Raw genomic sequence first — 55,167 nt, forward strand, 5'->3', positions numbered from 1 at the left:
TTGCTGGCTGGAGGAAGATCCGCTCGAACGAAGCTACAACCTGAAGCGGGGTGGTATCGCCCGCGCGGTACGTGCCCTGCTCGACAACTCCACCGTTCGCTTTGAATCCGCTTCGGCGGTTCGCAGCGCACTGGGGCTCTTCGAGACAGGCCGCACCGGTTTTCCCGACTGTCTGATCGTTACCAAAGCGCGGCAAGCCGGCTGTGAAGAGACGATCACGTTCGATCGGCGCATGGATGGCTTGCCCGGGGTCAGAATCCTTTAGCAGGAAGGCTGATGGTCGCAAAGAGAAGAAGGCGGTTCGTCCGTTGGCAGTTTCCTGCAAGAGCAGGCGTCAAACCCAGACGCCCAGCGCGCAGAGTTGCCGCGTCGCCGCTTCCGCCCAGCCTCGATTGGCGATCGGGCTGGCTGGACTCGGATGCAGCACGCGCCCTGTCTTGACGCTGGTCCCCGCCAACACCGCGGCGGCGCGCGCTTGGGCAAAAGCGCCGACGCCAATCACCCATTCGGGCTGCAGCGCGGCGACCAGAGTCTTCAGATGCGCGTCGCAGGCGGCATGGAGCGGAGCTGCTTCGGCCGCCGGCAGCTTGTCCGGCGTCAGATTGCGGCCGTGGTCGAAGAAAGCCAGCGGGCAATAGTTGGCCACAAAGTGCTCGGCAAAGAACACTTCGGCGGTTCCGAAGCGCTCGCGGAACAATCCCCACAGGCGCCGCCCGCTGACCTCCGAGCGAGCACAGGCAAAGCCTTCGATCGGCCGCGAGGGATTCTCCACGGCGGGTTTGCGCACTTCGCAGTCGATCGACAACCAGTCGCGTACCGCGGCGATCTCGCCAAAAGGAACGCCGCACTGGACCATCCCGAAAGGGCCGGGGTTCATTCCCAGAAAAACCACCCGCCGGGTGGTCGCGCCGTAGCGGTGCAGGTATGACTCGTGCGCTGCCCAGGCGTAAGTCAGTGGATCGTAGACGTGGCTGACCGGCGGCGAGAAGCTGTGCCTCGCCAGCGTTGCCGAAAGCAGCCGGGCGGCGCCGATCAGTTGCGCAGCGACGGCGGAGTCGAGTGCCATGGCGCAACTTTCAAGAGCAGCAGCATTCCCGGTGCAGCGAGCACGAAACAGAGCAGAAAGAAACTGACCCAGCCGATCGAGTTCACCAGTACGCCGGCGCTGGCGTTCATGAAGGTCCTGGGAACAGCGGCCAGGCTGGTGAACAGGGCAAATTGCGTGGCCGTGTAGGCGGGGTGCGTGCTGCGCGCAATGAAGGCGACAAAGGCCGCGGTGCCGAGGCCGACGCCGAGCGCCTCGACGCCGATGACGGCCGCCAGCGCCAGGCGTTGGTCGGCGCCAATGACCGTCTGCGGCCCAAGCCAGGCGAGCCAGGCAAAACCAAGAATCGAAACGAGTTGCACGACGCCGAACAGCCACAGCGCGCGATTGATTCCCAGGCGCACCATCCACAGGCCACCGAGCAGGCCACCGATTACCGCCGGCCAGAGGCCCGCGTGCTTGGCGATCAGGCCGATGTCGGTCTTCTTGAAACCCATGTCGAGGTAAAAAACCGTCGCCAGCGCGGTGCACAGCGAATCGCCCAGCTTGTAGAGGAAAATGAACGACAGCACCAGCAGCGCGCCTCGCCAGCCCTGACGGCCAATGAACTCGTCAAAGGGCTCGACCACGGCCTGGCGCAAGGTTTTCGCCGCGCCGATGACGACCGGTTCGCTGACCAGCAGAACCATCACCATTCCCGGCAGCATGAAAGCGGCGGTAATCCAGAAGACTTCTGCCCAGGGAATGAGATCGGCAAGAATCAGCGACAGCGATCCCGGCACCAGACCGGCAATGCGGTAGGCGTTCACATGCACCGAGTTGCCTAGACCGAGTTCGGAATCGCTGAGAATCTCGCGCCGAAAGGCGTCCAGCGCCACATCCTGCGTCGCTGACAGGAAGGCCAGGACAACCGACAGCCAGATCACCGGGGTGAGGCTAGTGGCCGGCGAGAAACCGCCGAGCAGGCCGATCGACAAGAGCAGGCCGACCTGGGAGAGGAGCATCCAGCCACGCCGACGACCGAGCGGCAGGCGAAAGCGATCCAGCGCCGGCGCCCAGAGGAATTTCCACGTGTAGGGGAACTGGATCAGCGCGAAAAAACCGATGGTCTTGAGATCGACCCCTTCGCTGCGCAACCATACCGGCAACAGATTGAGCAGCAGGTAGAGCGGCAAGCCCGAACTGAAACCCGTGAACACGCAGATCAGCATCCGCCTGGTCAGCAGCGGGCGCAGCCAGGCGGGCATCAAGATCGTCGGCCAAGCCGATAAAAGGCCAGACTACCGTTTAGATTGGGATCAATCGACACCTCGCGCCCTACCTCGTCGAAAGCCAGTCGCTCGCGAATATCGATGTCGAGCCGGGCGCACAGTTGCTCGAAATCAGCGATCGTGAAAAAGCGCACGTTCGGCGTATCGAACCAGTCATAGGGCAAGTCTTCGGACACCGGCATATGCCCCGCGGCAATGGCCTCCCGATTGCTGCGATAGGCAAAATTGGGGAAGCTGACCACCGCCTCTTCAGCGACGCGCAGCATCTCGGTGAGGATGCCTTCGGTGGCGTGCATCGTCTGCAGCGCCTGCGAGATGATCACGTGATCGAAGGAACGATCCTCAAAGCCGGAAAGCCCGCATTCGATGTCCATCTGGATCACATCAACGCCGTTGCGGATACACCAGAGAACGCTTTCCTGGTCGATCTCGACGCCGTAGCCGGATACGTCGCGCGTGTCGCTCAGGTAACGAAGGAGCCGACCGTCACCACAACCGAGGTCGAGAACGCGTTCACCGGGCGGAATCCAGTTGGCGATCACGGCAAAGTCGAAACGCTCGCGCTGCTCGGCCTTGACTCTCCTCTCCTGCTCGGTCATACGGCGATGTTCTCCAGATAGGCGCGCAGCAGGTCATGGTAGTGTGGGTCGGCGAGCAGAAACGAGTCGTGGCCGGCGTCGCACTCGATCTCGGCGTAAACGACGTGCAGGCGGTTGTGCAGCAGCGCAAAGACAATCTCCCGCGAACGCGCCGGTGCGAACCGCCAGTCGGTGGAAAAACTGGCGACGAAAAAGCTTGCCCTGGCGCGCGCCAGCGCCGCCGCCAACTGGCCCTCGTAGCCGTAGGCGGGATCAAAGTAATCGAGCGCCTTGGTCATCATCAGATAGGTATTGGCGTCGAAGTAACCGGCAAACTTGTTGCCCTGGTAGCGCAGATAGGACTCGATCTCGAAATCGACGTCGTAGCTGAACTTGTGCTCTCCATGGCGCAACTGACGGCCAAATTTCTCGGCCATCTGGCTGTCCGACAGGTAAGTGATGTGGCCCACCATGCGCGCCAGACGCAAGCCCGTGGTCGGGACGACGCCATGGTCGGCGTAGTAACCGCCATGAAAATCGGGATCGGAGATGATCGCCTGCCGCGCCACCTCATTGAAAGCGATGTTCTGCGCCGACAGTTTGGGCGCCGAAGCGATGACCATCGCGTGCCGAATGCGGTCCGGCAACTGCACTGACCATTCGATCGCCTGCATGCCGCCGAGGCTGCCGCCGATCACTGCCGCCCAGGTACGGATGCCAAGATGGTCAGCCAGGCGGGCCTGCGCCGCGACCCAGTCCTCAACCGTGACCAGCGGAAAATCGGCGCCGAAACGCTTGCCGGTGTCCGGATTGATCGACAGCGGACCGGTCGAACCATAGCAACCGCCGAGGTTGTTGACCCCGACGACGAAGAATTTCCGGGTGTCGAGCGGCTTGCCCGGACCGACCAGGTTGTCCCACCAGCCGATGCTTTCCGGGTCGTCAGCGTAAGTACCCGCCACGTGATGGCTACCTGAAAGCGCGTGGCAAACCAGCACCGCGTTGGCATGTTCAGCGTTGAGCGTGCCATAGGTTTCGAAAACCAGTTCGAAGCCGGGCAAACGGGCACCGCTCTTGAGCGTCAGCGGCTCGTTGAAGTGCGCTCGCTGCGGCGCCACCACGCCGACAGAATTCTCTGATGACATCGCTATCGTATCGGTCACAAGGGCAGTCAATTCAAGCGTTGAGCTTGTCGAGTTGCTCGCGAATCTTCGCCGGCTCTTCGTGGCGCAACAGGCGGCGAACGATGGGTGCCAGTTCCGCGCAGTTGCTCTGCATGATCTTCTGCTTGACCAACAGGATCTGAGCCGGATGCATCGAGAACTGACGTAGACCCATACCGAGCAGCAGGCGCGTCAGCGAGGGATCACCCGCCAGTTCGCCGCAGATGGAAACCGGGATGTCAACCTTTTCAGCGCTGGCGATGGTGTGCGCCAGCAGCATCAACACCGCTGGGTGCAGGGGGTCGTAGAGCTGCGCCACCTGTTCATCGCTGCGATCGATGGCCAGCGTATACTGGATCAGGTCGTTGGTCCCGATCGACAGGAAATTCATCCGCCGTAGAAAGAGGCCTATGGCCAGAGCCGCCGCCGGGATCTCGATCATCGCGCCGACCTGGATCGTTTCATCGAAGGGAACCCGCTCGGCGCGCAAGCTCGCTTTGGCCCGCGCGATGGCCGCCAGCGTCTGATCGATCTCGTGGGCCTGCGACAGCATCGGAATCATCAGCTTGATCTTGCCGCAGTTGGACGCCCGCAAGAGGGCGCGCAATTGCGTGTGGAACATTTTTGGCTCGGCCAGCGACAGCCGGATGGCGCGTAGCCCCAACGCCGGATTGCTCTGCAGGCGATCACCAATCACCTTTCCCGGATGCAGATCCTTGTCGTAACCCAGATCGAAAGTGCGGATGGTGACCGGCCGGCCACCCATGCCCTTGACCACCGTTCGGTAGGCCTCGAACTGTTCGTCCTCGGTCGGCATGTCGCCGCGATCGAGAAACAGGAACTCGGTGCGAAAAAGGCCGATCCCTTCTGCGCCGCCATCGAGCGCATCAGCGACATCACCCGGCAGTTCGATGTTGGCATGCAAAGCAATGTCTACCCCGTCGAGAGTGACCGAGTTGGCGGTCTTGAGGCGCCTGAGTTTGGTACGTTCGAGCTGGATCTGGCTTTTCCTGAGCCGGTACTCCTCAAGCACGCGACTATCGGGGTTGACGATCAGCACGCCTCGCGTGCCGTCGACAATCAGCACTTCGTGGTCGCGGATCAGTTGGCGCGCGTTGAGTAGCCCCAATACCGCCGGAATACGCAGGCTGCGCGCCAGAATCGCGGTATGCGATGTCGAGCCGCCGACATCGGTGACGAAGGCGGCGAAATGATGCTCCTTGTAGGCAATGACATCGGCCGGCGACAAGTCATGCGCGACGACGATCAGATTCTCTTCCTTGATTCCCTTGCCCGTTCGCAGCGACATCCGGCCCGGCTGACCGACAAGTTCCTTGATCACCCGTTCGACGACCTGCCGCACGTCATAACTGCGCTCGCGCAGGTACTGATCGTCGAAACGCTCGAACTGATCGACCAGGATCTCCATCTGCTGCACCAAGGCCCATTCGGCATTGCAGCGCCGTTCGCGGATCAATTGCTTGGGCGTTTCCGCCAACTCGGGATCGGAGAGGATCATCGTATGCAGGTCGATGAAGGCGCCGAATTCCGCCGAGCTATGCTGTGTGCGCTCCTTGAGGCTGGCGAACTCCTCGCGAACCCGTGCCAATGCGACCTCGAAGCGCGCTACTTCCTTATCCACCAGGCGCGGGGCAATGACCAGGTGCGACACCTCGAGCGTGGCGTGCGACATCAGGTGCGCCTGGCCGATCGCAATGCCCGCGGAAACGGGCAGACCGTGCAGCGTAAAACTCATGATGCGCTCACTCAGCCTCGCCGAACCTGGCGGCGATCAGTTCGAGGATCGCCTCGTTGGCCGCCTGTTCGTCGCTTCCGGTGGTCTCGACGAGCACCGTTGCCCCCTTGCCGGCAGCCAGCATCATGACTCCCATGATGCTCTTGGCGTTGATGCGGCGCGGCCCTTTCTCCATCCAGACATCGCTGGCAAAGCTGCTGGCGAGTTGGGTCAGCTTCGCCGACGCACGGGCGTGCAGCCCCAGTTTGTTGAGGATCGCAGCTTCAGCTCGTACCATTCCAGGCTCCCATTATCGTCGTCCTCTTGATTCTTGATTCTATGGCTCCTCGTGCCCCGGCGGCGGGGGCAGCTTCATGACGCCATCACGAGCGCCGCTGACCGCCTTCTGGAGCATCGTTTCCATCCCCTTCTCGCGATACGTCAGGGCGCGCAGCAACATCGGCAGACTGACTCCGGCAACGCCTTCGATACGCCCCGGTTCGAGCAGCTTGAGCGCCAGATTGCCCGGCGTCGCACCGAAGACGTCGGTCATCACCAGCACGCCTTCGCCCCCGTCCACCTCCTTCAGCAGCAGGCGAGCCAGCGGCAGAATATCGAGCGGATCATCCTGCGCCGCGACACCAAGTTGCGCGATCAGTGGCGGACGTTTATTGAGCACGTGACAGACGTTCTGGATCAGACTTTCACCGAACGAGCCATGCGTTACCAGCAGAATACCGATCATTGCACCCACCCCTCAGTACAGGCCGCCATTCTAAGGGATTCCGCGTCGCTCGGCAGCATCGGCGAACGGTCATGGGATCACGACGAGATCTTTAGGCTGACCGCCGACATAGTCGAGGCGACGCTGCATGGCACTGCTGACCTGCAAGCGGCCTTCGGCATCGACGCGCAGAACGTGGTCGACTTTCATCTGGCGCGCCAGACGTGGCCAGTCACTGCCGGCGATGAACAGGGGCTTGGAGGCGACGTCGGAGAGCGTGCCGGCGGCTACCCCTGGGGTGATCAGTACAGTGAGCGCCTGCGTGTGCATCGGTGGCTGACCGCTGCGCGGGTCAAGCAGATGACAGTAACGTCTGCCGTCGACCTCGAAGAATCGCTGATAATCGCCCGAGGTGCCGATCGCCTCGCCATCGTTGAGTTCAAGCGTCGCCAGCGGGCCTGGCTGGCGCGGATGCTGGATGCCGACGCGCCAGCGCTGGCCATTCTTGCTGCCCAGGGCCATGACATTGCCGCCAATGTTGATCAGCGCGTTGTGCACCCCCTGCTCCTTCAGGATACTCGCCGCACGGTCGAGCGCAACGCCCTTCAGATAGCCACCGAAGTCTAGCGCGACCGCAGGCTGGCGACTGCTGACCACATGGTCGTCAAGCCGCAGGTCGGCGATTCCGGGGCGCGCCGCCCGCCAGGCAGCCAGCGCGCCGGCGTCCGGCATCGTCGACGGCATTTCGTCGGACTGAAAACCCCACAGAGCGATCAGACGACCAATGCCGGGGTCGAAGAGCCCGTCACCGGCCAGCGCCAAACGCTGCGCGGCGGCGATCAGCGCCGCCATCTCCGCGGTCACCGGCTGCGGCCTGCCAGCCGCGATGGCGTCGTTCAGCGCGCTCAGTTCGGACGGCTTCCAGGCGTGGTAGGTGCGATGCAGGCGGTCAAACTCGCGCAGCACCGCTGCCGCCGCGGGTCGCGCCTCGGCCTCGGGCAGCCCGGCAATCAGCACTTCGACGCGGGTACCGAAAACGAAGGCTTCCTGATGATGCAGCGGCGCCCGGCTGCACGCCGCCAGCGCGCAGAACACAATGATGAGCAGGCCTAGACGGCTACCGCGCACGCACGCTCCAGCGCGGCGATCAACATCTCTGCGGCGTCAAAGCCGGTCTGTTCGGCGATTTCAACCATGCATGTCGGGCTGGTGACGTTGATTTCGGTCAACCAGTCGCCGATCACGTCGAGACCGACCAGCAACAAGCCGCGGGCGGCCAGCACAGGGGCCAGCGTGCTGGCGATCTCGCGGTCACGGGCAGTCAGCTCGCGAGCGACACCACGGCCACCGGCAGCCAGGTTGCCGCGCGTCTCGCCCGCTTTCGGGATACGCGCCAGACAGTAAGGAACGAATTTATCGCCAACGAGCAGGATCCGCTTGTCGCCATCGACGATCTCGGCGATGTGGCGCTGGGCCATGATCGTACGCGCGCCATGGTGGGTCAGCATCTCGATGATCACGTTGCGGTTCGGGTCATCGTGGCGAACGCGAAAGACCTCGCTTCCACCCATGCCTTCGAGCGGCTTCAGGATCGTGTCGCGTTCGAGGTCGATAAACGCCTGGATCAGGCCAGCGTCACGAGCCACCAGCGTGGGCACCGAAAACTGCGCGAACTCGGCGACGGACAACTTCTCGGAGTGGTCGCGCAAGGCCTGCGGCCGATTGAAAACCCGCGCGCCCTCCGCTTCGGCCCGCTCGAGCAACCAGGTGCTGGTGACGTATTCGAAGTCGAATGGGGGATCCTTGCGCATCAACACGGCGCCGAAATCGCGCAGCGCAACGATGTGGCGGTCGATCTCGACGAACCAGTCGTGGTCGTCGGCCAGCATTTCGAGATGCACCGCCTCAGCGCACACCCCGTGCAGAACCGACAGGTGCAGCGCCCCCTGCTGAATCGTCCACACCGCGTGCCCACGCGCCTGAGCGGCACGCATCATCGCGATGCTCGAGTCCTTGTACGCCTTGAGCGACGGGAGCGGATCGATCACGAATGCTATGCGCATGAGACCTGCTCCTCCACGGGTGCCGTCCGCTCGAGTTCCAGCGAAGCGGCGAGTTGGGCCAGGCGGGCGACCACGCCATAGGTGTAGAACCTGTTCGGCGCCGCGTCCGGATCCTGACACTGATCGGGCAACGAACAACTGGTCTCGAAAGCGAGTCGCTCGAAGTGCATCCCCGGCGCGTTGAGGTTTTCGTCGCGACCTCGCCCACTATGCACGCGGTAGAAACCGCCGACGACAAAGCGGTCGATCATGTAGACCACGGGTTCGGCGACGCCTTCCTGCTTGCCGCTACCCACCACCTCGTCGCTGTACACGCCTTCCTGGATGATCACCTGCGACACGGCCAGGCCTTCCTTGATCACCGACATCTTGTTGCGCTGCCGCCGATTGAGGCCGGTCACCTGGGCCGCATCCTTGACCGTCATGACTCCCATGCCATAGGTGCCGGCATCCGCTTTGACGACCACGTAAGGAGGCTCTTCGATGCCGTACTGCTTGTATTTCTCGCGGATCAGCTCGAGAACCGCGTCGACGTTGGCCGCCAGGCACTCCTCGCCCTGCCGCTCGTGAAAGTTGACGCTGTCACACACCGAAAAATAGGGATTGATCCGCCACGGGTCGATGCCGACCAGACGGGCGAAGTCGCCAGCGACCTCGTCGTAGGCCGCAAAGTGATTCGACTTGCGGCGCACGGCCCAGCCGGCGTGCAAGGGGGGTAGCACCACCTGCTCGTGGAGATTCTGCAGGATTTGCGGAATGCCGGCCGAGAGATCGTTGTTCAGCAGGACCGCACACGGCTCGAAGCCTGCCAGTCCGAGCCGATAGCGACTGCGGACCAGGGGTTCGAGGAGCAGCGTCGTTCCGTCGGGTAGTTCGATCGGTGTCGGTTTGTCGATCTCCGGCAGCAGCGATCCGAGGCGTACCTCGAGGCCGGTCAGGCGCAGGATGGCGGCAAGCTGCGCCACGTTCTGCAAGTAGAACAGGTTGCGCGTGTGGTTCTCGGGAATCAGCAACAGCCTCTTGGCATCCGGGCAGATCCGGTCGATCAGGGTCACCGCGGCCTGCACGCAAAGCGGCAGAAAACTGGCGTCGAGATTGTTGAATCCGCCGGGAAAGAGATTCATGTCCACCGGAGCCAGCTTGAAGCCGCTATTACGCAGGTCGACCGAGCCGTAAAAGGGCGGCGTATGTTCCTGCCACTGACCACGCAACCAGCGTTCGATCTCCGGCATGGCGTCGAGGAAGCAGCGCTCGATCTCGAGCAGCGGACCGCTGAAGGCCGTGTTCAGGCGTGGAACCATTGATTCATCTCCTTTTTGGCAGAACTCTTACGACAGCACCACCAAGTGCTTGGACTGCGCACCTTTGACGGCGGCCAGGGGAACGCCACGGTCCAGGGTGACCAAGCGCCCTCCCCGCTCGACCGCCAGGGCCAGCAAGTAGGCGTCCGTCACCTGCCGCGAACTCAGCAAGCGACCCCACATTACGCGATCCGCTTGCAACAGGCTAATGGAATCCGGCCAAAAGGCATGGGCCAGGTGTTGCGCGGCCTCTGCCAAGCGCTCGGCAACTCTGGCCACCGGCACACTATTGGGGTAGGCCGGCTGCGAAAGAATGCGAATACACCCGTTCTGGGTCAATGGACACGAAGCCCAGCCTGCATCAAGGTGACCGGCCAGCCACTCGCGGCTCAGGCGATGATGGAGATGGCCCCCGTCGAGTAGAGCAATCAAGACATTGACATCCAGCAGGGCGCGCATCACACACCCTCTTTTTCCCGAAGGGCATTGACCTCGTCGTTGGTAACCACCGCCGTGCCGGCCGGGAAGGGCCGAAATCCAGCCACCGGGAGGACGTCCGATGCAGCGCTGCCGGCAGGCAATGTCGGTGCTCCCTGCCCGGTCAGCGCCTGGCGCAGCAACTGAGAGACCACCTGACCGGCCGACAGCCGCCGCCGCCCAGCCAATTCCTTGGCCGCCGCGAGCACATCGTCGTCAATATCCAAAGTGGTTCTCATTCCGGACACCTGCATCGTTGATGAGTTGATGAGTTGATTCTATCACATCAGTCAATCAGCTCAATACGTGGCGGCTCGACACCGCTCTTGGGCAGGAAAGCGCGGAACGACTCGGGCAGCGGCGTCTGCTCGAGACTGCGCTGATTGAAAAGAAAACGCCCGTCGCAGACAAAACCCAGGTCGTCCCAGTCGACACCATTGAGTGCTGCGGCCAGCGCCTGCACCGCGACCGCAGGGTCACGCGGAAAGATCGCCAGTACCGCTCCGTCGTAGTGCGTGCAAGGGTGGACGAAGAACGGCTGCGGACGGCGCGTCTTGTTATTCACGTACACGCGCGGCTCTGCGGACTGATGATAGCCGCGCCCCCATTGCCACCAGTTGGTCTCGTCAAAGGAGCGAATGCGGCGCGCCATCAACCTGGCCTTGTGCGCCAGCAGGGCCGCCGGCGGTGGCGCTCCCGGCAGGCACCAGAGCATGCGCCGGGTCTCCCCGCTGGCCACCGTTGCCGAGCACACGAAGCTGCGATTGCCATGGACATCACTGGCGTAGAGATCGTCAGCTCCGGACACCGCTCCGACCTTGACGAAGGCGATGTCCGCCAGGTGCAGCGCATAGTCGCCACGGGTGAACAAGAGGTGCCCGCCACTCTCGACGAAATGGCGCTCCTCCCACCGTAGTCGTCCCAGGCCGGCGATGCCGTCAGCCACGCCCTGTGCGGCGTAACGCGTCAACCGGGAAAAGTTGCCGTTTTCGAAACGCCAGATGGCGCAGTTCGGCGCTGCTCCGGCAAACAGTCGCGAATCGCCGAGGTCAACGAAGTCGGTGATCGTTCCCGCCGCATGCAGCAAGCGATTGAGCGGTATGGCCGAAGTGGCCTTGAGAAAGTCGCGCGGCGTGATGAAGACGAGCTCACCACCCGGCGCCAGATGGCGAAGGCACTTCTCGACGAAAAACAGGTACAGGTTTGCGCGCCCGTCGAGAACGCTGCTCGGCACGCGCTGGCGCGTCCCGGATGCCATATCCTGGTAGCGCACATAGGGCGGATTGCCGATGATGGTGGCGAAAGACTCTCCTTCCGAGAGACTGAAGAAGTCCATCACCCGCGCACCCGGTGGCGCGTGCCGCGGATCGATCTCGATACCGACCGCAAACGGAAAATGCTGCAGGAATGCCCCGTCGCCACAAGCCGGCTCGAGCACGCGGCCGCGATTGCGGACCAGAGCGAGCATGGCTTCGACGATCGCCGGCGGGGTGAACACCTGGCCAAGGCCACTGACGTCGCACTCGGCCGGTGCTGGCTGGCAGTGACCAGGCTGAGTCGCTTCGCTCACCGTCAGCGCCCCCCCCAGGGCATTACCGGGACCGTCGAAATGCTGTTTGCCGGCGCACCATCAATCAGCTTGCGGCTGATCGCCAGATAGATCAGCGTCTTGTTGGCCTCGTCCCACATTCTGACGACACGCGTCTCCTTGAACAACACCGAAGTGTCTTCGGAGAACACGGTGGCTTCTTTCGCCAGCTTGGCGGGCAAGGTGATCGGCCCGGTCTGCCGGCAAGCGAGCGAAAACTGCGAGGGATCCTGGGCGAGGCCGAACGAACCGCTGACTCCGCCGGTTTTCGCCTGGCTGACGTGGCAGGTCACACCCGGCACCTTGGGGTCGGCAAAACTCTCGACGCAGACGCGGTGGTTGGCGCCGACCAGCTTCCACTCGGTGGTCACACAACCGACCTGCTCGGCAAGTGCCGGCGTTGCCCACACGACAAGCGCCAGACAGACGGTCGCCGTCCCCGTCCAGCCAGGGCTACGGTGTGCAGTGGTGATCATTTTCTCTCTCCTTCCAGGTCAGCAGGTAACGATAGCCCACGCGCGGGCGCTTGGCGATCAGGGTTCCGGGTACGCTTCCAGCGTCACCTGGGTCATCTGCCCGACCGGCGACCCACGCCGGGCGCGCAGGGCCAGATGCCGGTCCTCAGAGAGCAGCGTCTTGATCCGGTTACGCACCATCCCCTTGATGGTCACCCTGGGTCCTTGCGCGGCGACTACCGCGCGCAGCGATTCGGCATCGCGCAAGCCGATGATCTGGACACCCTTGCCACTGACCAAACGCTTCATCTGGTCGCGCGGAAAAACGAGCAGGCGGCCGTCTTCCGACAATGCCGCCAGGTGGTCCTTGCCGGCCAGGCGCACCGGCGGCAGGATGGTGGCGCCGTCTTCGACGGCGAGAAAGGCCTTGCCGGCCTTCTGGCGCGACAAGAGATCGCCGTAAGTGCAGATGAAACCGTAGCCCGATGTCTTGGCGACCAACAGTTCGTCCTCGGGCCGGCCGGTGAGCACATGCGCGATCTTCCCGCCACCAAGGTCGACGAACGATGACAATGGCGCTCCCATCCCGCGACCGTCGGGAAGGCTGGCGATGGCGACGGTGAAAGCGCGCCCTTCGCTCGACAGGATCACCAGCGAATCGACCGAACGACATTCCTGCGCCGAACCGGCGCGGTCACCATCCTTGAAAACGACGGCAGAGAGATCCAGACCGTGCCCCTGCCGAACGCGTGCCCAACCCTTTTCGGAGATGATCACGGTCACCGGTTCGTCGGCGACGGCAGCGACTTCCGAGCGCGAAGCAGTCGTTGCCGCCAGGATGATTGTTCGTCGCGCGTCGCCATGCTTCTCGGCGTCGGCCTTGATTTCCCTGATCACCTGCCGGCGCAGCAGAGCGTCGCTGGCCAGAAGCTTGAGCAGTCCCGCGCGCTCGCCGCGCAGCTTGTCCAGTTCCTGCTCGATCCTGATCCCCTCGAGGCGGGCCAACTGGCGCAAGCGGATTTCCAGGATGTCCTCGGCCTGACGATCGGACAGTGCGAAGCGCTCGATCAGCGCCGCTTTCGGATCGTCGGCCTGGCGGATGATGCGGATTACCTCGTCGATGTTGAGGAAGACGATGTGGCGGCCTTCGAGGATGTGGATCCGGTCATCGGCCTTCTGCAGGCGGAATTCGGTGCGCCGGTGCACCGTCCGGATGCGGAAAGTGCACCATTCGCCGATCAGGTCGGTCAGCGATTTCTGGCACGGCCGACCGTTGATGCCGACCGCGACCAGGTTGATCGACGCCGAGGTTTCGAGGCTGGTATGGGTCAACAGCAGCGCCACGAACTCGTTGCGGTCGAGGCGCGAACTGCTCGGTTCAAAGACCAGCCGCACGTCGTCGTCCTTGCCCGACTCATCGCGTGCGCGGTCGAGCTGCGAGGCCATCAAGGCCTTCAACTGCGCCGCCGACTGATCGATCGCCTTCTTGCCCGCTCGGGGTTGCGGGTTGAACAGCGCACCGATTTCGGAAAGCACCCTGGCCGAGGAAACGCCGGGCGGCAACTCGTTGAAAACCACTTGCCAGGCGCCGCGCGCCATCTCCTCGATGGCGTAACGCGCCCGCACGCGCAGGCTGCCACGGCCACTGGCGTAGGCAGCGGCGATATCGGCGGGCGCAGAAATGATCTGCCCACCGCCAGGGTAGTCGGGTCCCGGGATGTGGGCCATCAGTTCATCGAGGCCGGCTGCCGGGTGCTCGATCTTGTGGATCGCCGCCGCGGCCACTTCACGCAGGTTGTGTGCCGGAATTTCGGTGGCCATGCCGACGGCGATTCCCGAAGCACCGTTGAGGAGCAGGAAAGGCAGACGCGCCGGCAGGAAAGCCGGTTCATCGAAAGAGCCATCGTAATTCGGCTGGAAGTCGACGGTCCCTTCGCCCAGTTCGCCGAGCAGCAGTTCGGCGATCGTGGTCAGGCGCGCTTCGGTGTAGCGCATCGCCGCAGCGTTGTCGCCATCACGCGAGCCAAAGTTGCCCTGGCCATCGACCAGTGGGTAGCGCAGCATGAACGGTTGTGCGACGCGGACCATTGCGTCATAGGCGGAAGTGTCGCCGTGCGGGTGATACTTGCCGATCACGTCGCCGACGACGCGCGCCGATTTGACCGGCTTGGCCGTCGCCGACAATCCCAGTTCGCGCATCGCAAAGAGGACGCGGCGCTGCACCGGCTTCAGCCCGTCCTTGACATCCGGCAGCGCGCGGCCCTTGACGACGGCGATTGCATACTCCAGATAGTCGCGCGCCGCCGAGTCGTGCAGCAGAATGCTGTCATCGCCGTCATCGTCCGGTGGCAGAGGGGGCCCCGGCGGGGGGGGTGGTCCTGCCGGTGGCCGCGGTGGCTCGGGCGGTCGCTCGGTGACCAGGTCGGCAAACAGGTCGGGCGTTGAACCTTTCTTCACGGTCAAATCTCCGCGCCGATCAGAGCACCGTTTGCTTCCATCCACGCCCGCCGGCCGGCCGATTCGTTCTTGGCCATGAGCATGTTCATCACCGGTTTGGCAACCTCGCTGCCGGGCATCCGGATGCGCATCAGACGGCGCGTATCGGGCGACATCGTCGTCTCCCACAGTTGCTCCGGATTCATTTCGCCGAGTCCCTTGAAACGCGAAATGGCGATCGCTTCCGCTTTCACCCCCTCGAGACGCAGGCGATCGATCGACGCTTCACGCTCGGCACTGTCGAGCGCATAGATCTTGCGTGGTGGGCGATTCCTGCCCTGGGCGGGCACATCGAGTCGATACAGCGGCGGTTGGGCAAAGTACAGATGGCCGCAGGCGATCAGCTTCGGAAAATGGCGATAGAAGAGCGTACACAGCAGGACACGGATGTGCGATCCGTCCACGTCGGCATCGGTCATGATCACCACCTTGCCATAGCGCAGATTGTTCAGCACCGAGTCCGCAGCACTCGCCGGATGCGGATCGATGCCCAGCGCGACGGCGATATCGTGCACTTCGCGGTTGGCAAACAGGCTGCCGGCTTCGACCTCCCAGGTATTCAACACCTTGCCACGCAGCGGCAGAATCGCCTGCAACTCCTTGTCGCGCCCGGACTTTGCCGAGCCGCCGGCGGAATCGCCTTCGACGAGAAAAATCTCGTTGCGGCTGATCTCCTCGCTCTGGCAGTCCGAGAGCTTGCCGGGCAGGATCGCGACGCCCGACTGCTTGCGCTTCTCGACTTTCTGGCCGGCCCGGCTGCGCGCCTGCGCCGCCCTGATGGCCAGTTCGGTGATCCTTTTCGCGCCTTCCGGATGCTCGTTGAGCCACAACTCGAGTGGATCGCGCAGCATGCGCGCGACGAGGGCCACCGCGTCGCGCGAGTTCAACCGTTCCTTGGTCTGACCCTGAAACGAGGGATCGAGCATGCGCACCGCGAGGACGAAGCTGGCGCGCGAAAAAACATCTTCGGCCGCGAGCTTGACTCCCTTGGGCAGCAGCGCGTGGTGCTCGGAGAAGCTGCGAATGGCGTCGAGCGCCGCCTGCCGCAGACCCGCCTCGTGCGTGCCACCCGCCGGCGTCGGAATCAGGTTGACGTACGATTCGCGCGCCAGACCGCCGTCGGCCGTCCAGCAGATCGCCCAGGCAGCACCCGAGCCCACCGGGAAGTTCTCGTCGCCTTTGGCGGCGTACTTCTCGCCACTGAACAGCGGCGCCACCGCTTCGCCGTCGATCTGCTCGGCGAGATACTGCAGCATGCCGTCGGCGAAACACCATTCGCTCGTCGCTCCGTCCTCGACGGTCAGCGAGACCTGCAGGCCGGGCAGCAGCAGCGCCTTGCTGCGCAACAGGCGTTCGAGTTGGGCCAGCGGAATGGTCGGCGAATCGAAGAAGACCGGGTCCGGCCAGGCCCGCACTCGCGTCCCGGTCACTTTCTTCGGCGCATCAGCCACCCGCTGCAGCGGCTCGACGACCTCGCCGCCAGCGAAAGCCATGCGATGGCGAGCGCCGTCGCGAACCACCTCGACCTCGAGTCGGGTGGACAGGGCATTGGTCACCGAGACACCGACGCCGTGCAGACCGCCCGAGAAGCGGTATGCCGAGGCGCCATCGTCCTTGTTGAATTTACCGCCGGCGTGCAACCGGGTGAACACCACTTCGACGGTCGGCACCTTTTCGACCGGGTGCATTTCCACCGGAATGCCGCGGCCGTCGTCGTCCACGGTAAGCGAATGATCGCGGTGGAGGATGACGCTGATGCGCTTGCAATAGCCGCCCAGGGCTTCATCGGCGGCGTTGTCGATCGCTTCCTGGATGATGTGCAAGGGGCATTCGGTGCGCGTGTACATGCCCGGACGATGGCGCACAGGCTCCAGTCCCTTGAGGACAGCGATCGATTCGGCGGTATAACTCATTCAACAGAAATCTCCAGCAGGCTGCCTGACCCGATCGGGAATGGCAGGCATGGCCTGACGCCATGGCGCGTCGAGCGGCGGAGTTTACTACCGAAGCCCTGGCTTGGGACCGATTATTGCGTCCTACGCCAGGTCCGCCACCCAGCACGTAGGGTGCAATAAGCGAAGCGCATTGCACCAGATACAACGCCAGAGTCCACCGCGATCAGGCATCAGGCGAGCAATGTGGCGTTTGGCGCAAGGCCCTCGGGTAATTGCGCCAAACGAGCTACGAGTTGATTGGCCGTGACAACGGCAAGCTTGCCAGGCAAATCAAGCGTTACTACAATAGTAATCACAAAGGAGGTTCTCGCATTGGTCGAACTCAAGGTCCGCAAATTTGGCAACTCGCTCGGTGTAGTCCTGCCGAAGGAGATCATCAACCGCCTGCAGATGAAAGACGGACAAGCGCTGTTCCTGATCGAAGCGCCCGACGGTGGCTACCGGCTGACACCTTATGATCCGGTCTTTGCAGAAAAAATGGCGAAGGCCGAAGAGATTATCGAGCGCTATCGCAATACGCTGCATGTCCTCGCCAGGTGAGCGAACCACTCTGGATAGAGGAGCGAGACGCGCTCGCCTTGCATGATCGACTGCTCGCCCTGCACGGCGGCGCGGCGGGAGTGCGCGACGACACCTTGTTGAAATCCGCCCTCGCCAGACCACAACAGGTTGAAGCTTATGCGGCTGCGCCAGACATCATCGACCTGGCGACAGCCTACACAGCAGGCATCGTGCGCAATCACCCCTTCATCGATGGCAACAAGCGCACCGGCTTTGTGATCGGCATCCTGTTTCTCGAACTGAATGGCTATCGCTTCACAGCCAGCGAAGAGGATGCCACTCAAGCCATTCTGAAGTTGGCGGCCGGCATGCTCGATGAAACGGGCTACGCGGATTTCCTGCGTGCAAATAGCCCACACGCCTGACGCGGATGCAAGCAGCACGTAGGGTGCAATAAGCGAAGCGCATTGCACCAGATAGCAAACGCCAGAGTGGACCGCTATCAGGCATCAGGCAAGCAATGCGGCGTTTGACACTTGGCGCAATGCCCTGCGCGGTTGTTGCGCCCTACGAACTTCATGAACGTCTACCCGCGTCCTACGCCAGGTCCGCCACCCAGGCGTCACGCGGCAGGTCGGGCACGCCGGGAGTGATCACAAAGCGCGTCAGGGCATGCGGATTCATCAGGCCGATGCCGCCCCCCGCCAGGTGATAGTTGATCGCCGGGCGTTCGAAGAGACTCGTCAGGTTCATCAGCCGCTCGGCCAGCGCCGCCTCGCGAACCCCTTCAGCGTGGGTGTAAAGGACGTGGCCACCGGCAAAGAAGAAGTCGATCCGCGCCTTGACCTGCTCGCCTCCCGCCCCGCCGGCAAACGGCGCCGCAAGCTGCTCGGGCGACAACGCGGTCAGCGTCAGGTTCAAGAAGCTTGGCAGGTAGTCGCTCAAATCGCGGCTGGCTTCGACTTCCAGGCAAGCGATCGACCCTGGCGAGAAGACCTCCGTGTGACCCGCCGAAGCAATGATCAGCGGCTTGCCGGAGAAAATCTGGCTGCTGCGCTTGAGGCTTTCGAGAATCGGCTCGATGCACGCGGCGTCGGTCTGCATGAAGCGCCGTGCCCGGTTGGCAGTGGTGATGACCGTAATGCTGATCGCCATGGCGACACTCCATCAAGGATGATCATTGCTCGTCATAAGGGCGCTCACTCGCCGCCGCGGTTCTTCCCCTGCACCCACAGCACGTCGCCGCGGCCGCCGGCACTGTTCAGCGCACGACCCAGGACAAACAGCAGATCCGACAGTCGATTGAGATACTTGCGGGCAAAACCGGAGACCGTTTCGGTGCTTGCCAGGTGCACGATCTGGCGCTCGGCGCGGCGGCAGACGGTACGCGCCACATGCGCGATAGCAGCGGCACGCGTACCGCCAGGCAGAATGAAATCCTTGAGCGGAGCGAGATCCGCGTTGAACTGTTCGACCAGGTCCTCGAGGCGGACGACCTGCGCATCGCTGATCATGTCCATTCCCGGAATACACAATTCGCCGCCGAGATCGAAAAGGTCATGCTGAATTCCGGTCAGCGCCTGCCGGATTTCGTCCGGCATTTCTTCGGTGAGCAAGAGACCGATCGTCGAGTTGAGTTCGTCGACCTGCCCTATGGTCTCGACGCGCAAGCTGTCTTTGGCCACCCGAGTGCCGTCGCCGAGGCCGGTCGTTCCGGCATCGCCGGTGCGTGTGACGATTTTCGATAGACGGTTGCCCATGGTGGATTTCCTGATCAAAAGAAGCCCGATTATAGCCGAAGGAACTCCTGTACCCCGTCCGTCCCGGCGTAATTGCCGGTGCCAGTTGCCGGGACTAGTGGCCGGCCGACACCTTGCGAAAGACGTAGAACAGGTTGTGCTCACTGACCAGATACAGATCACCCATCTCGTCCAGCGCCACCCCTTCGGCCTGCGGGATGTAATGATCGAGGCCATTCAGGCCGCGCAGCAGGGCGATGAAGCTGCGCGGCTGGTAGGCGGCGTTCAGCTCGACCACCAGATGCGACTCTTGCGACAGCGCCAGGATATGGCCGCTGCGCGGATCGACCGTGAGCGCTGCCAGATCGGTCATGATGTCGCCCAGATCAGTCAGTTCCTGCAACTCGCCGCTCACTCGGCAACCATCCGACGCCAGGCCATAAAGCATCACCGGATATTTCTCCTTGCCCAACAGCAGGCGCTGATGACGTTTATCCCAGGCCAGTCCCTCGAAGCCCTTGTTCGGGTCCTCGGCATGGCCGAGGTCGACCTGCTGGACGAACTGCTCGGTACGCAACTCCCTGGTATCGGCAGCGATGCGAAAGATCGACAATTTGTGCTGGCGCTCGTCAGTAATCGCCATGCAACCGCCTTCGAGCACCGCCACGCCCTCCAGGTTGGACGCGCCAATCACTGGGATGCTGCGCAAGACCTTACCCTCACGCGACAGTTCGATCAGCAACGGCTGCTTGCCACTGACGGTAAACAGCGTACCGGTCGCCGGGTTGTAAGCCAGGTCGGAAAACTCCTCCTTCTCGAACCCCGGTATGGCGATCTGTAACACCGCCTGGTAACCCGGCAACCACAGGCCGCCCGCCCGCTCTTCGGCCGTGCTGCGCGATTCCGCCAGCCAGAGCAGCGCGCGCGTATCCAGGCGCATGAAATGGGCAGCACCGGCGGACAGTATCAACAGGGCCAGCAATCCCCAGAGACGAATGGTTCGCGACATGGGCGGGAAAGGAAAGAGGCTGACGACCAGAAACCTTAACCCGCCGCGGCGTCAAGCCGGTTGGCAGCAAAGCTATGGCAGAAACGCAACTCCTCGGGGTAAGGAAAGAAATCCTCGACGTGACCGGCGCGGATCTGCTCCTGCGCGGTCTGCCAGAATTTCACGTTCAACAGCGCGCGATGGTATTTGAGAAAAGCCGACCGTACCTTCGGCGAGCCGAGCAGGAAGCGGGCGAATTCCTCCGGGAAGACATCGTGCCTGCCCACCGAGTACCAGGGCTCGCTGGCCATCTCCATTTCCGGGTACGGTGCTTCCGGAATGATGCGGAAGTGGGTGTCGGTCATGTACTCGATTTCGTCGTAGTCGTAAAACACGACGCGGTTGTAGCGGGTGACGCCGAAGTTCTTCCACAGCATGTCGCCCGGAAAGATGTTGGCGCAGGCCAGTTCCTTGATCGCGTTGCCGTATTCGAGAACGGCGTGATCGATCTCCGCAGGAGTAGCGGTGTCGAGATACATATTGAGTGGTGTCAGGCGGCGTTCGATGTACAGGTGCTTGATCACCAGATCTTCGCCCTCCTCCTCGATCAGCGACGGGGCCAGCGAGTTCAGCGCGGCGAGGAGTTCGGCCGAGAAACGTTTCCTGGGCAAGGCGACGTGCGAGAACTCGAGCGTGTCGGCCATGCGGCCAACCCGGTCCACCTGTTTCACCAGCAGATATTTGCGCTTGACCGTCGCCCGGTCCATTTCCTTCGAAGCCCCGAAAACATCCTTGATCATTTTGAAAACGTAGGGGTACGACGGCAGCGTGAACACCAGCATGACCAGGCCGGCAATTCCCGGGGCGATGATGAACTGGTCCTGGGAATGCCGAAGATGATGCTTCAAGTCACGGAAAAACAGCGTCTTGCCCTGTTTGCCGAGGCCCAGCATGGTGTACAGCTCCGAGGTCGGCTTGCTCGGCATGAGGCTGCGCAAGAACTGCACATAGCCCGAGGGAACTTCCATATCGACCATGAAATAGGCGCGCGACAGCGAGAACAGGACGCTGATCAACCAGTTGTCGAGCAGGATCGTGTCGAGTACCAGTTGGCCTTCGGGGGTGTGCAACACCGGGACGGCAAAGGCATACTCGCGATGGCCGTTGATCGCCTTGCCAAAAAGGTAGGCGCCCTTGTTGCGGTAGAAAGCCGAGTGCAGAACCTGGATCTGTGCGTTGGCCTCTGCTTTTGGCCAGCCACCGAAACGTTTGCTGGCGGTGCGCATGATGTACGCGACGTCCCGGTCGAGGTCCTCGAAGGGTCGTTGCCAGTCGAAGTCGACGACGATCTGCCTGATCGTTTGGCGCATGCCGTGCTGCGCCGGATAGTAGCTGCGGTAGGTCGGCGGATACGACTGGATATACTCGGTCGACACCGCCGGGCGAGCAAAGATGTAGTCGTTGTTGAAATACGTTCGGTGCAGGATCTTCGAGCACACCGAGTTGAAGAAGGTCTCGGCGAGTTCGGGCTGTTTGTGGTTGATCAGTTGGCCGATGTAGAGCAGCTTGAGTTGCTGCCAGGTGGCATCATCGAGCGAAGCAGCGCCAAAACTGGCCGCCAGAAACTTGGCGGTCTCGCTGACACGATCGTCGTAGGAGCGAATTCGCTCGCGAACGGCATTATGGACGCCCTTCCAGTCAGCCGCCTCGAACAGCACCCTGGCCTGCTGGCCGTAGTGGCGGATCAGCCGATAGTGGCGGTTGAAGCCATCGATCATCGCCTCGGCAATGCGGCGGGCCAGCACGTTTTCAACAGTGGAGATATCCATGGGGAAAGGTCGACGACAAGACGTGGAGCGATTGTAGCACCCGCCGTGCTGCGCCGCAGTAGCGCGAGCAGCGCTCCGATGGCCGAAGTTCGGCGCACTTTCCCGACCCTCGATACTCTGGCAGATCACCCGGATTTGCGACATAATCGCGGGCGGTGCCGCAGGAGAGTTTGCTTCGGACAGATCCCTCGTGCCCACGTATGCAGCATCGTCCGATCTGCAGGTCCTGAGCCAGCGCGTGGAGCGGTAAAGCACCGGCGCTGACACCCGAATCGGCTACAACCACACTATGAGGAATTGGCATGAGCGCAAGTCTGATCAAAGTACCGCAAGGCGGCCAGAAAATCGTACCGGGGCAAGCTTTTCCCGATAACCCGATCATCCCGTTCATCGAAGGCGACGGCATCGGCGTCGACATCACGCCGGTGATGATCAAGGTCGTCGACGCGGCGGTGGCCAAGGCCTACGGCGGCAGCAAGAAAATCCACTGGATGGAAGTCTACGCCGGCGAAAAGTCTACCCAGATGTACGGCTCCGACGTGTGGTTGTCGACCGAGACGCTCGATACGCTCAAGGAGTACTCCGTTTCGATCAAAGGCCCGATGACGACGCCGATCGGTGGCGGCATCCGTTCGCTGAACGTCGCCCTGCGTCAGGAACTCGACCTCTACCAGTGCGTCCGGCCAATCCAGTACTTCCGCGGCGTCCCTTCGCCGCTCAAGGATCCGTCGAAGACCAACATGATCATCTTCCGCGAGAACACCGAGGACATCTACGCCGGCATCGAGTGGCTCGCCGGGTCCGACGAATGCAAGAAGGTCGTCAAGTTCCTGCAGGAGGAGATGGGGGTCAAGAAGATCCGCTTCCCGGAAACGTCGGGAATCGGCATCAAGCCGATCTCCAAGGACGGCACCGAGCGCCTGGTACGCGCGGCGATCAAGTACGCGATCGCCAACAACCGCCGCTCGGTGACCATCGTGCACAAGGGCAACATCATGAAGTTCACCGAAGGTGCTTTCCGTGACTGGTCGTATGCGCTGGCCAAGGACGAATTCGGTGGCGTCGAGATCGACGGCGGACCGTGGCTCAAGCTGCCCAATGGCATCATCATCAAGGACTCGATCGCCGACGCCTTCCTGCAGCAGATTCTGCTGCGCCCGGCAGAATACGACGTGATCTGCACCACCAATCTGAACGGCGATTACATTTCCGACGCGCTGGCGGCGCAGGTGGGCGGCATCGGCATCGCTCCGGGCGCCAACATTTCCGATCACTACGCCTGCTTCGAAGCAACGCACGGCACGGCGCCGAAGTACGCCGGACTGGATAAGGTGAACCCCGGTTCGCTGATCCTGTCGGCCGAAATGATGCTCCGTCATCTGGGCTGGATCGAAGCGGCCGACCTGATCGTCAAGGCGATGGAAGCGGCGATCGGCGACAAGGTCGTGACCTATGACTTCGCGCGCCTGATGGACGGCGCTACCGAGGTGTCGTGCTCGGAGTTCGGCAACGCGATGATTGAACGGATGTAGGACTGCAGGTTTCAGTGGCCGCCATGAAAAAGCCCCCGAAAGGGGGCTTTCTTTTGTCGACGGTTGCCGCCAGCGACTCCCCGACGGCACTGCCGATCACTTCTCCAGCGTGACCTTCACGCCTTCGGCGGCGAGCTTCAGGCTCAGGCCCTTGGCCGTCGTCTCGATCTTCATCTCGACGCCCTTTTCGTTCTTCATCGTCGCCCGGGTGCCACCGCCAACCAGCGTGCCGCCCGCGGCACCCGAAAGGAAGGTCCCCTCGATGTCCTCGATTTGCTTGAGGTTGTAGACCGTGCCCTTGGCCCTGATCTTGGCGCCACCTATCTCACCGGCTGACAGTCCGTCGATCTTGATTTTGTAGGTCTTGCCCTTGTACTTGACGTCGCCGCCGCCCCAGGTGTAGCCGATCCCGACGGCCACCGAGCCGCCGGAGAAGGCGATCGTCGCATCTGGCTTGGCGGCAGCAGCGTGTTGCGCGGCACCGGCGAAACCCGGAGCGGTGAGGAACAAGGTCGTCAGGGCAATGACTCCCGTAATTCTTCTGAGCATGATGATTCTCTCCACGTGGTTGAACAGAACTGGGATTGTATCGCGGACTGTCCGCTCACGCATCACCGGGGATGACAGATCAGACGGCGCGAAAGCGGCCGAGTGCCTGCTCGAGAGTCGTTGCCAGGTCACGCAGCGCATGCGCCGACTGCTCCGTGCTCTGCGAGGCCGAGTGCTTGCCTTCGGCCATCTGGGCAATTTGCTCGACCCCCTGGGCAATTTGGCTGGCGATATGCTGGTCGCTGCCTTCACGCGCAATGGGTCTTGCCGTTGGCAAACAGGCAAACCCGGTCGCGACCAGCGTTCTTGGCGGCGTAGAGGGCTTTGTCCGCAGCCTTGAGCAAATCGTCTTCATTCTCAATGCAGCTTGCCCGGTTGGCCACGCCGATGCTGACCGTGGTCTGGATGTCCACACCGCCAATGCCGATCTTCAGGGCCTTGACCATCTTGCGCAGACGCTCGGCGGCCAGCAGGCCGGACCTGGGGTCGGCGTTGTGGCAGACCAGCAGAAACTCCTCGCCACCCAGCCGACTGACGCTGTCGTCCTTGCGCGCGGCGGCCTGGATAGCCTTGGCCACTTCCTGCAATACCCGGTCGCCGACGGCGTGGCCATGCCGGTCGTTGATAGCCTTGAAGAAATCGATATCGATCATCAGTGCCGCCACCGGCTGACCGGTGCGCAGCGAGGCGCTCCAGAACCTGGTCAGCGCCTCCATGCCGGCCCTTCGATTGGGCAGATCGGTCAGCAGGTCGGTCATTGCCGCATGCTCCAGCCGCCGGTTGCTGGTCGCCAGTTCGGTCGCGAACGCCTTGAGTTGCGCCCGGTCGCCCTCCCAGGCCTCGAGCAGCTTCACGTAATGCTGGGCCGCTCGCATGCGAGCGGTCAGTGCGCGGACATTCACTGGCTTGATCAGGTAATCGTCGACGCCGGCTTCGAAAGCCTCGATGATCTTCTCCTCAGTCTCCTCGCCCGCCAGCATGATGACGTACATGGACTGGCCCCAGTCGGTGGCCCGTAGCGCGCTGCACAACTCAATGCCGTCCATGACCGGCATCAGCCAGTCGGTGATGACGATCTGTGGCGTGACCTCCAGCGCCAGGGGCAAGGCATCCCTGCCATTCTCGGCCACGTGCACCGTGCAGCCGAGGATCCGGGAGAGCACCTCCTCGGTCATCATTCGGGTCGTCGAATCGTCCTCGACCAGCAAGACTCGCGTGCGCGTGCGGGCCGCCTTGCTCTCGTGCCCGGGGCGGGAAGCCGGGGCCTCGGCCATGGCCTCGAAGGAAGGGAGATCGCCGGCAGGCACCTTGAGCACCTCGGCCCACTCGTGCCATTGCGCAACGACGCGGTCGAACACCTCTCCCAGGGCGCTGGCATCGAGACCGATCTTGCTGCCCAGGCGCATGAGTTCAGAGATGCTGCCATAGCGCTCGGTCGCCGGCGACAGGCCGAGGTCAGCCATTCGTCGCGCCTGAAAGAACAGGTGGGCCAACTGATAGGGCCGGGAGCCTTCCGAAAAACCGGAGGCATCAGGATCGTCGTGGTGACTGACGGGCTCCGCAAGAGCCGTGGGAATTCCGCAGTCGGCCATGATGACGGCGGTGAGTTCGCGGCGATCTGTCCCCAGATGCTGACGTTCCAGTTCGATGAGCACCACACCGCCGTCTTGCCGTTCCAGCAGGGCCGCATAGTCGACGGGGTAGGCCGTGATCAGCGCCAGGCGGCCGATCTGCGCCAGAAGTCCGCAGGCGAACAGATCCTCAGGTGAGCCGACCCGTACCATCCTGCCCAGCTCCTGACTGGCTACCGCCATGAACAGGGAGTGCGACCAGAAGCCCGGATAGTCGAAGGCGGCGCAGGCGCCGTCGCGATACTGGTCGACCAGCGAAAACCCAATGGCCAATTGACGCACCGTGGCCATGCCCAGGCGCAGCACCGCCTCGTTGACCGAGGCCACGGGCCGGCCGCTGGCGCGGGCCGCTGCATTGGCCAGGCGCAACAGCCGGCTGGCCAGGGCGGGATCGCTCTGCACGGCCCTGGCCAACTCGTCCAGGGTCGCATCGTCGCGGCGAGTGATCTCCATGATGGCCAACGCCACGCCTTTCGGGCTGGGGAGTTGGCCACTTATGCGCAGATGGTCGACCTTGGTCATGTTTGTCCACGGCTGTCTTGGGTGTGTTGCATGAATGATTCACAGTGCCTTGCTCAAAGGCCCCGATAGCAGGCGACGACGGGAGTGCCGAGTCACTGTCCGGCCCCATCGGCGCGCAGGGACGGCGTGAACAAAGCCCTGCGCGACATGGCAACGATGCCCCTCAAGAAACACGCCAACCGAGCCTCCGTATGCCCCCTCTCTGCGACGACAGTCATGCCCAGCCCATCGGCAAGGGCAATCGTACCACGGACGATTGCCGTATCGTTGGTGCCAACGGCCAACTGACCACCAAAGCGCTTATAGATCTTGATTTCGGTGATCCCAAAGCGCTTGAGGCAAGACAGCGCGAAGACATCGTCAACACGAAGCGATCCATCGCCGCGCGTGAACGCTTGCTCGACGGCGTAAAACGGGGTCGCGTGGCAGCATAAAGAATCCACTTGCCAGACATGCCCTCTGCCACCTATGCTGACGGCCTCTCGGTGGACTGCCTAGCGCATTCTGGCGCCGTTCTGTCGTTTGCGGCCAGCGATTTTTTGGTGATTTTTTGTGTCCGAGGATGCTTGATGAAATCAACACCTTCCCGAACCAGTGCTCTGCTCGCGGCATTGATCTTCGCCTTGTCGCCCGCTGCGGCACAGCAGCCCCCACCCATGTCGACGCCCGGTGCCACTTCGGCCGCGGCGCGCACCTTCTCGCAGCAAGACCTCGATCGGCTACTGGCGCCGATCGCGCTATATCCCGACCCGCTGCTGGCGCAGATTCTGATGGCCTCGACCTACCCGCTCGAAGTCGTCGAGGCGGCGCGCTGGGTCAAGGCCAATCCCAAGATCAACGGAAAGGCTCTCGAGGATGCGATGGCCAGGCAGTCCTGGGATCCGGCAGTCAGATCGCTGACCGCGGTGCCGCAGGTGTTGCAGCAGATGAACGAGAATCTCGACTGGACGCAGAAGCTCGGCGACGCCTTCCTGGCGCAGCAGGAGGGTGTAATGAACACGGTGCAGGCCCTGCGGGCGAGGGCCGATGCAGCGGGCAATCTAAAGTCCACGCCCCAGCAGGTGGTGAAGACCCAGACGCAGGGCAGTCAGACGATTTACGTCGTTGAACCCGCCCAGCCGGAAGTGGTGTATGTGCCGACCTACAATCCGACGGTCGTGTACGGCAACTGGTGGTATCCGACCCCACCGTATGCTGTCTACCCGCCGGCCTATGTCTATCCCCCCGGCCTCGTCTTCGCAACCGGCGTCCTCGTCGGCGCGGCGATCTGGGGCGCCTGCAGTTGGGGCTGGGGCCGCAGCAATGTCAACGTCAATGTCAATCGCTACAACTCGTTCAATCGCACCAATATCAGCAACAGCAACTGGAATCACAATGTTGATCACCGCCGCGGCGTGGCCTATCGCGATCAGAACGTTGCCAACCAGTACAACCGTGGTGGCAATGCGCAGGCGGCCAAGGCCCGCGAGGATTTCCGCGGTCGTGCCGAGACCGGGCGCTCGGAACTCAAGGGCATGGATCGCAGTGAACTGAACAACCGCGTCAAGGACGCCGATCGCGGGTCGCGGGAAAATCTGGGGGGCCGTGGCGATGTGGGCCGCGGTGATGCCGGCCGTGGCGACGCGGGGCGGGGCGAGGTGAGCAATCGCATGCAGGGCGCCGATCGTGGTGCCGGCTCAGCGGGGCGTGACCGGGTCGACGGTGGCGGAAATCGTTCCGGCGGAACGCACGACCGCTCGGCTGGCGGTGGCTTCTCCGGCATTGGCAATGGTGCGTCCACGCGTGAGGCCAGTCAGCGCGGCAGCGGCAGCCGCGCGGCGATGGGTAATCGGGGAGGCGCTGGTTCAAGCTTCGCTGGCGGAGGCGGTGGCGCCAGCCGGGGAGGTGGCGGTGCAGGCTTCGGAGGTGGGGGGGGACGGGGAGGTGGCGGCGGAGGTTTCGGCGGCGGTGGCGGGCGTGGGGGTGGAGGCGGCGGCCGTGGCCGTTAACCTCGCCTGCCCACCACTTTCTGCGGAGAAGACTACGATGACCCTGAAAAACACGATAAAAACGCTCGCTGTCGCCCTGTTGATCGGCCTGACGCCGGCGGTCGATGCGGCGCCGCCGGCGCCGGCTGCACAGGCTACCGTTCACAAGACCTTTGCGACGCCTGAAGACGCCGCCAGCGCGCTCGCTGAAGCCGTTCGTGAACAGGACGTGCACGCGCTGCTGGCGGTGGTCGGTCCAGCATCGAGAACCTGGCTGTCGAGTGGCGACGCGGTGGCCGATCGCGACGACTGGCGGAAATTCCTCGCCGCCTACGACCAGAAGCACAGTATCAGCAAGGTAACGGACGACCGGGCAGTCCTGCTTGTCGGCGAGGGTGACTGGCCCTTCCCGGCACCCGTGGTGCGCAAAGGCAAGGGCTGGGTTTTCGACGCCGCCGCTGGCCGCGAGGAAATCATCAACCGGCGCATCGGCCGCAATGAGCTTGGTGCGATCCAGACCCTGCTGGCCATCGTCGATGCGCAGCGCGAGTATGCCGCCGCTGACCCGGATGGCAATGGATCGCCGGACTACGCCCAGCGCTTCGTGTCGAGCAAGGGCAAGAAAGACGGCCTCTTCTGGCCGGTCCAGGGCGACGAGCCGCCCAGCCCCCTGGGGCCTCTGGTCAGCGCTGCGGCGCGCGAGGGCTATGGCAGCAAGACGGCCAGCGTTGCGCCGGCGCCGTATCACGGATACCACTACCGGATGCTGACCGGGCAGGGCAAGGACGCGCCGGGAGGTGCCTACAGTTATCTGGTCAAAGACCGGTTGATTGGTGGCTTTGCCGTCATGGCCTATCCCGCCAGGTACGGTGTCTCGGGCGTCATGACTTTCATGGTCAATCACGACGGGACGGTCTACCAGAAGAACCTGGGCAAAGCCACCGAGGCCAAGGCGCTGCGGATAGGCAGTTTCCTGCCAGATTCAAGCTGGACGAAAGCCGAGTAGTCCTCTGTCTGCCGGGCAGATCCCTGCCCGGCACCCTGCCGCTGCAGGCCCTTCACGCGGTCGGTGAGCGATGTCAAAAAAACTGGCCATGGACACCATCCCGTCAAATCGGCCATAATCGCATGATCTGTACACGGCGCCTGCCATGAAGTTTCTCTTCGACCTCTTCCCTGTCATCCTCTTTTTCATCGCCTACAAGTTTGCCGGCATCTACGCCGCGACCGGCGCGGCCATGGCGGCGACCTTTGCCCAGATCGGCTGGCTGTGGTTCAGGGGCCGCAAGATCGACACCATGCTCTGGGTCAGCCTGGTGATCATCACGGTTTTTGGCGGCATGACCCTCCTGCTGCAGGACGAGACGTTCATCAAGTGGAAGCCGACGGTGCTCTACTGGGCGTTCGCTGCGGCACTGCTCGGCGGCGCGCTGTTCATGAAGAAAAACCTGATTCGTGTCCTCCTCGCCGAGCAGATGGAACTCCCCGACGCCGCCTGGAACAAGCTCAACTGGGCATGGATCGTGTTCTTCATTTTCATGGGGATCATCAACCTGTTCGTCGCGCTCAACTTTTCGACCGACGACTGGGTCAACTTCAAACTGTTTGGCGCGACCGGGCTGATGCTGGTTTTCGTGCTTGCCCAGGGCTTGCTGCTCTCGAAATACCTTGAGGAGAACAAATGATGCTCTACGTCATCGTCGGCGACGATCGCCCGGACTCGCTTGCCGAACGTCTCGCCGCGCGGCCGGCGCATGTCGAGCGTCTCAAGGCGCTACTCAACGAGGGGCGCCTGCTGCTTGCCGGCCCCTTCCCGTCGATCGACTCCGCTGATCCGGGGCCGGCGGGTTTCTCGGGCAGCCTGATCGTTGCCGAGTTCGCCTCGCTCGAAGCTGCGCAAGCCTGGGCTGACGCCGATCCCTACGTCGCTGCTCAGGTGTACGAGAAAGTCACCGTCAAGCCATTCAAGAAAGTGCTGCCGGCGTGAGTGAACCGCCAGTCGCCGGGGATGTTGCCAATATCGAAGCAATCGTTCGCCAACGCCTGGCGCTGCTCTCGCCAATTCGCCTGGAACTGATCGACGACTCGGCCAGGCACGCGGGCCACGCAGGCGCGCGAGGCGGTGGCAGGCATTACAGTCTGCTGATCGTCGCGGCCGCTTTCGCCGGCCAGGCGTCTCTGGCCCGGCACCGCCTGGTTCACGAGGCACTTGGCGATCTGCTGCAGAGCAGGATTCATGCGATCAGCATAAGACCACTGGCCCCCGAAGAAACCCCGACAACGGCTTCGCCCGCTTCCTGATTCAACCCGCTCTACCCCATTCCCCCACCACAGAAGGAAAATCAGACATGTACAAGCTCTCCAAGCTGGCCAGCGCACTGCTGTTCGGCGCACTGATCTCGTTACCGGCGGTCGCCGCCGACAAGGCCAAGAGCGCAACAGCGGCCAGCGCTGGTGCGCCTGCTGCTGGCGCTGTCGCCACCGTCAACGGGGTCGCCATTCCGCAATCGGTGGCCAACGCGTTTGTCGCCGAGCAGCAGGCGCAGGGCGCTCCCGACAGTCCGGAACTCAAGAATGCCGTTCGTGAAGAACTGATCCGGCGCGAGTTGCTGGTTCAGGAAGCGAAGAAGCTGGGCCTCGACAAGAAACCCGATGTCATCGCACAGGCCGATCTGGCACGGCAGGCGATTTTCATCCGTGCCTTCGTGCAGGACTTCATCAAGAAGCACCCGATCAGCGATGAGCAACTGAAAGCCGCTTACGAGCGGATGAAGACCCAGATGGGCAGCACCGAGTACAAGGTGCGGCATATTCTGGTCGAAAAGGAAGACGATGCCAAGGCGATCATCGTCAACCTGAAGAAGGGCACCAAGTTCGAGGAACTGGCCAAGCAGTCCAAGGATCCCGGTTCGCGCGAGAAGGGTGGCGACCTCGGCTGGAACAGCACGGCGGGTTACGTGAAGCCGTTTGGTGATGCCGTCGCCGGTCTGGCCAAGGGCAAGTATACGGAAACTCCGGTGAAGACCGATTTCGGCTATCACGTCATCCTGGTCGAGGACAGCCGCCCGCTGACCCCGCCACCGCTCGACCAGATCAAGCCGCAACTGACGCAGCGCCTGCAGCAGGAGCAGCTCCAGAAGTTCGTCGGCGACCTGCGCGCCAAGGCAAAGGTGGACTGAGCCGACCTCGGCTCAAGGCAGCAGATGGCGCCGGTAGAATACCGGCGCCATTTTCTTGCGTGCGATCGTCAGTCGCCGGCCAAGAGCGTGCAGCAACCGTGGCCGGTTCCGCGCGACCCCACCCACTGCCGCGCATTGCGGAACATCCGCAGCCAAGGCGAATCATGCCAGCCGTGCGACTCCCAGTCGGCCGGGTGCCACGACATCTGCCCTGCGAAAGACCCGTTCCGGGTGCGGCATCAGGATCGAGGGCTGTGGGACCCCATCCGCGATTGACGCCGCTTCACGGGAGCTCATATACTTTCGTTGGTGCCGTTGGATTTCTTGTCCTTTGAAACGGCACTTCCACCACGGCAATCTGCTCGAGCTCCCTGCGGATGCTGATCCGTTCCGCCATTGGGAGTCTGAATCCAAGCGGGGGCGTTGGCGCCAAGCTCTTGCTGCGTTATGGCGGCGGAATGCGGGAGGAACTTCACGCTTTGCTAAAGTATCGAGAGCGACATTTCGCCCAGGGGGGCGAGGTATTCGTTTGGCAGGGCACGCATACTCCCTGACTCGGCATCCTCCATGCAGTGGCGATTGATGGCTTCTGTGAATCCTCAGTCTTGCTCAAGTAGAAAATTACCGAGTCGACGAGGTCGTCACTGGCTTCAACACTCAAGCCCACCCAGGAGCCCCCATGAAAGCCTGGATTTGCACTGCGGGCCGGCTATGTCCGACCGAAGTTCCGGAACCGATTCCCGGCCCAGGCGAAGCGCTGCTGCGCGTTCGTTTCGCCGGCATCTGCCGCAGCGACCGGCAGGTGATGTTAGGGCTCTATGGGCCGCGCGACGGCTCGATTCTCGGACACGAATGCAGTGCTGAGGTTTTGTCCTCCGCATACTGGCCGGCCGGCACTCCGGTGGCGGTCAACCCGCTACTGCCCGATGGCAGCTTCCTCGGTATCAATCGCCCCGGCTGCTTCGCCGAAACCATCGCCGTCCCCGAGGCCTGTGTTCTGGTCTTGCCACCGGAACTGGACCTGCTCAAGGCAGCCGCGGCGGAACCAGTCGCGGCCTGCGGCGCCATCCTCCTCTCGCCTCTGCACGGTCGCGTTGCGGTGGCGGGACAGGGACGCATCCGCGCCTTGTGCGAAGCTATCCTCCGCCACTGCGGTTTCGAGCCCCTAGAAGACCCCGAAGCCGGCTCCTGCGACTGGGTGATCGAAACCGATCCGCGTCCCGCCGCTCTGCAAAGGGCGCTCGAACTCCTGCGCCCCGGCGGCAGCCTGATCCTCAAGAGTCGTCACCCCGGCAAGATCGAACTGCCTCTCAATCTCCTGATCGAACGCGAACTCAAATTTGAAGCCCGGCGTTACCTGCCCTTCGATCAGGCGCTGGAACTTCTAGCCGGACTCGACCTGTCGCCATTGCTGGCGCCGCCGCGTGCCGCCGCCGAACTGCCCAAGCTCATCAGTCGCGACAACGAAAGCCACAAACTCATCGTCAAGTTCTCCTGATGTGCGGCCTCCTCGCCATCGCCGGAGGAATCCCGCCCGACACCGATGCGGCGCTTGAGGCGCTTCAGCATCGCGGCCCCCAAGGACGCGGCCAATGGTCGCAGCCCGGGCTCTTCCTCGGACACACCCTGCTCAGTCTGGCGACGGCGCTTCCAGTGGCACAACCGCTGATCAACGACGAGCTCGGTCTGGTCGCGGTGGTCAACGGCGAGTTCTACGGTCACGAAGAGCTCCGCCGCGAGCTGCAGGTTCAGGGATGCCACTTCCGCACTGAGCTCGACTCGGAGCTGCTGCTGCACCTCTACGCCCGTCGCGGCCTCGATGGCTTCACCGCCCTGCGCGGCGAGTTCGCCTTCGTCCTCTGCGATCTGCGCAAGAACCGGCTTTACGCGGTGCGCGACCGCTTTGGCATCAAACCCCTGTATTTCCGCAGCGACCCCAGGTCCCTCATCTTCAGCTCGGAAGTGAAGGCGATCCGCGCCCTCGGATTTCCACTTGAGTGGGATCCAACCAGCCTTTTCCAAGCGGCCTCGCGGCAATACCACAACCTCGACCGCAGCCTCTTCGCCGGCATCTCAATGGTCCATCCTGCTCACTTCCTTGAGGTCGATCTCCGCGACCGCAGCTGGACGGAACGCCCTTATTGGGAGATGCCTTTACGTCAAGCACAAAACCGTTCCGACGCTGAGGCCGCCGAGCTCTTGCGCCAGCAGGTGCAAGAGGCCGTGTCCCTGCGTTTGCGGACCCCGCACGCCGCGGCGATCCACCTCAGCGGTGGCCTCGATTCCACCGCCATCGCCTGCCTTGCCGCGGCCGCAGGCTCCGACTGCCGGCTCTTCACCGTCAGCTACCCCGGCAGCGCCTACGATGAACTCGAACAGGCTCGGGCGACGGCGGCATTCCTCGGCCTGCCGCTTCAGGAAGTGCGGGTCGACGCCAAAGCTATCGCCGCGTCCCTGGCCGACGCCGTTGTCAGCTCCGAAGGACTGGGCATCAACGGTCACCACAGCGCCAAATTCCTCCTCAACGCGGCCATCCGCCGCGCCGGACACAAGCTCGCCCTCAGCGGCGAAGGAGCCGATGAACTTTTCGCCGGTTATCCCTTCTTGATTGCCGGGCGCCAAGACGCCGCGGTCCGAGGCATCATGCACGCCGCCGGTCAGGGCCTGTCGCTCGCCGCGGTGTTATCGGAGCTGGGCCGCATCCCCGCCTTCTTCGCCGCCAAGGCCGCCCTCGGCCTCGCCCACCAGTCGCTGCTGGCACCCGATTTCCTCGCCCAGTTCGCCGCAAGCGACCCCTTCCTCGACGCCATCCGTCAGCCCGGTTTTGCGGCCGCCGCAAAAGGCCGCAGTGAGCTTGATCTCAGCCTATTTCACTGGATCAAGAGCGCACTGCCGCAATACATCCTGCGGACCCTTGGCGACGGCTGCGAAATGCCACACAGCATCGAGGGCCGCGTCCCGTTTCTCGATCACCGGCTCTGCGACTTCGCCGCCACCTTGCGCGAAGACCAGCTCATCCGCGACGGTCAAGAGAAATTCCTCCTCCGCCAAGCCCTGCGCGGCCTGATTCCAGAGGAAGTTCGCGTGCGCCGCAAACACCCCTTCATGGCCCCGCCGGTGATCGCCCAGCCGCCCCTGCTCGCCCTCCTGCGCGACAGCCTCGGCCACTGCCCAACTCACTACTGCCCTCGGCGCCTGGGTCGCGTGATCGAGGCCCTGCCGACGATGAGCGAAGCCGAACTCAAACGCTGGGAACCGCCGCTGTTCCTCTTCCTCTCCAGCGTCGCCCTCGAACAAGGAATGCAGCGATAGAACTTCTCGATTTCGTTCTGGAGCAATGCCGCCTTCGACCGCAGGCCCCGGCGATCGACGAGGCCGGGCGCATTCTCAAGTATGCCGAGCTCGGCAATCAGGTCGCAGTCCTCGCGACGGAACTGCGGCGCCAGCAGCTTTGCGGAGTCCGCATCGCTCTGGATCTCCCCCGCTCCACCGCCTTCGTCGTTGCCATTCTCGCGGCCTGGCGCTGCGGCTCCAGCTTCGTCCCGATTCACGGCCTGCCGGAAGAACGGCGGCGCTTCATTCTTGAAGAGGCCGAGCTTGGCGCGCTCATCGGACTTGATGAATGCAACCACTTCAGCCTGGTCCCGTCGGTGAACCCTTCAACCTTTCAACCTTCTGACCTTTCAACCTTTTCCCCGGAAGCCTGGCTGATCTACACCTCGGGCTCCAGCGGCCAACCCAAGGGCGTCAGCGTCGGCCACGGCGGATTGCCGGCGGTGATCCATCAGCAGATCGCCGCCTTCGAGCTCGGGCCGGGCAGCCGCTGCCTGTGGATGTTGTCGCCGCTTGTCGACGCCTCGCAGTCGGACATCTTCACCGCCCTGCTCAGCGGCGCCACCCTGGTCATCGCCCCGCCCTGCGAACTGAGCCCTGAACGACTCCTCGGCACCCTGGCTGAACACCGCATCAGCTACCTCGACATCCCTCCCTCGCTGCTGCGCCTGCTGTCGCCCGAAGACGCTCCCGAGTGCCTGCTGACCCTTGGATTCGGCGGCGAGATCTGCCCGCAAGAGACGGTGCGGAATTGGTGCCAACGCGTCCGCCTCTTCAACCTCTACGGCCCGACCGAAGCGAGCATCTGCTGCAGCTTGATCCGCTGCACTCCGGATTGGTGCGAAGGCGACATCGGCCAACCGCTCGACGGTGCCGAGTTCCGCCTCGATCCAGACACCGCCGAGCTGCTCATCGGCGGCCCCTGTCTCGCCCTTGGCTACTGGCAGCAGCCGGATCTTAATGCCGCCAAGTTCATCGAGCTCGAAGGGCGGCGTTTCTATCGCAGCGGCGATCGGGTCGAAAACCGTCGGGGTGACTGGCGCTTTCTCGGCCGCATCGACCGTCAAGTCAAGGTGCGCGGCCAGCTCGTCGAATGCGCCGAAGTGGAGTCGGCGCTGCTGCGTCTGCCCGGGGTCACCGAAGCGGCGGTTTTCCTGCACGGCCGTCGCTTGGCTTGCGCCTACAGCGGCCTTGCGGCGACCGCAGATCTGCGCTGCGGCCTGCAACGACTTCTGCCCGAGTGGATGATCCCGCCCAAATTCCTGCGCCTGCCGCAACTGCCCCGCAGCAGCAGCGGCAAGATCGATTATCCCCAACTGACTCCCGAGCAAAGGGAAGAAAACCCTGGGCTGCCGCCCCGCAACCAGCAGACGTCGCTTCGATCCCTGGCGGAAGCTTTCCTCGGTTATGGCGTGGATCCCGATCTGCCCCTGCGCCACCAGGGGCTCGACTCGCTGGGCGCCTTCGAACTCGCGGCCAAGCTCCAGTCCGCCGGGATGTATTGGGCTCCCGAAGACCTGATGCAGAACCTGCCTCTTGCCGAGCTCAAAAGAACCGCGACACTGATGAGTTTGGAAGATCTCGATTTTGCTTTGCTTTCGACCCCTTGCGGAGCGCACGTGGTAGCCCAGGGTTGTTTCGACCCGGGGTCAGCAAGAAGGATGATTTCCCGACCCCTTGCGGGTCGCACAGAGCCCGAACTCACGCTGCGCGACCCGCAAGGGGTCGGCGAAATACGGGAGATGCCACCCCAGGGTCTTCGCCGATGCGTCTCGACCCTGGACTACCCTGTGCGACCCGCAAGGGGTCAAGCCACGGCAGGCATTCAGGATGATGACTCTGCGGCAGCCCTGGCTTTCAGCGCCCTCTTCCTCACTGGTGCCAGCGGCTTCCTTGGGCTCGAGCTGCTTTGCCAATTGCAGCAGCGCCTGCCACAAACACGATTCCTGCTGCTTCTGCGCGGCGAGGCGACGCGCCTCCGACAAGTCGCCCAGGCAGGCGGACTGAAGCCCGACTTCGAACGCATCGAGGTGATTCAAGGCGACTTGACCAAAGAAGACCTTGGCCTCAGCGAGGCCGCTCGCCAGAAGATCCTCGCGGCCGAAATTTTCGTCCACGCCGCCGCTGAGCTCAGTTCGAGCCGCTCTCTTGCGGAACTCGCAAGAATCAATGTGGGCGCAACCGGAGAACTCGCCCGTCTCTATCTCGCCGGCTCCGGACGTCGTTTCCATTTCATCTCCACCCTCGCCGTCTTTGTCTGCTCCGACACCCCTCCCGGGTCAATCACGGAAGACACTCAGCCGAGTGGCAACATCGCCGGCGCCTACGCTCAAACCAAGCTTGCCGCAGAGCTGGGACTGCGTCGGCTCATCGGTTTCGACCGCGGCCTGCGCCTGCTGCGTCCCGCCCTCATCGGCGGCGCCGCCAGTCGCGACGCCCTGCCGCGTCAGGACTTCTTCACCTGGATGCTGCAGGCCCTGGTTCGCCAGCCGCTCGATCCCGAGACCGTGCCCGCCTATCTGGAACTGGCGGTCTCCCCTCTCGAAGCCAATGCGGCGGCGATGGTCCGCATCATCTGTGATGATCTTCCCGCCCTCTGTTTCCATCTCGCGCCGCAGCGCCATCTGTCGCTGCGCCAGCTCTGCGCCTGGAGCTGCGAATTTGCGGGGCGTCCTGGCCTCGATCTCGACTCTTGGCGCCAAGCCCAGAACGGCTCGCCACTGCTGCCGGCGCTCAACGGCCTCTTCTCTTGCCGACAAGATCAAGGACGGGCGCACGACCTCTTTCTCGCCAGCGGCTTTCAGTTCAGCGACGCTCAGCTGCCAGAGCCGAATCGCGACCAGATCTTCGCCTATTTGCGGCAAGCGCAAAAGCCTCGGCCGCAGGACAAGGTCGGTTTGGTGCTCGGCAAATTCCTGCCTCCTCATCGCGGTCATCTCCACCTTGTCGACTTCGCCCGCCGCCGCGTCGACCGTCTTTACGTCGTCGTCGGCACACTGAAGGCCGAACCGATTCCCGGCGAGCTCCGCGCCGCATGGATGCGTGCACTCTGCCCCGACTGTGTCGTCCTGCACCTCACGGACGAAAATCCGCAGCAGCCGGAGGAGCATCCTGACTTCTGGGGCATCTGGGAACGCAGCCTCAAAGGCATCTTACCCGAGCCGGTGGACTTCGTCTTCGCCTCCGAGAGCTACGGCACGCGGCTGGCTGCCGTCCTCGGAGCCGAATTCATCCCCTGCGACCTGCCCCGTCAGACCTTCCCGGTCAGCGGCACCGCGGTGCGTCATGATCCCCGCGCCCAATGGGCCTTCCTGCCGCCGCCAGTGCAAGTCTATTACCGCCGTCGCATCTGCCTCTTCGGTCCTGAATCCTGCGGCAAGAGCACGCTCTGCGCCCAGCTCGCGGCGCACTTCGGCGGCAGCTGCGTCCCCGAATTCGCCCGCAGCTATCTCGAAGCCCTTGGCCGCGAGCCGATGGAAGCCGATATGCCGCTCATCGCCCGCGGCCAGATCGCCCAACAAGAGCGCCTCGAACACAGGGCCGGACGCTGGCTCTTCTGCGACACCGACGGCCTCAGCACCTGCATCTGGCAGGAACGCCTTTTCGGCCGCCGCGACCCGGTCCTTGAAGACCTCGCCACCAAGCCCGCCTGTGAACTCACCCTGCTCTGCGATACCGACCTCCCCTGGGTCGCCGATCCGGTGCGTTACCTCCCCGATGACCGCCAGCCCTTCCTCGATGCCTGCCGAGGCCGTCTCGACGCCGCCGGACGCCCTTGGCGCCTCGTCAGCGGCCACGGCGAAGCGCGGCTGCAAAATGCCATCGCCGCGATTCAAGAGTATTTCTCGCCGCAAGGAGATCCGACATGAACATCTCGCTGCCCTGGTGGCACGACTTCTACGACGAAACCATCGAGGCCGTCCTCCTCAACTCGGGCTCGGAGCAGGACAATCTCGCCCAGGCTCGCGCCCTGATGAGCTTGCTTGGGCTGGCTCCCGGCGCCCGGGTCCTCGATCAATGCTGCGGCAACGGCCGACTCAGCCTGCCCCTCGCCCGCCTCGGCTGCGAGGTGCTCGGGGTCGACCTCGCAGCCTGCTACATCGCCAAGGCCGAAGCCCGGGCCCGCGCCGAAGGCCTGAGCGTCCGCTTCCAGGTGCAGGACGCCCTCCTTTGGTCGGCGACGCCGCGACGCCAGGCCGTGATCAACATGTGGACTTCCTTCGGCTACAGCGACGACGACGAGGTGAATCAGCAGATGCTGCAGCGCGCCTTCGACTCGCTCGAGCCCGGCGGGATTTTCCTGCTCGACACCCTCAACCTGCCCGGCGTCCTTCATCATTTCCGTCCCCGCATGGAGAACCGTGTCCCCACACCCGAGGGCGAGATCCATCTCGAGCGCCTCACCCGCCTCGACTGGGATCGCGGCCTGATGCTGAAGGACTGGATCTACACCCTGCCCGATGGCCGCCGCCAAGTCAAACACAGCTCCACCCGCCTCTACCTGCCGCACACGATCATCGCCATGCTCCGCGACTGCGGCTTTGTGGACATTTCGATTTGGGGCGAACTCAACGGCTCGCCGCTCGGCATGGACAGCCTGCGACTCATCATGCAAGCCCGGAGGCCCTTATGATCCGCCACCAGGCTCCCGCCGACAATGAAGCACTGCGTCAATCCCTCTACCAGGGCCAGGTTTTCCTGCTCGAGGCCAACGTGGCCAGCCGCGCCCTCGGCCACGCCGTGCGCTGCCTTCTGCTCAAGCATTTCGGCGCCGATTACCGCTCGCTCGAGCACAGCGCCGACGGCGACGTCTTCTTCGGCCGCATGGGCCTCTCGCGTCGCGAGCTCTACCTCCAACCCGAACCGCAGCGACTCATCGCCCAGCTCGTCGCCAGCCTCGGTTTCGATCCCGCCCGCAGCGCCTGCGACCCCCTGCGCCTGCGCGCCATCCTGCACGACGGCGAGCAGAACCTCCGCGCCAAGGCGGTGTATTACCCCCATCGCGACACCTGGTACTCCCATTCGCAATCGCTGATCACCTGTTGGATTCCCCTCGACGATCTACCGCGCGAAGAGACGTTCGTCTTCTTCCCCGGGCAATTCACCCAGGCGGTGGCCAACAACTCCGAGATCTTCGACTACCAGCGCTGGGTCGAACGCGACTGGAACCTCAAGATCGGCTGGCAGCACAAGGACGACGGCCTGACCGCCCAATATCCCGAGCTTACCGGAGCCTTGCCCGAAGACGCGGCCAAGATCGGTTTCTCCTGTCGCCGCGACCAGGTGCTGCTTTTCGCTGGGCACCACTTGCACCAGACCCTGCCGCAGTCCCGCGGCCGCAACCGCTTCAGCCTCGACTTCCGCCTCGTCCAGCTCGACGACCACGAAGCTGGACGCGGCGCCCCCAACGTCGACAACCGCTCCACCGGATCGGCCCTGCCACACTACATCAACTGCGCCGCGGCGCTGCGCGCCTAAAGAAGCAGAGCGCGGAGCTTTTGCACTCCGCGCTCTGGGCCCATTCAGCCGCGCTGGCAAGCAAAAGGGACCGAAGATGCTGAAGATCGAGAACTCAACACATATAACGGCGACGTGCCAGATCGGACTCGTAGCGCGCCCGCTCGATCGCTTGACGGCGCACGCGGTCACGCTCTTCGCTTCGACTCTCCAGTTCTTTCGGGACAGCCAATGCCGCTTCCAGTGTGAGCGGGGTCATGACCGCCACGAGCAGTCGGCCGATCGCCGCGATCAGGGTAGCCGGCGCTGGCCGAAGTGGGTCCCTGCCGATGCGGGACGGGCGGCCGAAAATCAAAGGAAACCCATGGCGGCGAGCGATGATTTGGCGACCAATGACGGCAATGTCTTGATCCTACGGACAACTTCTATTGATACGCGAACACGGAAAGGAATCCGATCAATAGCGCCTGCTATCAATGGGGGACGGAAAGTCCAAGGATCCTGGTTCGCGCGAGAAGGGCGGCGACCGTTTCCCGGTGCCCCTACCCCACCCACTGGCGTGCGTTGCGGAACATCCGCAGCCAGGGCGAATCATGCCAGCCGCGCGACTCCCAGTCGGCCGGGTGCCACGACATCTGCACGCTGCGAAAGACACGCTCCGGGTGCGGCATCAGGATCGAGAAGCGACCGTCAGCGGTCGTCACGCCGGTCACGCCGGCCGGCGACCCGTTCGGGTTGTACGGATAGACCTCGGTCGCCTTCCCCGCCGGGTCGATGAAGCGCATGGCCAGCAGCGCACGCGCCTGCTGCTCGGCGGTAGCGAAGACCGCCCGTCCCTCGCCGTGTGAAACGACCAGCGGCAGCCGGCTGCCGCCCATGCCGGAAAAGAAGATCGACGGCGACGCCAGCAATTCGACCATCGTGAAACGCGCTTCGAACTGCTCGACCCGGTTGCGCTCGAAAAGCGGCCAGTCCTCTGCCCCCGGAATCATGTCCTTGAGCGCGCTCATCATCTGGCAGCCGTTGCAGACGCCGAGGGCAAAGCTGTCGGAACGTGCGAAGAAAGCCGAAAAGCCCTCGCGCGCACGATCGTTGAAGAGGATCGTTTTCGCCCAGCCCTGGCCGGCGCCGAGTACGTCGCCGTAGGAAAAACCACCACAGGCAACGGCACCCTTGAACTCGGCGAGCGCCACGCGGCCGGTGAGAACATCGCTCATGTGCACGTCGATGGCGGCAAAACCGGCACGATCGAAAGCCGCCGCCATCTCGACGTGGCCATTGACGCCCTGCTCGCGGAGGATCGCCACGCGCGGGCGCGCGCCGGTGTTTATGAACGGCGCGGCGATGTCGTCCGCCGGATCGAAGGACAGCGTCACCGACAGGCCGCTGTCGGCGGTATCGAGTATCCGGTCGTACTCCTGTTGTGCGCACTCGGGGTGGTCGCGCAGTTGCTGCATGCGGAAACTGGTCTCCGACCAGGCGCGCTGCACATCGACGCGCTTCTCGCTGAGCACCGCCTTGGCATTGCGGATGACCCGGATCTGGTCCCATGGATTGGGCGCGCCGATGAACTGTGTGCACGCACCGAGTCCGGCAGCGCGCAGGACGGCCATCACCTGACTGCGTTCGGCCCGTCGAATCTGGACCACCGCGCCGAGTTCCTCGCTGAACAGGGCGCGCATCAGGAACTCGAATGAACGGCCGCCGAGCAGGTTCGGGCGCTTCTCGTTGCCGTCGACGTCATTGATCAGCGCGTCGTAGCACAGCCCATCGGTGTCGATCGAAACACCGCAATGGGCGGCAAAGGCCATCTCGCAGACAGTGGCCCACAGGCCGCCATCGGCACGGTCGTGATAGGCGAGCAGCAGATCGGCGGCAGCGAGCTGGCGAACGGCGGTGAAGAAAGCGACCAGCCGGGCAGGATCATCGACGTCGGGAGCTTCGCTGCCGGTGGCGCCATGGACCTGCGTTAGCGCCGATCCGCCGAGGCGGTTGCGGCCACCGCCGAGATCGATCAGCAAGAGGTCGGTTTCGCCGGCATCGAGCTGGAGTTGCGGGGTCAGCGTCCGCCGCGCGTCGGCGACGCGCGCGAAGCCGGTGACGATCAGCGACAGCGGCGACACGACCTGCTTCTGACTGCTGTGGTGTGGGTAGTGCTCGTCTGCGGCGTCGGCCCAGGCGCTACGCATCGACAGGGAATCCTTGCCGACGGGAATCGCGACACCGATCTGCTGGCAAAGGTCGGACACCGCCCGCACCGTGTCGAACAGGCGCGCATCCTCGCCGGGGAAACCGGCGGCGGCCATCCAGTTGGCCGACAGCTTGACATCGGCGAGCGTCGCGATGTCGGCCGCAGCGATATTGGTCAGCGCTTCGCCGACTGCCATACGACCTGAAGCCGGTGCGTCGATCACCGCCAGCGGCGCGCGTTCGCCGATCGCGAAGGCTTCGCCGAGGTAGCCGCGAAAAGCCATCAGCGTCACCGCGACGTCGGCACAGGGTACTTGCCAGGGCCCGACCATCTGGTCACGCGCGGTCAGGCCGCCGACGCTACGGTCACCGATGGTGATCAGAAAGGTCTTGTCGGCTACCGCCGGCAGGCGCAATACACGATAAGCGGCTTCCTTGAGGTCTACCGCGGTGGCATCGAAAGGCACTGCCAGCGGCGGCAGATGCGTGACGTTACGCGTCATGCGCGGCGGTTTGCCGAGCAGCGCGTCCATCTCCATGTCCACCGGATGATTGTCGAAATGAGTGTCGGCGACCACCAGTCGACCATCGCTCCTGGTCACGCCGACGACGGCAAACGGGCAACGCTCACGCTCACAAAAAGCCGAAAACTCGGCCAGCCGGCCGGGCGCGATGGCCAGCACGTAACGCTCCTGCGCTTCGTTGCACCAGATCTCGGCCGGCGACATTCCCGGTTCCTCGATCTGCACGGCGCGCAGTTCGAAGCGCGCACCGCAGCCGGCGCCATGCGCCAGCTCGGGCAAGGCATTCGAGATGCCGCCGGCACCAACGTCATGGATTGACAGGATCGGATTGCCGTCGCCGGCAGTCGACCCGTCGCCGGTCGGCGCACCCCTCTGCCAGCAACGGTCGATGACCTCCTGCGCGCGCCGCTGGATCTCGGGGTTGCCGCGCTGCACCGAAGCAAAGTCGAGATCCTCGCTGTTGCTGCCCGTCGTCATCGAGCTGGCGGCGCCGCCGCCAAGGCCGATCAGCATGCCCGGCCCGCCGATCTGGACGAGCAGCGTACCGGCCGGCAGCGTCTCGGCCTTGAACGACTGGCTGGCCGAAATGTTGCCGACGCCGCCGGCGAGCATGATCGGCTTGTGGTAGCCGCGCAGCAACCGCTCGTCGCCACTGCCGGTGAACTGTTCGTAAGTGCGAAAGTAGCCCGCCAGGTTCGGGCGACCAAACTCGTTGTTGAACGCCGCCGCGCCGATCGGCCCTTCGAGCATGATCGCCAGCGGCGATGCGATGCGGGCCGGGCGGCCGTAGTCAGCGGTCTCGCGCTCCCAGGGCTGTGGCGCCTCGGGAAGGTTGAGGTTGGACACCGAGAAACCACACAAGCCGGCCTTCGGCTTCGAGCCACGACCGGTGGCGCCTTCATCGCGAATCTCGCCGCCGGAGCCGGTCGCCGCCCCCGGAAAAGGCGAAATCGCCGTCGGGTGGTTGTGCGTCTCGACCTTGGCCAGAATGTGCGTCAGCTCTTCGCCATAGGCATAGCGGCCGTCGGCGCCGGGATGGAAACGCGCCACGCTGGCGCCGGCGATCACCGACGAGTTGTCGGTATAGGCGACGATGGTTCCCGCCGGCTGCGCCTGATGCGTTTCACGGATCATGCCGAACAGTGTTTCGCTGCGCGCCTGCCCGTCGATCACCCAGGAGGCGTTGAAAATCTTGTGCCGGCAGTGCTCGGAGTTGGCCTGCGCAAACATCATCAGCTCGACGTCGGTGGGATTGCGCTGCTCATTGACAAACAGGTCGAGCAGATAATCGACTTCGTCTTCCGACAAGGCGAGCCCCAGCTTCGTATTGGCTTCGACCAGTGCGGCGCGACCGCCGGCCAGCAGATCGACACGAGTCAGCGCCCGCGGCGGAAAGTGGCAGAACAGATCGGCGGTTGGCGCGAAGTCGTCGAGCACCGCTTCGAGCATGCGATCGTGGAGCAGATCGGCTAGCCGCCCTTTGTCGGCTGACGACAGTCGGCCGCGCCTGGCCTCGAGGCGATAGGCAATTCCGCGTTCGATGCGCTCGATGGCGTGCAAGCCACTATTCCAGGCGATGTCGGTGGCTTTCGAAGACCACGGCGAGATCGTCCCGATGCGCGGCGTGACGAGGAACAGTTCGCCGCGTTTGCCGTCATCGCTGCCCGCCTGCGGGCGCTGGTCAAGCAGCGCCGCGAGTTGCCGGGTTTCGTCTTCGGTCAACGGGTGCCGGGCGGCGGCAAAATGCCAGTACTCGGCGGTCACGAGACGCACTCCCGGCACAGCGGCGGCCAGGCTCTGCTGCAGGCGCTGCAGGCGGAAAGACGAAAACGCGGGCGATCCGCGGAGAAAAAGGAGGTCGGCCATGGCGCGCGGCTGAGAAGGGCAGGCAAGCCTGCGTTGAAGGAAACGGCGGCGAGGCGCGATTATAGCCGACCGCGAGAGTGCTCCGCCGGGTCTACGAGGGTTACACGGAATTGCTTGGCGTAGTCCCTGTCCCGACTGATGCAGCGTAGATACCGGATTGATGACCAGCACACCCTCGCCTGCGCAGCGGATTACAATCGAGCCGACTCTCCCGCTTTGCACCTCGTGAACTTGTTCCAGGATCCGGCCATGAAAACAGCAGTCCGATCACAAGCCCTTTTTTGCGCCGCTGACCTGCGCACGATCGAAACCGTCGCCGCCGACCAGCCGCTGATGCAGCGCGCCGGGCTGGCCGCCGCCGATCTGGCAACCTCGCTCTGCCGGCTGCAGGGCGCCTCGCTGCTGATCCTCGCCGGGCCGGGCAACAACGGTGGCGATGCTTTCGTCGCCGCCCGCCACCTGCGCGAGCGCCGCTTTGCCGTGCACCTGGTGTTCGCCGGTGAAATCAGCCGTCTACCCGATGATGCCGCCGCGGCGTACCGGCGCTTCATCGACGACGGCGGCAGCCTGCTCGACGGCATTCCCTCCGGGCAGCGCTGGTCGCTGATCATCGACGGCCTGTTCGGCATCGGACTGCAGCGGCCGGTCAGCGGCCTCTACGCCGACCTCGTGGCCACCGCCAATGCGCTCGCCGCCCGTGACCGCTGCCCCCTGCTTGCTCTCGACTGCCCGAGCGGTCTCGACGCCGACACCGGCAAGCTCTGCGGCACGACGATCCGCGCCAGCCACACGATCACCTTCATCGCCGGCAAGCCGGGCCTGTACACCGGCGACGGTCCGGACTACTGCGGTGCGATCTCGGTCGCCGCGCTCGACCTCGACGCCGAGCGCCTGGCTCAGCCGACTGCGCGCACGATAGGCAGCGACCTGTTTGCCGACTGGCTGCGCTCGCGCGCCAGGAACAGCCACAAGGGCAGCCACGGCAGCGCCGGCATCCTTGGCGGCGCGAGCAGCATGGTCGGCGCCGCTTTCCTGGCCGGCCGCGCAGCGCTCAGGCTGGGCAGCGGGCGCGTCTATGTCGGCCTGATCGATCGCCAGGCGCCGGCGATCGACCCGCTGCAGCCCGAACTGATGCTGCGTCCGCCCGATTCCTTGCTGGCTACCGGCCTGACCGCGCTCGCCTGCGGGCCGGGGATGGGCGCCGGCGACGACGCGAGGGTCTTGCTCGAACGAGCGTGCGGGCTGGACATCCCGCTGCTGCTCGACGCCGACGCACTGAACCTGCTGGCCGGCGAAAAACGGCTGCAGGAAGTCCTGGCTGAACGTGGGCAGCGGAGCTCGCCGACGCTGCTCACGCCGCACCCGACCGAAGCCGCCCGCCTGCTGGCTTGCGATACCGCCGCCGTGCAGGCCGACCGCGGCGCCGCGGCGCGGGGACTTGCCTCCCGCTACCAGGCCGTGGTGGTGCTCAAGGGCTGCGGCAGCATCGTTGCCACGCCCGACGGTCGCTGGTTCGTGAACACCACCGGCAATCCCGGCCTGGCATCCGCCGGCACCGGCGACGTGCTCAGCGGGCTGACCGTCGCGCTTCTCGCGCAAGGGTGGCCGGCGTTGGAAGCGCTACTGGCTGCGGTGCACCTGCACGGCACAGCCGCAGACCAGGCGGTCGCCGGCGGCTGCGGGCCGATCGGGCTGACTGCCGGTGAGATCATCGCCAGTGCACGCGCCTGTTTCAACCGCTGGATCGTCTGAGAGAGGTCAGGCACATCGCCGCAGCTTCTTCCAGGCCGAGTTGAAAGTAGCGCTTCTGGGCCGTTCTGTCCTTGAGAGAAATGGTCATGCTCTCGAGGTCTTTCGGGCGCAGCACGTGTAAAGGTTTGGCGTAATAGCGCTTGCCACCGATTTCGGCGCTCTGTTGACCCATTGCCTTGAGCATCTCGTTGATCAAAGTCGCCTGCGCGAAGATCCGTGTGTTGGGCAAGGTGAGCTGCATGTCGCTGACCAACAGGTGAGTGTCGATGCTGTTGAACGGCAGCGTGAACGACTTCGCGTGGTAGAGTTTGTCGAGTTCCCGGTGATAGTCGTAATCGGTGAAGTCTACGGCAATGATCTCGTCGACCTGATCGTCTTCGAACAGCGTCCGCAGCGGAGAATTGTCCAGATAGCCGCCCTCGATGTAGTACTCGCCATCAATGGTGATCGCCTTGAAATAGGGGATGGTCGTGATGCCGGCGAGGAAGGCGTCCATGAAGACGTCCAGGCTGGCATCGTCGACGGTGGTCAAAATCTGATTGACGTTGAAGACCCGGCCCTGCCGTCGGCTCAGGTTGGTGGCGCGAATGTCCCAGCGCAGCGTCTTGAGATGGTCGGCGAGCAGCGCGCGCCGCCGGACGTCGTCGAGCAGCAGCGACTTGCGGCAACGGTCCTTGTCAACAGTGAACAGATGCGTGCCGTTGGGCAGAAACGACGGCCGCAAGCCGAGAAAACCGGCAAGAACATGGAAGATGTCGGACACGTCGAGCCTGACCGTACGCGTCAGCACCGGCGGCAACTCCTCGCTCTGCCAGTCCCACAGCAAGTAATCGACGACGATGTTGTTGCCCGAACTGGTCGAGGCAATGTGCACCACGGGGACGTCGTTTCTCTTCAGCCACACCAGCACACCTTCGGTGTAGAAGCTCCGATAGCCGCCGCCCGAGGCGACGAAACCGTATCTGGCATGCCCTTTCCTCCTCGCATGGATGATGTCCTGGCGGGCGCCAGTATTCGGAAACAGTTTGCCACAGTTCCGACATGTCGGGACGCGAGGCGCGTACGTTCCGGCGACCAGGTGCAGTCAGGATTCTGCGCTGTCGGCGCATGCCAATGCCTGGGTTTGTTCGCCAAAAGCAGAGAAGATCAGGGTAATGCGCAGTCCCCCGGTCACCGGGTTGGCGAGTTCGATCCGGGCGCGGTGGAGTTCGGCGATCTCGCGCACGATCGCCAGGCCAAGGCCGCAGCCGGCGCCTGACGATCCAGGAAGCCGGTAGAAGCGCTCGAATATCCGGCTGCACTCGGCGGCGGGAACCCCCGGTCCGTTGTCCTCGACCTCGAGAAATGGGAATTGGTCGCGGATGCCGCTGCGCACGGTTACCACTCCATTGACGGGAGTGTAGCGGACGGCGTTGTCGATGACGTTGGCAAGAGCTTCGCGGAGCATCCAGGGAATCCCTTTAACGGTGGCGGATTCAATGTCAAAGCCAAGGTCGATTCCCTTGGCGAGCGCACGGTCGAGGAAGATGGACGCCGCCTCCTCAAGCAGAACGGCAAGGGAGAGCGGCTCAAGGGGCTGAATAGCCGCGGCACCAGGTTCGGCGCGGGCATAGATCAAGAGCTGATCGACCAGGTGGCCGATCCGTCCAGCGGCATCCTCGATCCGCGCAAGACGATCTGGGTCCGACTCAAAGCGCCCCCCCAGAGTGGCGAGTTCAATCTGGGTCTGCAGGCCAGCCAGCGGCGTTCGCAACTGATGGGCGGCATCGGCGAGAAAGCGCTGCTGCGCCTCGGCCGCTGAGCGCAGGAGGACGAACAGTTCATTGAGACGCGACAGCATCGGCCAGATTTCCCGCGGTGTCGGCTGGACATTGATCTCCCGCAGGTCGCTCGGGGAACGGGTGGCGATTTCTCGCTCGAGGGCGGCCAGGGGCGCCAGACCCTTTCTGACACCGACATATACTGCCAGAAAAGTAGCGACGATGACGATCAGATTGGGCAGGATCATTGCCGTCAGAACCTTCCGACTCGCTCGGTTCCTTTTGGAGAGCGTTTCGGCAACGGTGATGGTGATCTCGCTCAAAGGCGAGTCGATACGCTGCACCGCAGATCGAATCCAGGCACCTCGGAACCGCGTGTCCTTGAACTCCGGTTGGCCCTGGGCGGCGAGGCGCAGATCTGGCAGATCCGCGTCACCGGCGAGCAGGTGGCCAGATCCGTCACGGACGGCAAAATAGATCTTGTCCGAACCATCGCTGCGCAGCATTGCCTCTGCTTCGGACGAGAGCTTGACGCTTACTTGCGATTCACCCGTTTGTATGTGGGCAGCGATATCCAGCGCCGCGTCAGCGAGGGACTGGTCAAAGGCCGCGTCGGCGGTCTCCTTGGCCAGACGATAGTCCAGGAAGACGCTAATGGCGAAGACCAGCATCAAGGGAGCGAGGATGGCCAGGAGGAGACGCTGGCGCAGGCTGATCGACGGTCGTTCGTCGAGCACTTCAACTGGCAGCGGCATCGATGCGATAGCCAATGCCGCGGACCGTACGGACTTCTATGCGCCCGGCAGCCAGCTTGGCGCGCAGACGGGAGACATGCACCTCGATGGCGTTGGGCGTGATGTCCTTGTCCCAGCCAGCCAGACTCTGCACCAGCCGGTCCTTGCTGACCACCTTGGGCGATGCCATCAGAAGGATTTCGAGGATCGCCCACTCGCGGTTGGTCAACTCTAGTGCCTGGCCATCGACGCTCGCTGTGTGGCGGCCGGTATCCAGCGTCAGGTTGTCGTGGCACAGACAGGCATTGGCTATGGAGTGGGCGCGGCGAATCAGTGCCCGAATGCGGGCGCTCAATTCTGGCAGGCGAAAGGGTTTTGGCATGTAGTCGTCGGCACCTATATCCAGGCCCCTGATGGTGTCCTCCATGCTCCCGCGTGCCGAAAGGACGAGCACCGGCAAAGGGCTTCCTCTGGCGCGCAAGCGACGGATCAGAGTCAATCCATCGGCTTGCGGCAAACCAATATCGACCACCGCCAGATCGAAGCTCTCGGTTTGCAGCGAGGCCTCGGCGGCCTCCGCCGAATCGGCCACGTCTACCGTATAGCCAGCCTGCAAGAGTCCCTGTTTTAGACCACTCGCCACCAGCTTGTCGTCTTCGACCACCAGAATCCTCATCTGTCCTCACCGCCCCCCATGAGCGCAGAATATACCGGGCAACGGGCATGGGTGTGGCGAAGTCATTGCCCTGTCGCCGTGGCATCCTGCGGCTCCAGTCCGCCGGCCGGCTCCTTGTGCGCGATGCCGTAGTGACAGTCGATACAGGTCTTGCCGCCATTGGCCAGTTTCTGGTGTTGTTTCTGTGCGGTTCGGCCCTGCATCTCCGGGGCCATGGCCTTGACGTCGTGGCAATTTCGGCATTCGCGGGAATCGCTCTCCCTCATACGCAGCCAGACGCGTTTGGCGAGTTCGAGCCGGTGTTCCTCGAACTTCTCCTGAGTGTCGATGCGTCCTGCGAAGTGCTGGAAGACGTCGTTGGCCGCCATGAGCTTGCGGATCATGGTGTCCACGAACTCGTGCGGCACGTGGCAATCCGAACAGGTGGCCTTGACGCCAGTGCGGTTGCGGGCGTGGACGGTGTGACGGTATTCCTCGAAGTTGTTGTCACGCATTTCGTGGCACGAGGTGCAGAACTCCAGGGTATTGGTCTGCTCGAGGGAAATCTTGCCACCGGCACCGAGCAGACCACCGATCAGCATCAGAAACAGGGCTTCGAGCTCCAGCAGCCTGGCCCAGGGCCTTTGCTCACGAAAGCGTTGCCATAGGGATTTCATCGGATTCTCGGTAATTGTGGAGCGGCTGGCATCTTCCCGCATCGAAGCTTGCAAATACCTGACATGCCCTTGTCTGTTTTTCCAGGGGTCCGTAAGGTATTCGCAAGCCTTCGCGTTCTAAGGTGCCGGCAAACGCGGCAATGGGGTACCCCGTACCGCAAGCGCTTTTGTCACCCAGGGAGAAATCATGATTGCGATGAAGATGCCGCTTGCCGGCGAGTGGCGGCGGTGGGCGAGGTGGCCATGCGCCTCCACAGCCTTGTTGGCCAGCGTGCTTTTGGCCACCACGTTCAGCACCACAGCACAGGCAGTACCGAGCTATGCCCGCCAGACGGGTTCGGAGTGCGCCGCCTGCCACATCGGCAGCTTCGGACCACAGTTGACACCCTATGGCATCAGGTTCAAGGTCGGCGGCTACACCGATACTGACGGCAAGGACGGCAAGGTGCCCATCTCCGCCATGGCGGTGGCCAACTGGACCCGCAGCACCAAGGATCTGCCCGAAGCGCCCGCACACTTCAGCACCAACAACAATGCCGCCGTACAGGAAGTCTCGCTGTTCCTCGCCGGTCGACTCACCGACCACATTGGCACCTTCATTCAAGGCACCTATTCCGGGGTTGATCGCAAGTCCTTCCTGGATCAGGTGGACATCCGCTACGCCAGTACGCTCAACCTGGGCGAGCAGGAAGGCGTCGTCGGAATCTCGTTGAACAACAACCCGACGCTGACCGATCCGTTCAACACACTGGCCCAGTGGCGCTTCCCTTACACTGCCTCCGACTTCGGCTTCGGTACCGGCGCTGCGCCGCTGGTCGAGAACCTCGGCGGCAGCGTCGTCGGGATCAATGCCTATACCCTATGGGACAAGAATTTCTATGCGGAACTAGGGGTATACCGCGCGTTATCCGGCAACACCGTGAACAAGATCAACACCAGCCAGGTGGCCACTGCCACGATCGACCCTGGGAAATTCTCGGGCGTCGGGACCTACTGGCGCCTTGCTTATTTCAAGGACATGAAGCGCGACAACTTCAACGTCGGGGTGTTCGGTTTCAACGCCGGTGTCGAGAATGCAAACGATCCAGGTTCCGCCGACCACTACCAGGATCTGGGGATCGACGCCTCCTACCAGTTCCTCGGGAACCGGGAACACATCTTCACGGTGAATGCGAGTTACGTTTGGGAGAAACAGAACCTGAACTACACTTACAACGCCCTGGGCGCTTCGCAACATTCCACGGACACGCTCGACACCTTCCGTCTTGCCACTTCCTACCATTACAAGCAGACCTGGGGTGCGACGGCCGGCCTTTTCGACACCCGAGGCAGTTCCGACAACGGCCTTTATGGCAGCGTGTCGTACAACAACCGACCAGATACCTCCGGCTACATCCTGCAGGCCGACTGGACACCCTGGGGCAAGGAAGGCTCCTGGGGCGCCCCCTGGGCCAACGTCCGTCTTGGCCTGCAATACACCGGCTACACCCGCTTCAACGGCGGCAGCCACTACATCGACGAAGTAAACAATATCGACCGCAAGGCCACCGACAACAACACAACGATGCTGTTCCTCTGGTTGGCCATCTAATCGGGAAAGATGACATGAAGAGTATTGATTACACGAGGACTGCCGTTTTGGCCCTGGCCCTGGTGGTAGCAAGCGGGCAGGTCCTTGCGACGGGCGATGCCAAGCGCGGCGCCGACGCCTTTGCCGAGGAATGCGGCGATTGCCACAGCGCCATACCGGGCAAGAGCAAGAAGGGGCCGATGCTGACCGGCATCAATGGCCGCAAGGCCGGATCCGTGACCGACTTCGCCGGCTACTCGGAGGCCATGAAGCAGAGCGGCATCACCTGGTCAGCAGACAAGATAGACGCCTATATCGCAGCACCCAAAAAAGTGGTCCCCGGTGGCAAGATGAAGTACGACGGACTGGCCGACGCCGGCACGCGCGCCGACCTGGTTGCCTATCTCATGACGCTCAAGTGAGCTCGCGTTTGCATTCGCTCAAGGACTAGAGGCCGCACGCTGGAGTCTGCCAGTCACAGGTGACGGTGCTGCGCTTGCTCCCCAGTGGGCATCGAGACGCTGACCTCCGATCAATCCGCTTGCCTGTGCAGCGTAAACACGCTTGCTGCATGTCTTGACTCCGGGCTCCACTTTACTCGTCCGCCTGCCATGAAGATATCGCTGACCGGGATTACTTCCCGATTCAGCGCCACATCGACGCCACTCCATCGAGCGCCCGCAATGGGGTGCCGCCGATGTGCCTTACCACACAGTGCGCCACAGAAAAAAAGCGCATCATGGCGCTAGGTCCAGCGGTATGTCGTCATTTGCCTCAGCGAGCCGATTTTCCTGCTGTCGCGATTCTTGCTGCGTGACCAATGCAGGACCATTTCATGCTTCCACTGGAGGTGACGCGTGTCCACAAAAGGAAATGAGCACGCCATGAGTCGCCCATGAGCCCGCCTGGATCCGCTCTTTCCGGCGACGTAAGCGACCAAGTCTCGGCGTTGATCGACACCTTGCACACGAGTGCGCGACGCTTCGAGGAACCGACCGCAGGCGAGGTCGATACGCTGGCGGATGCTGACCGACGGACCTTCCTGCTGCGGCCCGGCCACGACCACATGCGTCGCACGAAGGCAGCGATCGTTAACGCACTGCCCGTGCCAGTCGCCCTGCTCGATGCCAACGGCTTGGTCGTCATGGTGAATGAGGCGTGGCGGCAATCTGCTGGCACGCCAGCGATTCAGGGCCCTGGTTGTCGGACTGGCGTCAATTACCTCGATCTGTGTGACCTCACCGCAGACGATGAGGCCACTGAAACTCAGCGGTCAGAGGCAGGCATCAGTTCGGTGTTGTGCGGCAACGCGAAGAGCTCTTCGATGGAATATCCCTGTCATTCACCGACGCAGCAGCGCTGGTTCATGATGACCGTAACCCCGCTGGCGAATGAGCATCCGCGTGGCGTCGTCGTCATGCACGGGAACATCATCGGCGTGCTCGGCATCGCCCGCGACCTTACCGAGCGCAAGTCAGCGGAAAACAGGATCGCTTACCTCAACCGCGTCCATGCCATGCTCAGCGGCATCAACACGCTGATCGTGCGCGTGCGTGAACGCGATGAGCTGTTCCGGGAGACGTGCCGGATCGCGTGCGATGCAGGCGGATTCCGCACGTCCTGGATTGGCCTCGTCGATCGGCGCACGATGAACATCGCCCTGGTCGCCTCGGCGGGCAATGACGAGGAACTGCTGGCCGCGACCAGGAACCGCCGGTCAGCGCTTGGCGGCACGACAAGTGCGCTGGTCGCAAGGGCGATCAGTGAGAAGGAAGCCGTCGTAGCCAACGACTCGGCAAGGGACCCGATGCTCATTTTCGGGGCGCAGGGCGCCGACACCGGTATCCGCTCGCTGGCCGTCCTGCCGCTGATGGTTGCCGATGAAGCGGTCGGCGTGCTCGTGCTGTACGCCGGCGAGCGCCACTTCTTCCACGCAGAAGAGCTGAAGCTGGTGACCGAACTGGCCCGCGACGTCGCCTTCGCGATCGATAACCTCGACAAGCAGAAGCGACTCGATTACCTGGCCTATTACGATCCACTCACTGGCCTTGCGAACCGCAGTCTGTTTCTCGAACGAGTAGCGCAGTACATCTGCAGTGCTGCTGGTAGGGGGCGCCAGCTCGCCATCGCCCTGATCGATCTGGAGCGCTTCAAGAACCTCAACGACAGCCTTGGCCAGCCAGCCGGCGATGCGCTCCTGCGGCAGGTGGCGGCGGGGCTGACCCGCACCACGGGCGACGCCAAGCTGCTGGCGCGCGTGGATGCCGACCACTTTGCGCTGGTCCTGCCGGAGGTCAATCCGGGCGGCAGTATTGCGCACCTGATCGAGAAGGTGATGGCTGCCTTTGTGGAGCATCCGTTCCGCCTCGACGACGCCATTTTCCGCATCGCCTTCAAGAGCGGCGTGGCGCTGTTCCCTGACGACGGTGCCGACGCCGATGCCTTGTTCATGAACGCCGAGACCGCGCTCAAGACAGCCAAGACCGCCGGCGATCGCTACCGGTTTTTCACGCCGCACATGACTGCGGCGGCGGCCAGCCAACTGACCATGGAAATCCAGTTGCGGCAGGCACTCGACAAGGACGAATTCGTTCTCCATTACCAGCCCAAGATCAGCCTGGCAAGCGGCAAGCTCACCGGCGCCGAGGCGTTGATCCGCTGGAACGATCCGCGCATGGGCCTGGTGCCACCAGGCCGCTTTATCTCTATCCTCGAGAAGACCGGGTTGATCTACGAGGTCGGCCGCTGGGCGCTGCGCCAGGCCGTCGAGGACTACCGGCGCTGGCGCAGCGCGGGCCTGGCGGCCGTGCGCATCGCGGTGAACGTGTCGCCGCTGCAACTGCGCAATCGCGGCTTCATTGCGGAGTAACGATGACGACGGTAAACAAACAGGCACGCATCCGCAGGGCGCAGTCCTGCGCGACGGACGCCCGTGCGGCGGTTGGCGAATTTCAGGCGGCGGTCGGGCAGCCGGACATGGCATTGGTGATCTTCTTTTGCTCCAACGAGTACGACCTGACCGTGCTGGCTGAGGAAATGAGGCGTTCATTTGCCGGAGTTCAGGTCGTCGGTTGCACGACAGCCGGGGAAATCGGACCCGCCGGTTACCGGGAACACAGCCTCACCGGGGCGAGCTTCCCGGCCGGAAGTTTCAGCGCGGTCAGCGGCGGCATCGACCACTTGCAGCAATTCGAGACTGCCGCGGGTCGTAAGCTTGCGCAGAGCTTGTTGCAAAGGCGGGAAATCCATGCCCCGCAAGCCAGTGCTGATGACAGCTTTGCCTTGCTGCTGATCGATGGTGCGTATTTCACGCCATCGTGACCGGTGATTTCACCAAAGCGTGACCGGCGTTTCACGAGAG

General features: G+C 63.4%; 49 protein-coding genes and 1 pseudogene. 21 read left to right on the plus strand and 29 right to left on the minus strand.

The window, feature by feature from the left end:
- On the plus strand, window positions 1-265 hold a 265-nt coding region (locus ACCAA_RS11545), incomplete at its 5' end, for a type II toxin-antitoxin system VapC family toxin (protein WP_425394482.1).
- A 69-nt stretch (window positions 266-334) separates the two neighbouring features.
- On the opposite strand, the gene ACCAA_RS11550 is transcribed toward ACCAA_RS11545, so the two are convergent.
- The 16 genes from ACCAA_RS11550 to ACCAA_RS11625 form a co-directional block, all read right to left on the minus strand.
- Complete coding sequence (locus ACCAA_RS11550) at window positions 335-1,066, minus strand: uracil-DNA glycosylase family protein (protein WP_186407403.1); 732 nt, start codon at window positions 1,064-1,066, stop codon at window positions 335-337.
- Window positions 1,033-2,292, minus strand: a complete 1,260-nt coding sequence (locus ACCAA_RS11555; RefSeq protein ID WP_186407404.1) for an AmpG family muropeptide MFS transporter — start codon at window positions 2,290-2,292, stop codon at window positions 1,033-1,035. Before ACCAA_RS11555 ends, ACCAA_RS11550 begins: the two co-directional genes overlap by 34 nt.
- Window positions 2,292-2,915: a methionine biosynthesis protein MetW gene (gene metW / locus ACCAA_RS11560; protein ID WP_186407405.1), complete on the minus strand. Its 624-nt coding sequence runs from the start codon at window positions 2,913-2,915 to the stop codon at window positions 2,292-2,294. Before metW ends, ACCAA_RS11555 begins: the two co-directional genes overlap by 1 nt.
- The gene (gene metX, locus ACCAA_RS11565; protein WP_186407406.1) at window positions 2,912-4,039 is read right to left on the minus strand and encodes a homoserine O-succinyltransferase MetX; all 1,128 of its coding nucleotides are present in this window, start codon (window positions 4,037-4,039) and stop codon (window positions 2,912-2,914) included. Before metX ends, metW begins: the two co-directional genes overlap by 4 nt.
- A gap of 31 nt (window positions 4,040-4,070) precedes the next feature.
- On the minus strand, window positions 4,071-5,813 hold the full coding sequence (gene ptsP, locus ACCAA_RS11570; protein WP_186407407.1) for a phosphoenolpyruvate--protein phosphotransferase: 1,743 nt from the start codon (window positions 5,811-5,813) through the stop codon (window positions 4,071-4,073).
- Between the two features lie 7 nt (window positions 5,814-5,820).
- Window positions 5,821-6,090, minus strand: a complete 270-nt coding sequence (locus ACCAA_RS11575; protein WP_186407408.1) for an HPr family phosphocarrier protein — start codon at window positions 6,088-6,090, stop codon at window positions 5,821-5,823.
- Between the two features lie 39 nt (window positions 6,091-6,129).
- Window positions 6,130-6,537: a PTS sugar transporter subunit IIA gene (locus ACCAA_RS11580; RefSeq protein ID WP_186407409.1), complete on the minus strand. Its 408-nt coding sequence runs from the start codon at window positions 6,535-6,537 to the stop codon at window positions 6,130-6,132.
- A 69-nt stretch (window positions 6,538-6,606) separates the two neighbouring features.
- A complete protein-coding gene (locus tag ACCAA_RS11585; RefSeq protein WP_186407410.1) occupies window positions 6,607-7,644 on the minus strand; it encodes an FAD:protein FMN transferase in 1,038 nt (345 codons plus the stop codon).
- Window positions 7,626-8,579, minus strand: a complete 954-nt coding sequence (gene gshB, locus ACCAA_RS11590; RefSeq protein ID WP_186407411.1) for a glutathione synthase — start codon at window positions 8,577-8,579, stop codon at window positions 7,626-7,628. The genes ACCAA_RS11585 and gshB overlap by 19 nt, the downstream gene beginning before the upstream one ends.
- Window positions 8,570-9,880, minus strand: a complete 1,311-nt coding sequence (gene gshA, locus ACCAA_RS11595; RefSeq protein ID WP_186407412.1) for a glutamate--cysteine ligase — start codon at window positions 9,878-9,880, stop codon at window positions 8,570-8,572. Before gshA ends, gshB begins: the two co-directional genes overlap by 10 nt.
- A gap of 27 nt (window positions 9,881-9,907) precedes the next feature.
- Complete coding sequence (locus tag ACCAA_RS11600) at window positions 9,908-10,339, minus strand: TA system VapC family ribonuclease toxin (RefSeq protein ID WP_186407413.1); 432 nt, start codon at window positions 10,337-10,339, stop codon at window positions 9,908-9,910.
- Entirely contained in the window at window positions 10,339-10,596 is a 258-nt protein-coding gene (locus ACCAA_RS11605; protein ID WP_186407414.1) for a ribbon-helix-helix domain-containing protein, read from the minus strand. Before ACCAA_RS11605 ends, ACCAA_RS11600 begins: the two co-directional genes overlap by 1 nt.
- 47 nt (window positions 10,597-10,643) lie before the next feature.
- Window positions 10,644-11,927 carry an Eco57I restriction-modification methylase domain-containing protein gene (locus tag ACCAA_RS11610; protein WP_245754545.1) on the minus strand — a complete coding sequence of 428 codons (1,284 nt, stop codon included), beginning with the start codon at window positions 11,925-11,927 and terminating at the stop codon, window positions 10,644-10,646.
- A gap of 2 nt (window positions 11,928-11,929) precedes the next feature.
- Window positions 11,930-12,421 (minus strand): CreA family protein, encoded by a 492-nt coding sequence (locus ACCAA_RS11615; RefSeq protein ID WP_186407415.1) that lies wholly within the window; start codon window positions 12,419-12,421, stop codon window positions 11,930-11,932.
- Between the two features lie 57 nt (window positions 12,422-12,478).
- Window positions 12,479-14,857 (minus strand): DNA topoisomerase IV subunit A, encoded by a 2,379-nt coding sequence (gene parC, locus ACCAA_RS11620; RefSeq protein ID WP_186407416.1) that lies wholly within the window; start codon window positions 14,855-14,857, stop codon window positions 12,479-12,481.
- 2 nt (window positions 14,858-14,859) lie between these two features.
- Window positions 14,860-16,809: a DNA topoisomerase IV subunit B gene (locus ACCAA_RS11625; protein WP_186407417.1), complete on the minus strand. Its 1,950-nt coding sequence runs from the start codon at window positions 16,807-16,809 to the stop codon at window positions 14,860-14,862.
- A gap of 354 nt (window positions 16,810-17,163) precedes the next feature.
- Between ACCAA_RS11625 and ACCAA_RS11630 the strand changes: the two genes are divergently transcribed.
- Window positions 17,164-17,391, plus strand: a complete 228-nt coding sequence (locus tag ACCAA_RS11630) for an AbrB/MazE/SpoVT family DNA-binding domain-containing protein (RefSeq protein ID WP_186407418.1) — start codon at window positions 17,164-17,166, stop codon at window positions 17,389-17,391.
- On the plus strand, window positions 17,388-17,777 hold the full coding sequence (locus ACCAA_RS11635; RefSeq protein ID WP_186407419.1) for a type II toxin-antitoxin system death-on-curing family toxin: 390 nt from the start codon (window positions 17,388-17,390) through the stop codon (window positions 17,775-17,777). The genes ACCAA_RS11630 and ACCAA_RS11635 overlap by 4 nt, the downstream gene beginning before the upstream one ends.
- A 172-nt stretch (window positions 17,778-17,949) precedes the next feature.
- Here the strand turns inward: ACCAA_RS11635 and ACCAA_RS11640 are convergent, their stop codons facing one another.
- The 4 genes from ACCAA_RS11640 to aceK form a co-directional block, all read right to left on the minus strand.
- Window positions 17,950-18,507, minus strand: coding sequence for a hypothetical protein (locus ACCAA_RS11640; RefSeq protein ID WP_186407420.1), 558 nt, complete (start codon window positions 18,505-18,507; stop codon window positions 17,950-17,952).
- 44 nt (window positions 18,508-18,551) lie between these two features.
- Window positions 18,552-19,112 carry a cob(I)yrinic acid a,c-diamide adenosyltransferase gene (locus ACCAA_RS11645; protein WP_186407421.1) on the minus strand — a complete coding sequence of 187 codons (561 nt, stop codon included), beginning with the start codon at window positions 19,110-19,112 and terminating at the stop codon, window positions 18,552-18,554.
- 94 nt (window positions 19,113-19,206) lie between these two features.
- Window positions 19,207-20,100: an SdiA-regulated domain-containing protein gene (locus ACCAA_RS11650; protein WP_186407422.1), complete on the minus strand. Its 894-nt coding sequence runs from the start codon at window positions 20,098-20,100 to the stop codon at window positions 19,207-19,209.
- Window positions 20,101-20,135: 35 nt separating this feature from the next.
- Window positions 20,136-21,908: a bifunctional isocitrate dehydrogenase kinase/phosphatase gene (gene aceK, locus ACCAA_RS11655; protein WP_186407423.1), complete on the minus strand. Its 1,773-nt coding sequence runs from the start codon at window positions 21,906-21,908 to the stop codon at window positions 20,136-20,138.
- Window positions 21,909-22,210: 302 nt separating this feature from the next.
- Here aceK and icd point away from each other — a divergent pair, with 302 nt between their 5' ends.
- Entirely contained in the window at window positions 22,211-23,440 is a 1,230-nt protein-coding gene (icd, locus tag ACCAA_RS11660) for an NADP-dependent isocitrate dehydrogenase (protein ID WP_186407424.1), read from the plus strand.
- Between the two features lie 96 nt (window positions 23,441-23,536).
- Here the strand turns inward: icd and ACCAA_RS11665 are convergent, their stop codons facing one another.
- Together ACCAA_RS11665 and ACCAA_RS11670 are read right to left on the minus strand one after the other, a co-directional pair.
- The gene (locus ACCAA_RS11665; protein WP_186407425.1) at window positions 23,537-23,989 is read right to left on the minus strand and encodes a hypothetical protein; all 453 of its coding nucleotides are present in this window, start codon (window positions 23,987-23,989) and stop codon (window positions 23,537-23,539) included.
- Between the two features lie 248 nt (window positions 23,990-24,237).
- On the minus strand, window positions 24,238-26,142 hold the full coding sequence (locus ACCAA_RS11670; RefSeq protein ID WP_186407426.1) for a GGDEF domain-containing response regulator: 1,905 nt from the start codon (window positions 26,140-26,142) through the stop codon (window positions 24,238-24,240).
- Window positions 26,143-26,333: 191 nt separating this feature from the next.
- On the opposite strand from ACCAA_RS11670, the gene ACCAA_RS11675 reads away from it, so the two are divergent.
- The 7 genes from ACCAA_RS11675 (at window position 26,334) to ACCAA_RS11705 (ending at window position 31,288) form a co-directional block, all read left to right on the plus strand.
- Complete coding sequence (locus tag ACCAA_RS11675) at window positions 26,334-26,576, plus strand: hypothetical protein (protein ID WP_186407427.1); 243 nt, start codon at window positions 26,334-26,336, stop codon at window positions 26,574-26,576.
- A gap of 135 nt (window positions 26,577-26,711) precedes the next feature.
- The gene (locus ACCAA_RS22480; RefSeq protein ID WP_186407428.1) at window positions 26,712-28,130 is read left to right on the plus strand and encodes a DUF3300 domain-containing protein; all 1,419 of its coding nucleotides are present in this window, start codon (window positions 26,712-26,714) and stop codon (window positions 28,128-28,130) included.
- A gap of 37 nt (window positions 28,131-28,167) precedes the next feature.
- Complete coding sequence (locus ACCAA_RS11685) at window positions 28,168-29,115, plus strand: DUF2950 domain-containing protein (RefSeq protein ID WP_186407429.1); 948 nt, start codon at window positions 28,168-28,170, stop codon at window positions 29,113-29,115.
- Between the two features lie 145 nt (window positions 29,116-29,260).
- Window positions 29,261-29,794: a septation protein A gene (locus ACCAA_RS11690; RefSeq protein ID WP_186407430.1), complete on the plus strand. Its 534-nt coding sequence runs from the start codon at window positions 29,261-29,263 to the stop codon at window positions 29,792-29,794.
- Complete coding sequence (locus ACCAA_RS11695; RefSeq protein WP_186407447.1) at window positions 29,794-30,096, plus strand: YciI family protein; 303 nt, start codon at window positions 29,794-29,796, stop codon at window positions 30,094-30,096. The genes ACCAA_RS11690 and ACCAA_RS11695 overlap by 1 nt, the downstream gene beginning before the upstream one ends.
- The gene (locus ACCAA_RS11700; protein ID WP_186407431.1) at window positions 30,093-30,410 is read left to right on the plus strand and encodes a BolA family protein; all 318 of its coding nucleotides are present in this window, start codon (window positions 30,093-30,095) and stop codon (window positions 30,408-30,410) included. Before ACCAA_RS11695 ends, ACCAA_RS11700 begins: the two co-directional genes overlap by 4 nt.
- 47 nt (window positions 30,411-30,457) lie before the next feature.
- Entirely contained in the window at window positions 30,458-31,288 is an 831-nt protein-coding gene (locus ACCAA_RS11705) for a peptidylprolyl isomerase (RefSeq protein ID WP_186407432.1), read from the plus strand.
- A 68-nt stretch (window positions 31,289-31,356) separates the two neighbouring features.
- On the opposite strand, the pseudogene ACCAA_RS22725 reads toward ACCAA_RS11705, so the two are convergent.
- Window positions 31,357-31,537, minus strand: a pseudogene (locus ACCAA_RS22725) (phosphoribosylformylglycinamidine synthase subunit PurQ); the annotation flags it as partial.
- A gap of 430 nt (window positions 31,538-31,967) precedes the next feature.
- On the opposite strand from ACCAA_RS22725, the gene ACCAA_RS11710 reads away from it, so the two are divergent.
- Genes ACCAA_RS11710 through ACCAA_RS11730 form a run of 5 tightly spaced genes read left to right on the plus strand, consistent with a single transcriptional unit; the run spans window position 31,968 to window position 40,099 of the window.
- Window positions 31,968-32,786 carry an alcohol dehydrogenase catalytic domain-containing protein gene (locus tag ACCAA_RS11710; protein ID WP_186407433.1) on the plus strand — a complete coding sequence of 273 codons (819 nt, stop codon included), beginning with the start codon at window positions 31,968-31,970 and terminating at the stop codon, window positions 32,784-32,786.
- A complete protein-coding gene (gene asnB / locus ACCAA_RS11715; RefSeq protein ID WP_186407434.1) occupies window positions 32,786-34,600 on the plus strand; it encodes an asparagine synthase (glutamine-hydrolyzing) in 1,815 nt (604 codons plus the stop codon). The genes ACCAA_RS11710 and asnB overlap by 1 nt, the downstream gene beginning before the upstream one ends.
- A 17-nt stretch (window positions 34,601-34,617) precedes the next feature.
- Window positions 34,618-38,490 carry an AMP-binding protein gene (locus ACCAA_RS11720; protein WP_281193191.1) on the plus strand — a complete coding sequence of 1,291 codons (3,873 nt, stop codon included), beginning with the start codon at window positions 34,618-34,620 and terminating at the stop codon, window positions 38,488-38,490.
- Window positions 38,487-39,254: a class I SAM-dependent methyltransferase gene (locus ACCAA_RS11725; protein WP_186407436.1), complete on the plus strand. Its 768-nt coding sequence runs from the start codon at window positions 38,487-38,489 to the stop codon at window positions 39,252-39,254. Before ACCAA_RS11720 ends, ACCAA_RS11725 begins: the two co-directional genes overlap by 4 nt.
- Window positions 39,251-40,099, plus strand: coding sequence for a hypothetical protein (locus ACCAA_RS11730; protein ID WP_186407437.1), 849 nt, complete (start codon window positions 39,251-39,253; stop codon window positions 40,097-40,099). The genes ACCAA_RS11725 and ACCAA_RS11730 overlap by 4 nt, the downstream gene beginning before the upstream one ends.
- A 94-nt stretch (window positions 40,100-40,193) precedes the next feature.
- Here ACCAA_RS11730 and ACCAA_RS11735 read toward each other — a convergent pair whose 3' ends face one another.
- Entirely contained in the window at window positions 40,194-40,337 is a 144-nt protein-coding gene (locus ACCAA_RS11735) for a hypothetical protein (protein ID WP_245754546.1), read from the minus strand.
- 283 nt (window positions 40,338-40,620) lie between these two features.
- Window positions 40,621-44,658: a phosphoribosylformylglycinamidine synthase gene (purL, locus tag ACCAA_RS11740; protein WP_186407438.1), complete on the minus strand. Its 4,038-nt coding sequence runs from the start codon at window positions 44,656-44,658 to the stop codon at window positions 40,621-40,623.
- A gap of 249 nt (window positions 44,659-44,907) precedes the next feature.
- On the opposite strand from purL, the gene ACCAA_RS11745 reads away from it, so the two are divergent.
- The gene (locus ACCAA_RS11745) at window positions 44,908-46,410 is read left to right on the plus strand and encodes an NAD(P)H-hydrate dehydratase (RefSeq protein WP_186407439.1); all 1,503 of its coding nucleotides are present in this window, start codon (window positions 44,908-44,910) and stop codon (window positions 46,408-46,410) included.
- On the opposite strand, the gene ACCAA_RS11750 is transcribed toward ACCAA_RS11745, so the two are convergent.
- The 4 genes from ACCAA_RS11750 to ACCAA_RS11765 all read right to left on the minus strand — a co-directional run bounded on the left by ACCAA_RS11750 (window position 46,391) and on the right by ACCAA_RS11765 (window position 50,236).
- Entirely contained in the window at window positions 46,391-47,494 is a 1,104-nt protein-coding gene (locus tag ACCAA_RS11750) for a patatin-like phospholipase family protein (protein WP_186407448.1), read from the minus strand. The genes ACCAA_RS11745 and ACCAA_RS11750 overlap by 20 nt on opposite strands.
- Window positions 47,495-48,925, minus strand: coding sequence for a sensor histidine kinase (locus ACCAA_RS11755; protein ID WP_186407440.1), 1,431 nt, complete (start codon window positions 48,923-48,925; stop codon window positions 47,495-47,497).
- Entirely contained in the window at window positions 48,909-49,580 is a 672-nt protein-coding gene (locus tag ACCAA_RS11760) for a response regulator (protein ID WP_186407441.1), read from the minus strand. Before ACCAA_RS11760 ends, ACCAA_RS11755 begins: the two co-directional genes overlap by 17 nt.
- Before the next feature lie 62 nt (window positions 49,581-49,642).
- Window positions 49,643-50,236, minus strand: coding sequence for a NapC/NirT family cytochrome c (locus ACCAA_RS11765; protein WP_186407442.1), 594 nt, complete (start codon window positions 50,234-50,236; stop codon window positions 49,643-49,645).
- Window positions 50,237-50,423: 187 nt separating this feature from the next.
- Between ACCAA_RS11765 and ACCAA_RS11770 the strand changes: the two genes are divergently transcribed.
- The 4 genes from ACCAA_RS11770 to ACCAA_RS11785 all read left to right on the plus strand — a co-directional run bounded on the left by ACCAA_RS11770 (window position 50,424) and on the right by ACCAA_RS11785 (window position 55,127).
- Window positions 50,424-51,827, plus strand: coding sequence for a cytochrome C (locus tag ACCAA_RS11770; protein ID WP_245754547.1), 1,404 nt, complete (start codon window positions 50,424-50,426; stop codon window positions 51,825-51,827).
- Window positions 51,828-51,841: 14 nt separating this feature from the next.
- Window positions 51,842-52,228 (plus strand): c-type cytochrome, encoded by a 387-nt coding sequence (locus tag ACCAA_RS11775; RefSeq protein ID WP_186407443.1) that lies wholly within the window; start codon window positions 51,842-51,844, stop codon window positions 52,226-52,228.
- A 473-nt stretch (window positions 52,229-52,701) separates the two neighbouring features.
- A complete protein-coding gene (locus ACCAA_RS11780) occupies window positions 52,702-54,675 on the plus strand; it encodes a sensor domain-containing protein (protein ID WP_186407444.1) in 1,974 nt (657 codons plus the stop codon).
- A gap of 2 nt (window positions 54,676-54,677) precedes the next feature.
- Window positions 54,678-55,127, plus strand: a complete 450-nt coding sequence (locus ACCAA_RS11785) for an FIST N-terminal domain-containing protein (RefSeq protein ID WP_186407445.1) — start codon at window positions 54,678-54,680, stop codon at window positions 55,125-55,127.
- Window positions 55,128-55,167: the final 40 nt, after the last annotated feature.

The sequence above is a fragment of the Candidatus Accumulibacter aalborgensis genome, from assembly GCF_900089955.1.
In the GTDB taxonomy this organism is placed as follows: Bacteria; Pseudomonadota; Gammaproteobacteria; order Burkholderiales; family Rhodocyclaceae; genus Accumulibacter; species Accumulibacter aalborgensis.

Bases quoted from the DNA above. Each gene is read 5' to 3' on its own strand.
- aceK (WP_186407423.1), bottom strand. From the start codon at position 21,908: ATGGATATCTCCACTGTTGAAAACGTGCTGGCCCGCCGCATTGCCGAG.
- ACCAA_RS11575 (WP_186407408.1), bottom strand. From the start codon at position 6,090: ATGGTACGAGCTGAAGCTGCGATCCTCAACAAACTGGGGCTGCACGCC.
- ACCAA_RS11775 (WP_186407443.1), top strand. From the start codon at position 51,842: ATGAAGAGTATTGATTACACGAGGACTGCCGTTTTGGCCCTGGCCCTG.
- ACCAA_RS11730 (WP_186407437.1), top strand. From the start codon at position 39,251: ATGATCCGCCACCAGGCTCCCGCCGACAATGAAGCACTGCGTCAATCC.
- ACCAA_RS11665 (WP_186407425.1), bottom strand. From the start codon at position 23,989: ATGCTCAGAAGAATTACGGGAGTCATTGCCCTGACGACCTTGTTCCTC.
- ACCAA_RS11690 (WP_186407430.1), top strand. From the start codon at position 29,261: ATGAAGTTTCTCTTCGACCTCTTCCCTGTCATCCTCTTTTTCATCGCC.
- ACCAA_RS11625 (WP_186407417.1), bottom strand. From the start codon at position 16,809: ATGAGTTATACCGCCGAATCGATCGCTGTCCTCAAGGGACTGGAGCCT.
- ACCAA_RS11735 (WP_245754546.1), bottom strand. From the start codon at position 40,337: ATGACCCCGCTCACACTGGAAGCGGCATTGGCTGTCCCGAAAGAACTG.
- ACCAA_RS11770 (WP_245754547.1), top strand. From the start codon at position 50,424: ATGATTGCGATGAAGATGCCGCTTGCCGGCGAGTGGCGGCGGTGGGCG.
- ACCAA_RS11670 (WP_186407426.1), bottom strand. From the start codon at position 26,142: ATGACCAAGGTCGACCATCTGCGCATAAGTGGCCAACTCCCCAGCCCG.
- metX (WP_186407406.1), bottom strand. From the start codon at position 4,039: ATGTCATCAGAGAATTCTGTCGGCGTGGTGGCGCCGCAGCGAGCGCAC.
- ACCAA_RS11745 (WP_186407439.1), top strand. From the start codon at position 44,908: ATGAAAACAGCAGTCCGATCACAAGCCCTTTTTTGCGCCGCTGACCTG.
- ACCAA_RS11725 (WP_186407436.1), top strand. From the start codon at position 38,487: ATGAACATCTCGCTGCCCTGGTGGCACGACTTCTACGACGAAACCATC.
- ptsP (WP_186407407.1), bottom strand. From the start codon at position 5,813: ATGAGTTTTACGCTGCACGGTCTGCCCGTTTCCGCGGGCATTGCGATC.
- ACCAA_RS11555 (WP_186407404.1), bottom strand. From the start codon at position 2,292: ATGCCCGCCTGGCTGCGCCCGCTGCTGACCAGGCGGATGCTGATCTGC.
- ACCAA_RS11780 (WP_186407444.1), top strand. From the start codon at position 52,702: ATGAGCCCGCCTGGATCCGCTCTTTCCGGCGACGTAAGCGACCAAGTC.
- ACCAA_RS11710 (WP_186407433.1), top strand. From the start codon at position 31,968: ATGAAAGCCTGGATTTGCACTGCGGGCCGGCTATGTCCGACCGAAGTT.
- ACCAA_RS22480 (WP_186407428.1), top strand. From the start codon at position 26,712: ATGAAATCAACACCTTCCCGAACCAGTGCTCTGCTCGCGGCATTGATC.
- asnB (WP_186407434.1), top strand. From the start codon at position 32,786: ATGTGCGGCCTCCTCGCCATCGCCGGAGGAATCCCGCCCGACACCGAT.
- icd (WP_186407424.1), top strand. From the start codon at position 22,211: ATGAGCGCAAGTCTGATCAAAGTACCGCAAGGCGGCCAGAAAATCGTA.
- metW (WP_186407405.1), bottom strand. From the start codon at position 2,915: ATGACCGAGCAGGAGAGGAGAGTCAAGGCCGAGCAGCGCGAGCGTTTC.
- purL (WP_186407438.1), bottom strand. From the start codon at position 44,658: ATGGCCGACCTCCTTTTTCTCCGCGGATCGCCCGCGTTTTCGTCTTTC.
- ACCAA_RS11600 (WP_186407413.1), bottom strand. From the start codon at position 10,339: ATGCGCGCCCTGCTGGATGTCAATGTCTTGATTGCTCTACTCGACGGG.
- ACCAA_RS11705 (WP_186407432.1), top strand. From the start codon at position 30,458: ATGTACAAGCTCTCCAAGCTGGCCAGCGCACTGCTGTTCGGCGCACTG.
- ACCAA_RS11645 (WP_186407421.1), bottom strand. From the start codon at position 19,112: ATGGGCAACCGTCTATCGAAAATCGTCACACGCACCGGCGATGCCGGA.
- ACCAA_RS11650 (WP_186407422.1), bottom strand. From the start codon at position 20,100: ATGTCGCGAACCATTCGTCTCTGGGGATTGCTGGCCCTGTTGATACTG.
- ACCAA_RS11615 (WP_186407415.1), bottom strand. From the start codon at position 12,421: ATGATCACCACTGCACACCGTAGCCCTGGCTGGACGGGGACGGCGACC.
- gshB (WP_186407411.1), bottom strand. From the start codon at position 8,579: ATGCGCATAGCATTCGTGATCGATCCGCTCCCGTCGCTCAAGGCGTAC.
- ACCAA_RS11550 (WP_186407403.1), bottom strand. From the start codon at position 1,066: ATGGCACTCGACTCCGCCGTCGCTGCGCAACTGATCGGCGCCGCCCGG.
- ACCAA_RS11640 (WP_186407420.1), bottom strand. From the start codon at position 18,507: ATGGCGATCAGCATTACGGTCATCACCACTGCCAACCGGGCACGGCGC.
- ACCAA_RS11675 (WP_186407427.1), top strand. From the start codon at position 26,334: ATGCCCCCTCTCTGCGACGACAGTCATGCCCAGCCCATCGGCAAGGGC.
- ACCAA_RS11685 (WP_186407429.1), top strand. From the start codon at position 28,168: ATGACCCTGAAAAACACGATAAAAACGCTCGCTGTCGCCCTGTTGATC.
- ACCAA_RS11785 (WP_186407445.1), top strand. From the start codon at position 54,678: ATGACGACGGTAAACAAACAGGCACGCATCCGCAGGGCGCAGTCCTGC.
- gshA (WP_186407412.1), bottom strand. From the start codon at position 9,880: ATGGTTCCACGCCTGAACACGGCCTTCAGCGGTCCGCTGCTCGAGATC.
- ACCAA_RS11605 (WP_186407414.1), bottom strand. From the start codon at position 10,596: ATGAGAACCACTTTGGATATTGACGACGATGTGCTCGCGGCGGCCAAG.
- ACCAA_RS11760 (WP_186407441.1), bottom strand. From the start codon at position 49,580: ATGAGGATTCTGGTGGTCGAAGACGACAAGCTGGTGGCGAGTGGTCTA.
- ACCAA_RS11580 (WP_186407409.1), bottom strand. From the start codon at position 6,537: ATGATCGGTATTCTGCTGGTAACGCATGGCTCGTTCGGTGAAAGTCTG.
- ACCAA_RS11765 (WP_186407442.1), bottom strand. From the start codon at position 50,236: ATGAAATCCCTATGGCAACGCTTTCGTGAGCAAAGGCCCTGGGCCAGG.
- ACCAA_RS11755 (WP_186407440.1), bottom strand. From the start codon at position 48,925: ATGCCGCTGCCAGTTGAAGTGCTCGACGAACGACCGTCGATCAGCCTG.
- ACCAA_RS11695 (WP_186407447.1), top strand. From the start codon at position 29,794: ATGCTCTACGTCATCGTCGGCGACGATCGCCCGGACTCGCTTGCCGAA.